General features: G+C 68.0%; 51 protein-coding genes and 1 tRNA gene (2 of these 52 cut by a window edge). 29 read left to right on the forward strand and 23 right to left on the reverse strand.

What is annotated here, in order from left to right; all coding sequences use genetic code 11:
- Positions 1-128 carry the beginning of a DoxX family protein gene (locus ACFTS5_RS30085; protein ID WP_378637585.1) on the reverse strand. 220 nt of this gene lie to the left of the window's left edge, so 128 of the gene's 348 nt are visible here — the first part of the coding sequence; its start codon is at positions 126-128; its stop codon lies beyond the left edge, outside the window.
- Between ACFTS5_RS30085 and ACFTS5_RS30090 the strand changes: the two genes are divergently transcribed.
- The 4 genes from ACFTS5_RS30090 to dnaG all read left to right on the forward strand — a co-directional run bounded on the left by ACFTS5_RS30090 (position 109) and on the right by dnaG (position 4,540).
- Positions 109-549, forward strand: coding sequence for a LysR substrate-binding domain-containing protein (locus ACFTS5_RS30090; protein ID WP_378637588.1), 441 nt, complete (start codon positions 109-111; stop codon positions 547-549). The genes ACFTS5_RS30085 and ACFTS5_RS30090 overlap by 20 nt on opposite strands.
- Before the next feature lie 209 nt (positions 550-758).
- Positions 759-1,337 (forward strand): YdcF family protein, encoded by a 579-nt coding sequence (locus ACFTS5_RS30095; protein ID WP_378637756.1) that lies wholly within the window; start codon positions 759-761, stop codon positions 1,335-1,337.
- Between the two features lies 1 nt (position 1,338).
- The gene (locus ACFTS5_RS30100; RefSeq protein ID WP_378637590.1) at positions 1,339-2,592 is read left to right on the forward strand and encodes a deoxyguanosinetriphosphate triphosphohydrolase; all 1,254 of its coding nucleotides are present in this window, start codon (positions 1,339-1,341) and stop codon (positions 2,590-2,592) included.
- 25 nt (positions 2,593-2,617) lie between these two features.
- Positions 2,618-4,540 (forward strand): DNA primase, encoded by a 1,923-nt coding sequence (gene dnaG / locus ACFTS5_RS30105; protein ID WP_378637593.1) that lies wholly within the window; start codon positions 2,618-2,620, stop codon positions 4,538-4,540.
- Positions 4,541-4,553: 13 nt separating this feature from the next.
- Here dnaG and ACFTS5_RS30110 read toward each other — a convergent pair whose 3' ends face one another.
- A complete protein-coding gene (locus tag ACFTS5_RS30110) occupies positions 4,554-5,309 on the reverse strand; it encodes a class I SAM-dependent methyltransferase (protein WP_378637595.1) in 756 nt (251 codons plus the stop codon).
- Positions 5,310-5,359: 50 nt separating this feature from the next.
- Complete coding sequence (locus ACFTS5_RS30115; protein ID WP_378637598.1) at positions 5,360-6,064, reverse strand: cutinase family protein; 705 nt, start codon at positions 6,062-6,064, stop codon at positions 5,360-5,362.
- Between the two features lie 129 nt (positions 6,065-6,193).
- On the opposite strand from ACFTS5_RS30115, the gene ACFTS5_RS30120 reads away from it, so the two are divergent.
- On the forward strand, positions 6,194-7,447 hold the full coding sequence (locus tag ACFTS5_RS30120; RefSeq protein WP_378637601.1) for a PucR family transcriptional regulator: 1,254 nt from the start codon (positions 6,194-6,196) through the stop codon (positions 7,445-7,447).
- An 11-nt stretch (positions 7,448-7,458) separates the two neighbouring features.
- Here ACFTS5_RS30120 and ACFTS5_RS30125 read toward each other — a convergent pair whose 3' ends face one another.
- Positions 7,459-8,259 carry an adenylate/guanylate cyclase domain-containing protein gene (locus ACFTS5_RS30125; RefSeq protein ID WP_378637604.1) on the reverse strand — a complete coding sequence of 267 codons (801 nt, stop codon included), beginning with the start codon at positions 8,257-8,259 and terminating at the stop codon, positions 7,459-7,461.
- A 452-nt stretch (positions 8,260-8,711) separates the two neighbouring features.
- Here ACFTS5_RS30125 and ACFTS5_RS30130 point away from each other — a divergent pair, with 452 nt between their 5' ends.
- Together ACFTS5_RS30130 and ACFTS5_RS30135 are read left to right on the forward strand one after the other, a co-directional pair.
- Entirely contained in the window at positions 8,712-9,974 is a 1,263-nt protein-coding gene (locus ACFTS5_RS30130) for a PucR family transcriptional regulator (RefSeq protein WP_378637605.1), read from the forward strand.
- Positions 9,975-10,017: 43 nt separating this feature from the next.
- Positions 10,018-10,347 (forward strand): hypothetical protein, encoded by a 330-nt coding sequence (locus ACFTS5_RS30135; protein WP_378637608.1) that lies wholly within the window; start codon positions 10,018-10,020, stop codon positions 10,345-10,347.
- Between the two features lie 140 nt (positions 10,348-10,487).
- On the opposite strand, the gene ACFTS5_RS30140 is transcribed toward ACFTS5_RS30135, so the two are convergent.
- Positions 10,488-10,886 carry a DUF4870 domain-containing protein gene (locus ACFTS5_RS30140; protein ID WP_378637610.1) on the reverse strand — a complete coding sequence of 133 codons (399 nt, stop codon included), beginning with the start codon at positions 10,884-10,886 and terminating at the stop codon, positions 10,488-10,490.
- 958 nt (positions 10,887-11,844) lie between these two features.
- On the opposite strand from ACFTS5_RS30140, the gene ACFTS5_RS30145 reads away from it, so the two are divergent.
- From ACFTS5_RS30145 to ACFTS5_RS30155, 3 genes are all read left to right on the forward strand, one after another.
- Positions 11,845-12,975, forward strand: coding sequence for a DUF1611 domain-containing protein (locus tag ACFTS5_RS30145; RefSeq protein WP_378637613.1), 1,131 nt, complete (start codon positions 11,845-11,847; stop codon positions 12,973-12,975).
- A complete protein-coding gene (locus ACFTS5_RS30150) occupies positions 12,972-14,105 on the forward strand; it encodes an alanine/ornithine racemase family PLP-dependent enzyme (RefSeq protein ID WP_378637615.1) in 1,134 nt (377 codons plus the stop codon). Before ACFTS5_RS30145 ends, ACFTS5_RS30150 begins: the two co-directional genes overlap by 4 nt.
- A gap of 454 nt (positions 14,106-14,559) precedes the next feature.
- Positions 14,560-14,895 carry a hypothetical protein gene (locus ACFTS5_RS30155; RefSeq protein ID WP_378637618.1) on the forward strand — a complete coding sequence of 112 codons (336 nt, stop codon included), beginning with the start codon at positions 14,560-14,562 and terminating at the stop codon, positions 14,893-14,895.
- A gap of 88 nt (positions 14,896-14,983) precedes the next feature.
- On the opposite strand, the gene ACFTS5_RS30160 is transcribed toward ACFTS5_RS30155, so the two are convergent.
- Positions 14,984-15,056 (reverse strand) — tRNA-Asn (locus tag ACFTS5_RS30160).
- 208 nt (positions 15,057-15,264) lie between these two features.
- On the opposite strand from ACFTS5_RS30160, the gene ACFTS5_RS30165 reads away from it, so the two are divergent.
- The 10 genes from ACFTS5_RS30165 to ACFTS5_RS30210 all read left to right on the forward strand — a co-directional run bounded on the left by ACFTS5_RS30165 (position 15,265) and on the right by ACFTS5_RS30210 (position 27,448).
- On the forward strand, positions 15,265-15,510 hold the full coding sequence (locus ACFTS5_RS30165) for a hypothetical protein (RefSeq protein ID WP_056821808.1): 246 nt from the start codon (positions 15,265-15,267) through the stop codon (positions 15,508-15,510).
- Positions 15,511-15,644: 134 nt separating this feature from the next.
- Positions 15,645-15,800 carry a hypothetical protein gene (locus tag ACFTS5_RS30170; protein WP_378637621.1) on the forward strand — a complete coding sequence of 52 codons (156 nt, stop codon included), beginning with the start codon at positions 15,645-15,647 and terminating at the stop codon, positions 15,798-15,800.
- Between the two features lie 210 nt (positions 15,801-16,010).
- Positions 16,011-17,030 (forward strand): trypsin-like serine peptidase, encoded by a 1,020-nt coding sequence (locus ACFTS5_RS30175; protein ID WP_378637623.1) that lies wholly within the window; start codon positions 16,011-16,013, stop codon positions 17,028-17,030.
- Between the two features lie 13 nt (positions 17,031-17,043).
- Positions 17,044-18,198: a S8 family serine peptidase gene (locus ACFTS5_RS30180; RefSeq protein WP_378637626.1), complete on the forward strand. Its 1,155-nt coding sequence runs from the start codon at positions 17,044-17,046 to the stop codon at positions 18,196-18,198.
- Between the two features lie 5 nt (positions 18,199-18,203).
- Entirely contained in the window at positions 18,204-22,415 is a 4,212-nt protein-coding gene (locus tag ACFTS5_RS30185; protein ID WP_378637628.1) for a TIR domain-containing protein, read from the forward strand.
- Positions 22,416-22,418: 3 nt separating this feature from the next.
- Complete coding sequence (locus tag ACFTS5_RS30190) at positions 22,419-23,306, forward strand: DUF4231 domain-containing protein (protein WP_378637631.1); 888 nt, start codon at positions 22,419-22,421, stop codon at positions 23,304-23,306.
- 91 nt (positions 23,307-23,397) lie between these two features.
- Positions 23,398-25,026 (forward strand): serine/threonine-protein kinase, encoded by a 1,629-nt coding sequence (locus ACFTS5_RS30195; RefSeq protein ID WP_378637633.1) that lies wholly within the window; start codon positions 23,398-23,400, stop codon positions 25,024-25,026.
- A gap of 118 nt (positions 25,027-25,144) precedes the next feature.
- Entirely contained in the window at positions 25,145-25,546 is a 402-nt protein-coding gene (locus ACFTS5_RS30200) for an amphi-Trp domain-containing protein (RefSeq protein WP_378637636.1), read from the forward strand.
- A gap of 9 nt (positions 25,547-25,555) precedes the next feature.
- Positions 25,556-26,881: a diacylglycerol/lipid kinase family protein gene (locus ACFTS5_RS30205; protein WP_378637638.1), complete on the forward strand. Its 1,326-nt coding sequence runs from the start codon at positions 25,556-25,558 to the stop codon at positions 26,879-26,881.
- A gap of 339 nt (positions 26,882-27,220) precedes the next feature.
- Positions 27,221-27,448: a hypothetical protein gene (locus tag ACFTS5_RS30210; protein ID WP_378637640.1), complete on the forward strand. Its 228-nt coding sequence runs from the start codon at positions 27,221-27,223 to the stop codon at positions 27,446-27,448.
- Between the two features lie 9 nt (positions 27,449-27,457).
- Here the strand turns inward: ACFTS5_RS30210 and ACFTS5_RS30215 are convergent, their stop codons facing one another.
- The 4 genes from ACFTS5_RS30215 to ACFTS5_RS30230 form a co-directional block, all read right to left on the reverse strand.
- Positions 27,458-31,825, reverse strand: coding sequence for a type I polyketide synthase (locus tag ACFTS5_RS30215; RefSeq protein WP_378637642.1), 4,368 nt, complete (start codon positions 31,823-31,825; stop codon positions 27,458-27,460).
- Positions 31,822-32,088 (reverse strand): acyl carrier protein, encoded by a 267-nt coding sequence (locus ACFTS5_RS30220; protein ID WP_101469269.1) that lies wholly within the window; start codon positions 32,086-32,088, stop codon positions 31,822-31,824. The genes ACFTS5_RS30215 and ACFTS5_RS30220 overlap by 4 nt, the downstream gene beginning before the upstream one ends.
- 11 nt (positions 32,089-32,099) lie before the next feature.
- On the reverse strand, positions 32,100-33,767 hold the full coding sequence (locus ACFTS5_RS30225) for a fatty acyl-AMP ligase (protein ID WP_378637645.1): 1,668 nt from the start codon (positions 33,765-33,767) through the stop codon (positions 32,100-32,102).
- A gap of 169 nt (positions 33,768-33,936) precedes the next feature.
- Positions 33,937-34,830, reverse strand: coding sequence for an NADP-dependent oxidoreductase (locus ACFTS5_RS30230; protein ID WP_378637647.1), 894 nt, complete (start codon positions 34,828-34,830; stop codon positions 33,937-33,939).
- 86 nt (positions 34,831-34,916) lie between these two features.
- Here ACFTS5_RS30230 and ACFTS5_RS30235 point away from each other — a divergent pair, with 86 nt between their 5' ends.
- Positions 34,917-35,504 carry a TetR/AcrR family transcriptional regulator gene (locus tag ACFTS5_RS30235; RefSeq protein WP_378637649.1) on the forward strand — a complete coding sequence of 196 codons (588 nt, stop codon included), beginning with the start codon at positions 34,917-34,919 and terminating at the stop codon, positions 35,502-35,504.
- 62 nt (positions 35,505-35,566) lie between these two features.
- Here the strand turns inward: ACFTS5_RS30235 and ACFTS5_RS30240 are convergent, their stop codons facing one another.
- The 5 genes from ACFTS5_RS30240 to ACFTS5_RS30260 form a co-directional block, all read right to left on the reverse strand.
- Positions 35,567-36,949, reverse strand: coding sequence for a styrene monooxygenase/indole monooxygenase family protein (locus ACFTS5_RS30240; RefSeq protein ID WP_378637651.1), 1,383 nt, complete (start codon positions 36,947-36,949; stop codon positions 35,567-35,569).
- Between the two features lie 154 nt (positions 36,950-37,103).
- Complete coding sequence (locus ACFTS5_RS30245) at positions 37,104-38,540, reverse strand: LLM class flavin-dependent oxidoreductase (RefSeq protein WP_378637654.1); 1,437 nt, start codon at positions 38,538-38,540, stop codon at positions 37,104-37,106.
- Positions 38,537-39,796, reverse strand: coding sequence for an acyl-CoA dehydrogenase family protein (locus ACFTS5_RS30250; RefSeq protein ID WP_378637657.1), 1,260 nt, complete (start codon positions 39,794-39,796; stop codon positions 38,537-38,539). Before ACFTS5_RS30250 ends, ACFTS5_RS30245 begins: the two co-directional genes overlap by 4 nt.
- Positions 39,797-39,935: 139 nt before the next feature.
- Positions 39,936-40,598: a response regulator gene (locus ACFTS5_RS30255; RefSeq protein WP_378637659.1), complete on the reverse strand. Its 663-nt coding sequence runs from the start codon at positions 40,596-40,598 to the stop codon at positions 39,936-39,938.
- Complete coding sequence (locus ACFTS5_RS30260; RefSeq protein ID WP_378637662.1) at positions 40,595-41,689, reverse strand: sensor histidine kinase; 1,095 nt, start codon at positions 41,687-41,689, stop codon at positions 40,595-40,597. Before ACFTS5_RS30260 ends, ACFTS5_RS30255 begins: the two co-directional genes overlap by 4 nt.
- 219 nt (positions 41,690-41,908) lie before the next feature.
- On the opposite strand from ACFTS5_RS30260, the gene ACFTS5_RS30265 reads away from it, so the two are divergent.
- The gene (locus ACFTS5_RS30265; RefSeq protein WP_378637665.1) at positions 41,909-42,292 is read left to right on the forward strand and encodes a DUF6223 family protein; all 384 of its coding nucleotides are present in this window, start codon (positions 41,909-41,911) and stop codon (positions 42,290-42,292) included.
- Between the two features lie 18 nt (positions 42,293-42,310).
- Here ACFTS5_RS30265 and ACFTS5_RS30270 read toward each other — a convergent pair whose 3' ends face one another.
- Genes ACFTS5_RS30270 through ACFTS5_RS30280 form a run of 3 tightly spaced genes read right to left on the reverse strand, consistent with a single transcriptional unit; the run spans position 42,311 to position 44,294 of the window.
- Positions 42,311-42,937, reverse strand: a complete 627-nt coding sequence (locus ACFTS5_RS30270) for an MBL fold metallo-hydrolase (protein WP_378637759.1) — start codon at positions 42,935-42,937, stop codon at positions 42,311-42,313.
- Positions 42,931-44,016, reverse strand: a complete 1,086-nt coding sequence (locus ACFTS5_RS30275) for an S-(hydroxymethyl)mycothiol dehydrogenase (RefSeq protein WP_378637667.1) — start codon at positions 44,014-44,016, stop codon at positions 42,931-42,933. The genes ACFTS5_RS30270 and ACFTS5_RS30275 overlap by 7 nt, the downstream gene beginning before the upstream one ends.
- A gap of 59 nt (positions 44,017-44,075) precedes the next feature.
- Positions 44,076-44,294, reverse strand: a complete 219-nt coding sequence (locus ACFTS5_RS30280; protein ID WP_358067951.1) for a three-helix bundle dimerization domain-containing protein — start codon at positions 44,292-44,294, stop codon at positions 44,076-44,078.
- 199 nt (positions 44,295-44,493) lie between these two features.
- On the opposite strand from ACFTS5_RS30280, the gene ACFTS5_RS30285 reads away from it, so the two are divergent.
- Complete coding sequence (locus ACFTS5_RS30285; RefSeq protein ID WP_378637670.1) at positions 44,494-45,258, forward strand: ankyrin repeat domain-containing protein; 765 nt, start codon at positions 44,494-44,496, stop codon at positions 45,256-45,258.
- Between the two features lie 18 nt (positions 45,259-45,276).
- Here ACFTS5_RS30285 and cynR read toward each other — a convergent pair whose 3' ends face one another.
- Positions 45,277-46,158 carry a transcriptional regulator CynR gene (gene cynR, locus ACFTS5_RS30290; protein ID WP_378637672.1) on the reverse strand — a complete coding sequence of 294 codons (882 nt, stop codon included), beginning with the start codon at positions 46,156-46,158 and terminating at the stop codon, positions 45,277-45,279.
- Positions 46,155-46,808, reverse strand: a complete 654-nt coding sequence (locus ACFTS5_RS30295; RefSeq protein WP_378637675.1) for a TetR/AcrR family transcriptional regulator — start codon at positions 46,806-46,808, stop codon at positions 46,155-46,157. Before ACFTS5_RS30295 ends, cynR begins: the two co-directional genes overlap by 4 nt.
- 155 nt (positions 46,809-46,963) lie before the next feature.
- On the opposite strand from ACFTS5_RS30295, the gene ACFTS5_RS30300 reads away from it, so the two are divergent.
- The gene (locus tag ACFTS5_RS30300) at positions 46,964-48,997 is read left to right on the forward strand and encodes a CocE/NonD family hydrolase (protein ID WP_378637678.1); all 2,034 of its coding nucleotides are present in this window, start codon (positions 46,964-46,966) and stop codon (positions 48,995-48,997) included.
- Positions 48,998-49,116: 119 nt separating this feature from the next.
- On the opposite strand, the gene ACFTS5_RS30305 is transcribed toward ACFTS5_RS30300, so the two are convergent.
- Genes ACFTS5_RS30305 through ACFTS5_RS30315 form a run of 3 tightly spaced genes read right to left on the reverse strand, consistent with a single transcriptional unit; the run spans position 49,117 to position 51,221 of the window.
- Positions 49,117-49,890: a DUF72 domain-containing protein gene (locus tag ACFTS5_RS30305; protein WP_378637681.1), complete on the reverse strand. Its 774-nt coding sequence runs from the start codon at positions 49,888-49,890 to the stop codon at positions 49,117-49,119.
- Between the two features lie 27 nt (positions 49,891-49,917).
- Entirely contained in the window at positions 49,918-50,877 is a 960-nt protein-coding gene (locus ACFTS5_RS30310; RefSeq protein WP_378637683.1) for a TIGR03557 family F420-dependent LLM class oxidoreductase, read from the reverse strand.
- A 20-nt stretch (positions 50,878-50,897) separates the two neighbouring features.
- Entirely contained in the window at positions 50,898-51,221 is a 324-nt protein-coding gene (locus ACFTS5_RS30315; RefSeq protein WP_378637686.1) for a plasmid stabilization protein, read from the reverse strand.
- 120 nt (positions 51,222-51,341) lie between these two features.
- On the opposite strand from ACFTS5_RS30315, the gene ACFTS5_RS30320 reads away from it, so the two are divergent.
- From ACFTS5_RS30320 to ACFTS5_RS30340, 5 genes are all read left to right on the forward strand, one after another.
- Positions 51,342-52,061: a rhomboid-like protein gene (locus tag ACFTS5_RS30320; protein ID WP_378637688.1), complete on the forward strand. Its 720-nt coding sequence runs from the start codon at positions 51,342-51,344 to the stop codon at positions 52,059-52,061.
- 184 nt (positions 52,062-52,245) lie between these two features.
- Positions 52,246-53,250 carry a YdcF family protein gene (locus ACFTS5_RS30325; RefSeq protein WP_378637691.1) on the forward strand — a complete coding sequence of 335 codons (1,005 nt, stop codon included), beginning with the start codon at positions 52,246-52,248 and terminating at the stop codon, positions 53,248-53,250.
- A gap of 115 nt (positions 53,251-53,365) precedes the next feature.
- Entirely contained in the window at positions 53,366-54,268 is a 903-nt protein-coding gene (locus tag ACFTS5_RS30330; RefSeq protein ID WP_378637694.1) for a metal-dependent hydrolase, read from the forward strand.
- A 53-nt stretch (positions 54,269-54,321) separates the two neighbouring features.
- On the forward strand, positions 54,322-55,359 hold the full coding sequence (locus tag ACFTS5_RS30335; protein ID WP_378637761.1) for a PDR/VanB family oxidoreductase: 1,038 nt from the start codon (positions 54,322-54,324) through the stop codon (positions 55,357-55,359).
- A 31-nt stretch (positions 55,360-55,390) separates the two neighbouring features.
- Positions 55,391-56,747, forward strand: partial view of an SDR family oxidoreductase gene (locus ACFTS5_RS30340; protein ID WP_378637696.1) — the 5' portion only. It continues 416 nt past the right edge of the window; the window shows 1,357 of its 1,773 coding nt (coding positions 1-1,357); it begins with the start codon at positions 55,391-55,393; its stop codon lies off the right edge, out of view.

The following is a 56,747-nucleotide window of genomic DNA, read 5'->3' on the forward strand; positions in this document are numbered from 1 at the left end:
CCCCAGGCTCCGAGCAGCACGCTCGTTCCCGCGGCGAGCATGGCGACGCCCGAGGCGTACACCGCGAGCAGCGGTGACGGCACTGCACGGCTCGCGGCATAGCGCGCGGTGTCCTCCGCCGCCCTCACCCGCACGCCCTTCGACGAAACCGGCATCACCACACAGGTTTTGCGCACCGACCCGGTGGGTGTCGTCCTTCGCGCCGACGATCGCCTGGCCGATCGCGCGACTGTGCACCTGCGCGAGCTGGCCGATCGACAGTGGTTCCAGCTGCCCGCCGACACCGATCCGATCTGGCGGAGCTACTGGTCGCATCCGACCGATCCGGACACCGGCCCGGTGGTGCGCACCGTCCACGAATGTCAGCAAACCGTCCTGTGGAACGGCACCGTCGGCCTCACGCCGCTGGGGCACCCGGTCCCGGACGGTCTCGTGGTGGTCCCACTCGCCGACAAGCCGCCGAGCAGCCTCGTGCTGGCCTGGACCAGCGCGGCACACAGCCCGCTGATCCGCTCGTTCGTCGACGTCGCCGCAGCGATCGCCTGGTAGTCCGCGGGAGCGGCGGTCGTCCGTTCACCGGAACGGAATCCGGTGGTGACCGCTGACCCCACGGCGCGTCGGACCGACCTGGCAGACTGACGAAGGTGAAATCGGGTTTCTCGCGAACGGTCACGCCCGCCCCGGATGGCAGGCATCCGCGCGGGCTGGTGTCGACGGTCTCGGTGTGGTTCGTCCGGTTGATCGCCGGAGCGGTGCTGATGGGGTTGGTGCTGGTCGCCGGGACAGCGGTCCGGGTCTGGCAGGTCGCGCGGATCGACGACTACACCCCCGCGAACGCGATCGTGGTGCTCGGCGCGGCCCAGTATTCGGGAACGCCGTCGTCGGTTTTCGAGGCGCGGCTATATCAGGCGTGGCGACTCTACGAAGCCGGGGTGGCGCCCACCGTGATCACCGTCGGCGGCAAGCAGGAGGGCGACCTGTATACCGAAGCCGCCTCGGGCAAACGGTATCTGGAGGACAAGGGCGTCCCCAGCGAGAACATCGTCGCCGTCGAAACCGGTTCCGACACACTGCGCAGCATCGAGGCGGTGGCGTCGGCGATGGGGGAGCGCGATATGTCATCGGCCGTACTCGTGAGCGATCCGTGGCATTCACTGCGAACCAGGACGATGGCTCGCGACGCAGGCCTGGAAGCGTGGACCGCACCCACTCGCACCGGGCCCGCCGTCTACACGAGGGAGTCGCAATTCCACGGCATCGCCCGCGAAACCGGCGCGCTGCTCTGGTATCAGCTCACTCATTTCTCGGCAGATTTTCCTTACGAGGCGGGACAGTGAGATGACAGGGACCTATACCCCGCACGACCAGGAACGCATGGTCCACGAGCCCGGTAAGACCGCATGGCCCGGCGCCGCGGGCAAGGGACATCGCAGTGAGTTCTCCCGCGATCGTGCCCGCGTGCTGCACTCCGCCGCGCTGCGTCGCCTCGCCGACAAGACCCAGGTCATGGGCCCGCGCGAGGGCGACACCCCGCGCACCCGGCTGACCCACTCGCTCGAAGTGGCCCAGATCGGGCGCAGCATCGCCGACGGTGTCGGCGCCGACCCCGACCTGGTCGACCTGGCCGGCCTGGCCCACGACATCGGCCACCCGCCCTACGGCCACAACGGTGAACGCGCGCTCGACGAATTCGCCGACGAATACGGCGGTTTCGAAGGCAACGCGCAGAACCTGCGCATCCTGACCCGCCTCGAACCCAAGGTCCTCGACGCCGACGGAGAGAGCTTCGGGCTCAACCTCACTCGGGCGGCCCTGGACGCGACCCTCAAATACCCTTGGGGCAGAAGCGGTTCCGGCACCAAGTTCGGCGCCTACGACGACGATCTCGAGCGCCTGGCCTGGGTGCGCAAAGACGCGCCCGACCGCAAGCAGAGCCTGGAATGCCAGATCATGGACTGGTCCGACGACGTCGCCTACTCGGTGCACGACGTGGAGGACGGCGTGATCGTCGGCCGCATCGACCTGCGCGCCCTGGCCGACCCGGCCGAGCAGGCGGCGCTGGCCGAACAGGGGCACGGCCAGCACCCCGACCAGTCGATCGAGGCACTCGCCGCCGCCGCGCAACGGCTCTCCGAACTCGACATCGTGGCCGACGCCGCGGACTACGACGGCAGCTTCGGCGCCTCGGTGGCCCTGAAACGGCTCACCAGCGAACTGGTCGGCCGCTTCGCCACCGCCGCGATCTCGGCCACCCACGAGCGCTACGGCGAAGGCCCGCTCAGCCGCTACGAGGCCGATCTGATCGTGCCGCCGATCGTGGCCGCCGAGGTGGCCGTGCTCAAGACCATGGCGCTGCGGTACGTGCGTTCCGACCCCGGCCACCTCGCCCGCCAGCAGACCCAGCGCGACCGCGTGCAGGCCGTCGCCGACCGGCTGCTCACCACCGCGCCCGCCCACCTCGACGATCAGATGCTGCCCTGGTTCAACGCCGCCACCACCGAGGCCGCCCGCGTGCGCGTGGTGATCGACCAGATCGCGTCCTACACCGAGAGCCGCTTCGAACGCGTCGCCGCCTCGCTGGACTGCCGCTGAGCAGACCCGACTAGACTCGCTCATCGTGGCCGGACGAATCCCAGATCGCGATATCGCGGCGATCCGTGAACGTGTCCGGATCGAAGATGTAGTCGGTGAGTACGTGGCGCTCAAGCGCGCGGGCGCCGACTCGATCAAAGGTCTGTGCCCGTTCCACGACGAGAAGTCGCCGTCGTTCCATGTGCGCCCCAACCACGGGCTGTTCCACTGCTTCGGCTGTGGTGAGGGCGGCGATGTCTACAAGTTCCTGCAGCAGATGGAACACATCGGTTTCGTCGAGGCCGTCGAGCAGATGGCCGATCGCATCGGCTACCAGATCAACTACGAGGGTGGCGGCACCTCGGTGCAGCGCGACCGCGGCACCCGCTCGCGCCTGGTCGCCGCCAATGCCGCCGCGCACGAGTACTACATGGGCCTGCTGCACGAACCCGAGGCCGAGGCCGCGCGCAAGTATCTGACCGACCGCAACTTCGACAAGGCATCCTGGGCGCAGTTCGGCTGCGGGTACGCCCCCGCGGGCTGGGACGGGCTGACGAAGCACCTACAGCGCTTGGGTTTCGAGTTCAAGGAGCTGGAAGCGGCCGGACTGTCCAAGCAGGGCAAGCGCGGTCCGATCGACCGGTTCCATCGCCGCCTGCTGTGGCCGATCCGCAATCTCGGCGGCGAGGTGATCGGTTTCGGCGCGCGCAAGCTGTTCGACGACGACACCATGCCCGGCAAGTACGTGAACACGCCGGAAACGTTGCTGTACAAGAAGTCTCAGGTGCTGTTCGGTCTCGACCACGCCAAGCGCGACATCTCCAAGGGTCATCAGGCCGTGGTCGTCGAGGGCTACACCGATGTCATGGCCATGCATCTGGCCGGGGTGAAAACCGCGGTCGCGTCCTGCGGCACCGCGTTCGGCGAAGAACACCTGCAGGTACTGCGCAGGCTGCTGATGGACGACAACTTCTGGCGCGGCGAGATCATCTACACCTTCGACGGTGACGCGGCCGGGCAGGCCGCGGCGTTGAAGGCGTTCAGCGGCGATCAGCGGCTGGCCGGACAGACCTACATCGCGGTGGCGCCCGACGGGCAGGACCCGTGCGAGTTGCGTCAGCACTCCGGCGACAGCGCCGTGCGTGATCTGGTGGCGCGGCGAACCCCGCTGTACGAGTTTGTGATTCGCGGACTGCTCGCCGAACACAATCTCGACGATGTCGAGGGCCGTGTCGAGGCGTTGCGCCGTACGGTGCCCGTGGTGGCCCAGATCAAGGACAACGCCACCCGCAAGGGGTACGCCACCAAGCTGGCAGGCTGGGTGGGCTGGGACGACATCCAGCTCGTCGTGCGCCGGGTCGGTGAAGAGGCGAAGAAGAACCGGATGGGTGGCACCACGCCCGATCTGAAGTCCGGCGCCGCGGCGATCCCCGCGCCTCGCGTCGAGGAGAGCTCCTCGGTGCGGCCCGCACCGAACGACCCGGTGCTGTACGCGCAGCGCCAAACCCTCAGCGCCGCACTGCAATACCCGGGCATCGCGGGCGTGTCCTTCGACGCCATCGACGCCGCCGCCTTCACCCACCCCGCCTACGTGGCCGTGCGCATCATGATCGCCCAGGCCGGCGGCACGGCTGCCGGGCTCAGCGGTGCGGAATGGGTCGCCGCCGTGGCCGACCACACCGACGACCTGATGATCCGCGCGCTGGTCTCCGAACTGGCCAACGAGCAGCTCCCGGTACGCACCCAGAACGACACTCCCCGCTTCATCACCGGCATCCTGGCCCGCGTCCAGGAAGCCTGGGTGGGCCGCCAGATCGCCGAGCTCAAATCGCGGCTACAGCGGCTGTCGGCCAGCGAGGAGCCCGACACCTATATGACGCTGTTCGGCGACCTGGTGGCGCTGGAGCAGTACCGCAAGAGCCTCGCGGCCCAGGCGATGGGCAACGAGGGCTACGCGGCCGGCGCCTGACACCACCCGTGAGTCACGGTTTGGTGGCTTCGGTGAGAGTGCGGGTGGAGTACGCCACGAACGGCCCCTCCTGCCGGATTCGATCGTGGAGCCGACGCAGCTGGTCGAGGTAGGCCTCGACGGTGAACCCGGGCACCATCCAGATCACCTTGCGCAGGAAGTACACGACGGCACCGATGTCGTGGAACTCGATGCGCAGTCGCTCGGTCCGCTGGTCGGTGATCGTCAGTCCGGCGGCCCGCGCGGCGGCGGCCTCATCGTCGGGATGGCGCCCTCGACGGGCCTCCGGCTGCGGACCGAGGAAATACTCGACCAGCTCGAACACACTCGCCGGTCCGACGTGCTGTGCGAAATACGTTCCCCCCGAACGCAGAACGCGCGCGATCTCGGCCCACCAGATCGTCGCCGGATGTCGGCTGGTGACCAGATCGAACGCCGCATCGGCGAACGGCAACGGCGGCTCGTCGGGTGCGGCGACGACAACGACGCCGCGAGGATGCAGCAACGCGGTCGCCTTGGCGACGTTCGGCGGCCACGACTCGGTGGCGACCATGGTCTGCGGGAACACCTGCGCCTCGGCCAGAACCTCGCCACCACCGGTCTGAATATCCAGCGCAGCGGAAGCGGTCTTCAGCTGATCGCTCATCAGCCGCTGATAACCCCACGACGGACGCGCTTCACTGGCCCGCCCGTCGAGCCAGGAGAAATCCCATCCTTCCACCGGCGCCGAAGCCGCTTCGGCGACCAAATCCTCGAACGTCCGTCCCATACGAAATCACTATGCCAGCGACCGCCCGGCGACACCTCCGAGTTTCGCGGCTACCGGCTGAGCTGTTCGTGGACGAACACCGCGGCCTGGTCGCGGGTGTCGTTGACGAAGTACGCGACATGGCCATAGGTCAGGGCGTTCCCGAAACCGGCGGCCGGGTCGCCGCCCTGGCAGACGCGGTCTCCGGTATTGCAGTAGTCGCGCAGGCGGTCGGCGAATTCCACCAGCGCGCCGGTGCGTAGTGGACGGGTGCCCGACAGCGCGGGATCGTAGCTGCCGCGGTTGTAGGGCTCCGCGCCGTTGAACAGTGGGCTGCCGAACAGTGCGATCGCGTCGATGCGCGCGGCCGCCTGGGCTGTCAACGCGGTTCGTTCCCGCAAGGTGGCGCCGATGACGCTCGCGCCTTGCGAGTAGCCCAGCAGCACGAGCTGCTGGTCGGGGCACGTGGCGGCGGTCGTGTTCAGCAGGGCGGTCAAGTTCGCCGTTCCGCGCACGGCGCTGTCCGATTCCCTCGAGGCCGGATAGTCGAGCTCGGTCACTGTGGTGTGGCGACCGGATTCCTGGGCGATCCGCCAGGCGAGGGGGGTGAGCAGCAGACTGCCGAACTGTGGCTCCAGAGTGCCGCGAACGGTGATGACCCGGACCTCCGCGCAGCCGTCTGGGGGAGCGGCCGAGTCGGCGGCCGCCGTGGGGAGGGTGGGCAAAGTCAGTGCTGCCACGGCTGTCGCGGCCGCCGACAACAGGATTCGAATCATGCGCCTACTGTATTGCGCCCACCGCGTACGGTGCGGTGCCTACGCACAACCGATCCGGCGCCGAGCGCGGCACCGGAGACGGGCAATTCGGCGCAGATGAACTCGGATCGGAGGTTGCATAATGAGGCGGTGCACTCCGGTGATGGTCTGTTCGATCGACGCCTGTCCGACCGCGCGCGAGAAGTGATCCGCCAAGGTGCCGAGATCGCGCTGAACGCGCCGGAGGAATGGCTCGACGAACTCTATGACGCCACTCTCCTGACAACCAGCCTGCGTGCTGTCGCGGGGGATCCGCTGCTGGCCGAGGCTGTCCGGCGCGTCAATCGCGGCAACCTGCTGCACTGGGCCTCGGCCAACGTGGCCGATCCGGGAATGCCGGTGCCGATCAATCTCGGTGCGGACCAGATCGCCATTGTTCGCGACCTGGTAAGGCGTGGCATGAACGAGGCCGCTTTGCAGGCCTATCGCGTAGGGCAAAATGTCGTCTGGCGACGGTGGATGACCATCATCTTCATTCTCACGCCGGACCCGTTCGAGCTGCAGGAGGTCTTGGAGGTCACCGCCGCCTCGATCGCCGAATTCGTGGACGGCACCATCGAGGCGATCACCGAAGTCATCGGTCAGGAGCGCGACGAACTCGCCCGCGGCTCGTATGCCGAACGCCGCGAGGTCATTTCGCTCATTCTCGAGGGGGAGCCGACCAATATCGAGCGTGCGTCGACCCGCCTCGGCTACCGGCTCGACGCCACCCACACCGCGGCCATCGCCTGGAGTGACATTCCCGGTGCCGAACTCGACGAACCGCATCGGGTGACCAGGGCCCTCACACAAGCCGCCGGGGCGGCCACGGCGCTGAGCGTGCTCGCCAGCGCGGCCACCTTGTGGGTGTGGGTGCCCGGACCCACTCCTCCCGACACCGCGGCACTGACCGAAGCGCTGGACCATATCCCCGGCGTGCGGATCGCCATCGGCTCGACCGGCCGAGACCTCGCCGGGTTCCGGACCAGTCACCTCGACGCTCAGGCCGCGCACCGAATCCTCGCCCGCCCGCACAGCACCCGACGGCTGGTCACCTTCGGCGAGGTGCAACTGACCTCGCTGATCACCGAAAACGGCGCTCAGGCAGACCGATTCATCAAGTACACCCTCGGCGATCTGGAACACGCCGACAGCGAACTGCGCGAATCAGTCCTGGTCTACATCAACGAGCAATGCAATGCCACGCGCGCTGCGGCGCGCCTGTTCACCCATCGGAACACGATCTTGCGCAGGATCGCCCGCGCGGATGAGTTGCTGCCACGTCCACTGGCGGAGAACGGCGTGCATGTCGCGGTCGCATTGGACGCGTTGTATTGGCGGCAGAACACTCCCCGGCCCAGTTGAGCCAATTCTGATTACCGCTGCGCGCAGACCGGAGTGAGGCGGTGCGTACCCCGCAGGCCCTTGAGGGTCGCTTCACGTCCGGTTCCGATCGTGAGATCGGTACTGCTTCCGATCGCCTCCAGCACCGGCTCGCTGAGGAGGACTTCGCCACCCTCGGCCTGCGCGGTGACCCGCGCGGCCATGGCGACATTGCGTCCGAACAAATCGTCACCCCGGCGGACGGAACTTCCCATGTGGATACCGATCCGGACCCGGAAATCGGCCTCGCCCCGGGATGCTTCGGCGTCCTTGCTCAGCGCCGCCTGAATGGCCAGGCCGCATCGGACCGCCCGGTCGGGAGCGGCGAAGGCGATCATGTACCCGTCGCCTTGGTTCTTGACCACATGGCCGCCGTGGTTCTGCACGCATCGATCCACCAGGCGATGGTGGCGGTCGAGCAGCTTGACCCAGGCCCGGTCGCCCAGTTGTTCGTTGAGAGCGGTCGATTGCTCGATGTCGGAGAACATGATGACGACGTTGCCGTCCGGCGCCAGTCTGGCCAGGTCGGGACGTTCGACCCGTGCCCAGCCCGCGAGGTCTTCGATCGAGGTGAGCACGGCGGCACGAAAACCTTTGGCCCGCACCAGATCAGCGGCCTGCCAGGCGGTCCGTACCGCTTCGCGACCGCTCACCACCAACCGCTGTCCCGTCGTCGACCGACGCGGTGCCCGGCGCTTGCGCCGACTCCGGACCAGCAGGATCGACAGGATGAGTATGCCGACGGCTTCACCGGCGGCGACGATCGCGAGCACGGTGATCACGACTGTGGTCATCGGAGGAACCCTGGCGGAGTAGCGTGGCTGGTCGAACCCTGTAGCGGCTGTGTGCCCGAGCTGTTCACGGCAAAATAGTACACATGCGTTCACTCGAATTCGACCGGCGTAGCGGATGCCTGCCGGCGATGAATCCTGGGACCATCGCGCTCCGCACCGGGTCGGCTCACTCGCCGTCATTGCGGGCAAGGGTAGTATTTATACAGCTGAGATGGCCCTTTTCGACATTTGCCAAGCGCGGAGACCGTGCAATCGCCGGGCGGAACCGCGCCGACCGCAGCTGCGAATCCTGCTTCCTGACCCTGTTTCGGTGTACGGGTGAAGCGCCCGATGTGTACCCGGTGGTGCATAGTGCACAACGATGGTTTCATCTGGGTGCGAAGCACCATTGGAACGCGGGGTGGTGAGGCCGCACGATGAAGCGCAAACAGCGGAAAGTAGGAAATGTGCGCATGCCCGACAGCATCCTGTCGGCCCGGACCGCGACGACGGTAGGTCGGCCGATTCTCGACCGGCTCCCCGCAGCGTCAACGATTTCGGGCAAGATCATGAGTCTGTTCATCGTCGGCAGTGAACTACCCGACCGAGTGCCCATGGCGGCCCTGCGTCGCGATGTCGCCGCGCTGGTGAACGCGTGCCTCGAGCTCACCGCCAGAATGTTGACCGGCGGCGACACTGCGGAACCGCTGGCCGAGGTGCGCGCCGACGTCATGGAATGGGCACGCGAGGGCGTCACGATCGACGCGATGCACAAGGCCGTGCGGGTAGGCACGCAGGCGGTGTTCGACCACCTCACCGCACGGGCGAGAGCCGACGAGGATCACGTGGCACTGATCGAAACAGCGCACATGTTCGTCCACCTCTCCCGCGAGCTCGCCATTGCGATCTCACAGGCGTACCTGCGTGAACGGCGGGTGGCGGGTAGCGACGCAGCGGATGCCGTGGCCGCCGCGCTGATCGCCGGGAACGCGACACCGGCCATGGCGCGCGCCTGCGGGGTCCGGTTGGCCGAGAGCTATTACGTCTTCGCGGTCGGGTTCGTGCCACGCCGTGGAGCGGACGAGCCGCACCAGAATCGACATACCCTCGCGCACCGGACAATTCGGCGAATCAGGGCCGAGGTGCTGCACCACTGCGATGACAACGCGCTGATGCAGATGGGCACAGACACAGCTACCCTGCTGATTCCGCAAGACCATTTCGATCCCGCCGCCGCCGAACGGTTCGTCGAGCAGATCGCCGGCGCGGCGCAGACGCAGGTTCGCGCCGCGTTCGTGGCGGTGGGGGCAGGCGGCATTCCCGAAGGGGTCCAGCGCGCGCACGCGGTGCTCGACATCATGCGCCGCCTGCGCCGAGTCGGGCTCGAGCGCTTCGACGACCTGTCGCTGGAGTATCAGCTGTCCCGGCCGGGCACGGCAGGAAGGCATCTGGCCGCGCTACTGGACCCGCTCGAGGAACATCCAGTCCTGCTGGAGACGTTGACAGCGCACCTCGCGACCCACTCCACTCGTCTGCGCACCGCGCTTGTGCTGCACGTACACCCCAACACTGTCGACTACCGACTGAACAAGATCGCCGAGATCACCGGCCTCGACCCGACGCAGCCGGACGGGATCTGGCGCCTGCGTTCCGCGCTCGTAGCCCGCATGACCGGCGCGGGTGAGAAAGAGTTAGCCGCCGGCGGTGACCCCGACCAGACCGCCCAGGCATGCTGATCGGGGCGGACCCCAGGTCGGCCACCGAAGTAGCGGAGAGGCAGTGATGAGACCCGAGGAGGCGACGGGCACCCGATGGCGCAAACCGGTCGCCGCATCGGCCCTTCTCATCGCCTGTGCGGCAGGACTTTTCTGGCTGCGGTGCGTGTACATCGTGCTCCACTCCCGACTGTCAGCCGATCCGCTGACAGATCCCCATGGTTACGAACTCGTCATCGGCACCGTGCTCGCCCTGCCCGCCGCGGCGGTCCTCGCGGCCGCCGCGCCGTTTGTCGTCGAACCCGGCTCGAGCCGGATTCGACTGGCCAAGATCGTGGCGACACTGCTGGTAGTTCTCACCGCACTGCCCGTAGTAGCGCTACTCACAGCATGAACCGAAGCCCATTCGTCAAGACTGGTCAGGAAGCCTGCGGGCTCGACGATCGGGCGTGCGTCAACGGCCCGAGACAGTCTCGGGCCGTTGATCTTCGGAGTATTGGGCGTGGTCGCCGTGCGGGGATTTCGGGTACGTCGCTACTTGACCGAACCGGCCAGCTGATCGGCGAACGGGGCAACGAACTTTCCGACAAGGGGAAGCTCCGCGCGGACACCACCGCTGTTGTTCGCCTGGACCATGGCCATGATCCAGACGACGACCGCGAAGATCCCGAGGGCGAGTCCGGCGAGACTGAAGATGATCCCCAGGGCGCCGAGGAGCGAGCCGACGATGCTCAGCACAATATTGAGCACCGAGACCCCGGCGAAGAAGATGATCGATTGCGCAGCATGGAATTTCACGTCGGGATCGTTCTTTCCCACGAAGAGGAAGATGATTCCGGTGAGCCAGCCCAGCGCGTAGGACAGGATCGCACTGGTCTTCTTGTCCAGGCCGGCAGACTGCGGTTGGTTCGAGGGAAGCTGAGAAGATGTCATGCGGCAAGTACATGCCACGACCCCCGCCTACCGATCCCAACTTTCAGCACGAAACAAGAGGTCGCGAGCCGGTCGAAGCACCGAAACCTGACGACCTGCTCGCCGCGCGGAACCGATCAGGCTTGTGCGTCATCGATGGGTGGGTTTGACGCGGGGTGCGTGCGTTCGGACTCGCTGCTCGCCCTCGAGGCGCGCCAACTCGCTATGAACCGCTCGGCTACCTCGGCGGAGATCTCCTCGTGAGGCTCGTCTCTTCCGGGCTTGTAGCGCTGGAGGTAGTCGGTAGGACCCCATGTGAAGTCCCTGCCGAACGCTTCGTCGGTCGGCACAGGTCGGGTGTCGGTCCGGCGCACAAGCCCGGTGATCCGACGCGCGCGCCAGCCCTCAGGCCAGCCTCTCTCGTCATCGATCAACGCGAAGTAGCGCACAGCGGGTTCGTCACTGTCGGGCATTATTTCCTGTCCTTCACCGGGATTCGCGGCGGAGCGGCACCGCTCTCGACTCTCTACAGCGAAATTCGACAACCCGGTCGGCACCGCGACCTTGGTGAGTTCCCACGTACCGTTGACGACACGTCGCTGATGTGCTCGAGGGCGGACAGAAACAGCTCGGTTCGAGTATCACGCCTGCTTGGTCTTAAATACTGTTGCAGCGGAGCCGGATTCGTTGCAAGCGAGGATCAGTGGCCGGTTCACACGGTCGGAGTCGCGGGGGCGGGCAGGGAGTCGCGGTGAACACCGTCTGAACGTCGGTCCGGTGCACCGTCACCGGCTTCGCCGGCGGATCTGCGGCAGCGTATGGCTGCATTCGGCCCCAATGCCGGAGAGCGGGGGTGCTGCGACTATCCTGGCTCAGTCGGCAATCTTGCCGCTACTCAGGGCAGACGTCTTGTCGATCGCCGGGCCCGCGCCCGACCACGGAGCCCGTCGCCTCCTCTGAGACTTCCCAGAGGATTTCCATGCTTTCGCCAGGTAGCAATTCCCCGTCTTTCGTCGCGCTCCCCATCGGTTCGACCGCGATCGTCTACTGCGAGAACCAGTTCGGTGAACAGGACGGGAAGACCGCGAACGGCCTGATCCGGCACTCGGAGAAGTACGAGATCCTGAGCGTGATCGACAGCAGTCGCGCCGGGCTCGACGCCGGTGAATTCCTGGACGGCACTCCGAGCGGCATCCCGATCCTGACCGGTCTGCCGGAGGCGATCGCGCATGCCGGGCGGGTCCCGGACTACCTGATCTGCGGCGTTGCCCCCGCCGACGGCCTGCTCTCCGCGGCCCAGCGCGTCGTGCTGCTCGAAGGTATCGCCCGCGGGATGCATGTGATCAACGGGTTGCACGAGTTCCTCGCCGACGATGCCGAGTTCTCAGCCGCAGCCGAGCTGGCCGGGGTCACCATCACCGATGTCCGGCGGCCCAAGCCCGCCCGGGACCTCCACCTGTTCTCGGGCCGGATCTTCGATGTGACATGCCCCAGGATCGCCGTCCTGGGCACCGACGGCGCGATCGGCAAGCGCACCACCGCCACACTGGTCGTACAGGCGCTGAACGCCTATGGGATCAGGGCTGTCCTGGTCGGCACCGGCCAGACCACGCTGATCCAGGGCGGCAAATACGGCGTCGCGCTCGACGCGCTCGTCCCTCAGTTCTGTTCCGGAGAGGTCGAGCATCAGGTCGTGGCCGCTTTCGAGGGTGAGGCCCCGGATGTCATCGTCGTCGAGGGCCAGGGCGCGTTGAGTCACCCCGCGTATCTGACGTCGGGACATATCCTGCGGGGCAGCCGACCGGTCGCCGTGATCGTGCAGCACGCACCGAAGCGAACAGTGCTCGGCGACTTCCCGATGATGCCGATGCCGACGGTGGCAAGCGAAATCGCCCTGATCGAGGCATTCGCCGACACGACAGTCATCGGCGTGACGATCAACCACGAGCGGATGGAGCCGGACGAGATCGGCGTCGCCATTACCGAGCACCAGTCCGAGCTCGGGCTGCCCGTCACCGATCCGCTCACCCGCCCGGCCTCCGATCTGGTCGACATGGTGTTGCGAGCCCTGCCACATCTCGCGAAGCGACCGGTGCCGATCGCCGAATGACCTCGCCGCGGATCGACGTCGACCTCGGCAAGATCGAAGCGAACACCCGGCACCTGGTGGACCAGCTCACCCCGCGCGGCATCCGCGTCGTCGGAATCACCAAGGCGACTCTCGGATCCCCGGCCGTGGGTGCGGCGATGGTGCGCGGCGGCGCGTCCGGGCTGGGCGACTCCCGGATCCAGAATCTGGCCCGGCTAGGCGCTCGGGATCGGAGCGCGTCACGCACGTTGATCCGGTCCCCGATGCTCAGTCAGGTCGACCAGGTCGTGCGTACCGCGACGTCGAGTCTGAACACCGGAACGGCCGTTCTCGACGCGCTCGATGCCGCTGCCCGTCGTCAGCGGCGGACCCACGACGTCGTCCTGATGGTCGAGCTCGGCGACCTCCGCGAGGGGATCGCGATCGAGGACGTCGCGGCTATGGCCGCGGTCACCCGCAAACGCGGCCGGTTGCGCCTGTCGGGGCTCGGCACGAACCTCGCCTGCCGCAGCGGCGTTGTCCCGGACGACCGGAATATGGGAGAGCTGAGCAGGCTGGTCGACCAAGTCGAATCCGGTGGCCATGGCGTGCTCGACGTCGTGTCCGGTGGCAACTCGGCCAACCTGCCGTGGGCGCTGTCGACGTCCGATGTCGGTCGGGTCAACGAGCTCCGGATCGGCGAAGCAATCCTGTTGGGGACCGAGCCGCTGCACCGGACCCTGCTCCCTGGCCTGCACCCCGACGCGTTCAGTCTCGTCGCCGAGGTGATCGAGGTCGCCGTCAAACCGGCCCGGCCGTGGGGTGATCGGGCCCAGACAGCGTTCGGCCACCAGGTCGCGGTCGTGCGCCAGTTGGCACCGACACGAGACCGAACCATCCGGCAGGCGATCCTCGCGCTGGGCTGTCAGGATGTCGACGTGGACGGCCTGATCCCGCCGCCGGGAATCGCCATCCTCGGGACGAGCAGCGATCACCTGGTGGTCGACGTCGGCGACCACGCCGTGTCCGTCGGCGACGAACTGGCGTTCGGGCTCGGATACGGCGCTCTGCTCCGGGCGATGACCTCACCATTCGTGTCGCAGGTCGAGACCAGACGGCCGGCGCGCCCGGTACTCGCCGCCGCCCGCTGGCCCGCGCCTATCATCGCCTGACCGGCACACCTGCGCCGAGCAGCGTGGCGCCGATCTGCCTGGGGGATCCGATGCGGCCACAAAAGACGACGCCAGCGAGAAACATCCCGAGGTCCGACCGCATCCCGTGACTCGAGGCGCCTTGGGTGATTTCCATAAAACAACGTCCGTGTTCCCGCTGCGGGCTGGCTGCCGGTGAATGGCGGTGTCAACTGACATCGGCAACAACCCCGCGATCTGGTACCGACAGAACATCCGGCAATCAGCAGAAGAGGACGCTGAGTTCTCATATAGCGCAGGCCATATCGGCGGCGAGGATGCAGTTGAGGCTACCGGTCCACGCTGTTCCGCTGCGGTGGAGCGATGTCGACCTTGACTCCCCCCGGATCACCTTCGCTGGCACTATCGTCCGGCTCGAGGACACAGGCTCATACGCCAATCCCGCACCAAAACCGGCGCCGGATACCGCACGGTCATGATCCCCGCGTTCGTGGCCAACACCCTTCGCCGCGTCCAATCAGAAGCCACTCCCAACAAAGCTGGACTTGGTCTTCCCCAACCGCGACGGCGGAATCTGGGGCCCTTCAACTTCAACCGCCTCTGGCGCCGAGCACGCGGCGAGAAGTTCGCGTGGGTCACCCCGAAGACCTTTCACAAGACAGTCGCCACCCTCATCGCGGACGAGTTCGGCCTGCAGGCCGCCGCGCGCCAACTCGGCCACGCCAACGAGTCGGTCACCCGCCGCCACTACGTCGACCTACCGACCCAAGCCCCCGACTTCACCACCGCGCTCGACCGCTTGGATTCGTGAAAACGTGTGGCTTCCGTACGTCAAAGCGTGTGGACGACTGTAGAAAGCAGAAAACCAGGTCAAACGCGTACGTCTGCCCTGGTAGATGCTCCCCCATCTGGACTCGAACCAGAAACCTGCCGATTAACAGTCGGCTGCTCTGCCAATTGAGCTATAGGGGATTGTCCTGGGTGGTTAGACTCAGGTGGTCTGCCTTGGCGGGCTGACCGAGATGAAACTTTAGCGCATCGTGTCGCGGGAACCCAAATCGGGGCGCTAACTGCGGACATGCGGCGTATAACGATGTGCCGAACGGTGGCCGGATCGACAGGGGTGGGGCGGCTGGGGCAGGATGGAGCCCGCACACAGACGTGGGAGGAGCTCCAGGAGATGCTGCGGTTGATCATCGGCGTGGCGGCCGGTTATGTGCTGGGCACGAAGGCCGGTCGGGCACGCTACGAACAGATCACTGCGGCCTCGCGAGCGGTCGCGGGTAGTCCGGTGACGAGGAAGCTGGTGTCGGTGAGCCGGCAGAAGCTGTCGGACAAGTTGAGCACGCAGCCGAAGCTCGAGCCGATGGAGCCGATCGACGAGCGCACCACGGTCTTGATTCCACACAACCAGCTGCGTCGCTGAACTGAGTTCCGTCGCGGTGTAGGGTCCGCTCGTTCTGTCGGCGCGCGCGGACGAGCGTCCGAACCGACGAATCCTCCTGACGCGCAGGCTCCGCGAAACTTCACCTCAGTCACACCGATATACGGGGGACCACCATGACCGATCCGCACCTGAACGCCGCCGGCGCCGCACCGGTGTCGTTGTTCAGCGCCCAGAATCTCGGCGACGCGAGCGCGGAGTCCGCCGAGCCGGTCCCCGGCAACCATCTGCCGACCTTCCTGGCCGCTGTCGAAGACCCGGACCAGAGCTGACGCTCGCTCTCGCCGCTTCCGGTAGTCGACGGCGACAAAGCTCCCCGAAGTTCGGGGCGGATCGGAGCGCGTAGTACTTGCGCGAAAATTGGAGTAGCCGGGTACTCGTGTGGGTTCGGACACATCCTCGTACGTTCAGATCAGCCTGAAAATCTGCGGCTGACGTCGGCGTTTGGGACATCTGAGCCGCGCGAGTGTCGAGGAGTACGGATGTCTACCGCAATCACCACGCTGACATCGCCCAAAGGCCAACCACTGACTCTGATCGGCGACGCGAAGGTCTCACCGAACTCGGTGTACCCCCGCGTCGAACCGCCTGGCGGCGACGAACTCGGGCCTGTCCTCGAGATGTCGGACTATGAGCTCGCCGAAGCGCTGCGGCCGGTCATCTTCAACGAGGGTAAGGAATACACGGTCGACGCACCGACCACCTCGTTCGTCGAGCTGCTGCGGGCGGACGGTGAACGGCGCACATCGTCCTACACCGCGCTGCCACGCTCCTCGTCCGAACAGGTCGATTCCTCGTCGCTGCACGCGTTTTCGGGAATCATCGGCTCGGACAACCGGGTCGTGCGTCGCGACAACACGGTGTATCCCATGAGCACGGTCGCCTACCTCGCCCTCGCGAGCGGGGGATATTCGGGGTCGGCGACGATGATCGGGCCGTCCACCGCCCTCACCGCCGCGCACGTGGTGCACAACGGGACGAGCTGGCTCCGGCTCCCCTCCGTCGCGCCCGGCACCGACCGCGAAGACCCCACGCCGATGCCCTTCGGCAGCCACGGCGGCTACAACGTGACGGTCCCCGGCGGCTGGATCAACAACGCGGGCGGCGACGCGCGGTTCGACTACGCCGTCATCGAATTCTCCGGATACGGCGACTTCCCCGGTCGCGCGTCGGGGTGGAAGGGCCTGTGGGTCGCGCCCGACAACGTCGTGACCGGCAACCGGATGCACCTCTACGGCCATCCGAGCGACAAGTTCCAACCCCAGATCTGGGGCAACGAGGGCAACGGCGTTCTCAACGGTCAGTACATCAACTTCTTCATGGACGCGTGGTACGGCGACAGCGGTTCGGGCCTCTACGTGTACGGCACCGACGGATGGCCCTACGTCGTAGGCGTGCTGCGCGGTGCCGCCGGCGCGATCGGCGACAACAGCAAGCCCAACTTCGGACGGCGGATGACCCGCGACGTCTACGACTTCATCGTCGCGTACTCGGCTCTGTAGGAAAGGAATCATCATGTCCGACACCATCTCTGCCGAATCGGTCGCCGACGTCGCCTACGAATTCGTTGTCCCCGTGGAGAAGCCGTTGCAGACCGACCTGACGGTGATGCCCGAACTGCTCGAGGTCGATCTGCTGGTGCGCGCGGCGGAGGCGCGCACCAAGTTCAACGTCGACGGATCCGGCATGACGGTCGCCGTCCTCGATACCGGGCTCCGTACCACGCACGTCGATTTCGCGGGCCGGGTTCGGGCAGGCCGGAACTTCACTGCCGACAACAACGGTTCGCCCACCGATCCGAGCGACGGACAGGGTCACGGCACCAACGTCGCGGGGATCATCTGTGCCGGCGGGGTGCACACCGGGATGGCGCCGCGCGCGAACATCGTGCCCGTCAAGGTCCTCGGCAACACCGGCGGCGGTAGCTTCGAGGCGATCCGTGACGCACTGCACTGGGTGCTGGCCAATCGGGCATCGTTGGGCATCTCCGCGGTGTGTATGTCGCTCGGCGCATCCGACAACAACACCTCGGACGCGGAGTTCGCCGGCGACGGCATCGGCGAGGTGATGCGGAGACTCACCGACGCCGGCGTCGCCTGCTGTGTCGCGGCGGGTAACGACTACTTCGCCCACAACAGTGGCCAAGGCATGAGCTACCCGGCGATCTTCCGCCAGACGATCAGTGTCGGCGCGGTCTACGACGCCGACGAGGGCTCGTTCAGCTACGGCTCCGGGGCGACCGCCCTTTCGACGGCGCCGGATCGGATCACCCCGTTCTCACAGCGCCTGCACTCGAGTGTGGGTGGCGCCTGCGCGACCGATATCTTCGCGCCCGGCGCCCCGACGACCTCGTCGGGGATCCGCAACGACAGTGGCGAGTCGATCCAGCACGGCACCAGTCAGGCCACGCCCGTGGTCGCCGGCGTCGTGCTGCTGGTTCAGCAATTCCATCTGCGGGTGGCCGGGACGTTGCCGTCGGTCGCCGATGTTCGCAAATGGCTGCTGGCGGGTGCTGTGCCGATCGTGGACGGCGACGACGAAAACGACAACGTCGTCCACACCGGACAGACGTTCAGCCGGATCAGCGCGTTCGGTGCGCTCACCGCCTGCGCGAAGGACGTGGCGCGCTCGGCGTTGGTCGAAGCGGGTATCGACCGTTCGCGGGTGTAGCTGCCATGAAGGCCAGGCTGTTCCTCAGCCATTCGAGCCGGGACAGCCGCGAAGCGGTCGCACTGCGGGCATGGCTGATCGAGGCGGAACCCGGTCTGGCGGGTGAGATCTTCCTCGATCTCGACCCGGACACCGGGATTCCGGCAGGCGTGCGCTGGAAGGACGCGTTGCGCCGGGCAGGCGACCGCTGCGAGGCGGTCATCTGCCTGCTGTCGGACAACTGGGACAGTTCTCATGAGTGCAAGGTCGAATACCGTCATGCCGAGACCCTGAACAAGCCGATCTTCACGGTCCGGCTCGAACCGCTGACCGGGCGCGACATGACCAGCGAGTGGCAGCGCTGCGACCTGTTCGGGGACGGACCGAAGACCACGATCTCGGTGAACGGGGAAAAGGTCGAGTTCCTGACCGAGGGGTTGCAGCGACTACGTCACGGTCTGCGGGCGGCCGGTATCGGCGCCGACACCTTCGGCTGGCCACCGCCCGGCGACCCGGGACGCGCACCCTACCGAGGGTGGGAACCGCTCGAATCAGTGGATGCCGCAGTATATTTCGGCCGCGACGCGCAGATCGGGCGAGCGATGGACACCGTGCGCGGCCTGCGTGGGCTCGGCGGCGGCCATCTGTTCGTTGTCCTCGGTCCCTCCGGCGTCGGCAAGTCGTCGTTCGTGCGCGCCGGGTTGCTGCCCCGGCTGGCCCGCGACGACCGCCACTTCCGCACCATGGACATCGTGCGGCCGCACCGCAGAGCGCTCACCGGCGACGCCGGATTCGCGCGATCGATCCACGCGTTGCGCGTCGGCGTCGGGCTGCGCCGACCCTGCCTCACCGAGATCGAGGACGGCGTCCGTGACATCGAACAGGTGCGGGCCTGGCTGATCGAAGCGCAGCAGGCCGCGCGCGATCGCGTCCTGGACTCCGACGACGACCCGGCGCCGACACTGATTCTGCCGATCGACCAGGCCGAGGAGCTGTTCGGCCCCGAGGCGGGGGAGCAGGCGGGCGTGCTGCTCACTCTCCTCGGCGGACTGCTCGACCGCGAGCGTGGGATCGCGATGATCGCGGTCGCCACCATCCGCTCCGACCGCTACGAACCGCTCCAGACCGCACCCATGCTCGCGTCGGTCGCGGTGCGGCCGTTCGACGATCTGAAACCGATGCCGCAGGCCCAGTTCAAAGAGGTCATCGTCGGGCCCGCACGGCGGGCGAGAGAAGCCGGCGCGGCGTTGTCGTTCGCCCCGGACCTGGTGGAGCGTCTGCTCGACGACTGGTCGCGCGGCGCCGACACCCTGCCGCTGCTCTCGCTCACCCTCGCCCGGCTGTACCGGGACTACGGGGACGGGGAGATCACCCTCGCGCACTACGAATCCCTCGGCGGATTGCGGCGGGTGGTCCAGCGGGAGGTCGACGAGCTTCTCGATGCCGATCCCCAGGTCCGGGCGGGGCAGTTGGCGATCCTGCGGCGGGCTTTCGTGCCGTGGCTGGCGACGATCAATTCCGGCAACGACCAGCCGATGCGCCGCCCGGCCCGCTGGTTCGATCTGCCGCCGGAGAGCCATCCGCTGCTCGAGGAGTTCGTCGCACGCAGGCTGTTGGTCAAAGATGAGCGCGACGGCGCCGTGGTCGTCGAGGTCGCGTTGGAAAGCCTGCTGCGCCAATGGGACACCCTCGCCGACTGGCTGCGGGTGCAGGCTGCCGAGCTCGAGGCCGCCGACAACCTCGAGCGGGCCGCGCAGGCGTGGGAGCAGAACGGGCGGCGCGAGGAATGGCTGCTGTCGGGGTCACGGCTCACCGATGCCGAATCACTGGCCACCGCACCAGGATTCCGTGAACGGCTCAACCCGGTCCGGGGATTGCTGCTGGCCTCACGGCAGGCCGAGGACGAGCGCCTCGCCGAGGAACGCCGGCACCGGGAGGACGAGCTGCGGGCCGCCAGGGAACGTCAGCAGGCAGCGGAAACGTTGGCGGCCACCGAGAGCCGGGCGAAGGAGGACGCGCAGCGCAGCGCCACGGCGTTGCGCCGGCGGTCGCGGATTCTGCGCGCGGCACTGGCGGTGACCATGGTGGCAGCGCTGGTCGCGGGTTTGCTGTGGGTGCGCGCGGACCGGGCGCAGGAACGAGCCGTCGCCGAGAGCCGACGCGCGACAGTGCTGGCGTTGTCGGCGAATTCGCAGCTCATGCTCTCGGGCAGGTGGCCGGGCAAGAGCGACGACATCCTGGGTATGCAGATGGCGGTCGCCGCGTACCGTCTCGGCGAGGGGGACGGGCGGGAGTTCGCCCTGCTCAACGCAATTCACCAGCAAGGCAAAATCCGCAAGATCGCCCACATGGACGAGGCCGATGTCTCCAGCGTCAGCTACAGCCCGAACGGTGAACTCATCGCCACGACTCGTGGCAACACGATCCAGCTCCTCGACGCCACGACGTGGACCCCGATCGGCGCTCCGCTGTCCGGTCACGCGTCCGAAGTCACTCGCATCGCGTTCAGTCCGGACGGTGCCCGGCTGGTGTCCGCAGGTCGAGATCGAACTGTTCGGCTCTGGGATGTCGAGTCCCACAAGCAGATCGGGGCCGACATGCGCGGCCACACCGGTGTGGTCGTCGGCGTCGCGTTCAGCCCGGACGGCCGCACGATCGTGTCGGCGAGCTCGGACAAGACCGTCCGGCTCTGGGATGCCGACAGGCACGAGCAGGTCGTCGAGATGACCGGGCACACCATGCCGGTGACCTCGGTGGCATTCGGTGGGGGTGGGCTGATCGCCTCGGGCGACGTCGGCGGCACCGTCTATCTGTGGGACGCCCGGACCGGGCGGCCCGCGGGCGATCCGCTGACTGTGTACACCGGCAGCGCGGTGAACAGCCTTGCCTTCGACCGCACTGGCGACCGGCTGGTGGTCGCGGGATTCGATCTCCAGCAATGGGATACCAGAACTCGCAGGCCGATCGGGGAGCCGCTTCGTGGGCACACCGCGGCGGTGGAGCAGGTCGTTTACAGCCGCGACAGTACTCAGATCGCTTCGGCGGGCGATGACAAGAAGATCCGGCTGTGGGATTCTGCGACGGGCCGGCCGATCGGAGAGCCGCTGGAGGGTCACGAGCTCATCGTGTCCAGCGTCGCGCTGCATCCCGGCTCCGGTCGAATCCTTTCCGGGAGTATGGATTCCACCGTCCGAGAATGGGATGTGGGTGGTGGGCGAACCATCCACAACGGCGCCAGGGTGTTGGGCGCGGACGTGAGCCCGGACGGCCGCCATATCGTCACCGGCGGTGCGGACGGCACCGTTCGGCAGTGGGATACCGGCACCGGTGCGCAGGTAGGTCCCCTGATCCGAGGCGAAGAGGGCCTTTTCCAGCTCGCGGAATACACAGCAGAAGGCACACAGCTGGAGGCCGCCGGGTTCAGCCCCGAATCCCTCACCTGGACCGAAATCCGGTTCTGGGATGCCGCATCGGGCGCCGCGGTCGGGCCGCCGATCTCGCTGCCGCCCGAAACGGCTGTTTTCGCGCACGATCCTGGTCGGCGCAGGCTGGTGATCACCAGCGACGGCAATGCCCAGATTCGAGACATGGCGAGTATGCGGCCGATCGGATCCGAACTGCGACACGACGACGGCTCGGTGCAGATGGTGTCGATCGACAACGCCGGACGCCGCGTCGCCACCGGCGCGACCGACTACGCGGTGCGGTTGTGGGACGCGGACACCGGTCAGCCGGTCGGCGAGCCGATGGTCGGGAACGGGTGGGTCAAGAGCACCAGCTTCAGCCCGGACGGCCGCCTGCTCGCTGTCGGCTACGAAGACAAGACGATTCGCATCTGGAGCACCGACACCGGCCAGGAAATCGGCGCACCGATGGTGCAGGACGGCCCCGCCACCAGAGTCCAATTCTCTCGGGACGGCCGCACACTGGTCACCGTCGGTACCGATAACGTGTTGCGGCTGTGGGATGTGGGAACGCACCGCCAGATCGGACCCGCGCTGGTCGGTCACGGCGCCCCCGTCACCGCTGTCGATTTCCTGCCCGATGGTTCGGGGATCGTGTCGGCGAGTGTCGACGAGACCATCCGGATGTGGCCCGTGCCGACCGCCTCGCCCGAGCAACTCTGCGCCAAGATGACGCACAACATGAGCCGGGAGATGTGGCGGACCTGGGTGTCTTCGGAGATCGACTACATCGAGCTGTGCCCGGGACTTCCGATCGCCGGCGAGGAGGAGTAGCCGATGTACGACGACGATCTGCTGAACACTCTCTGGCAGCGGCGAACTCGCTGGTCGGCCACCGCTACCCGGATGAAGCGCCGGTTGGATCGAGTGCGGCTCACCGTCCTGTTCCTCGGCAGCTGGGGTGCGATCGCCACGGCCTCGACCACGACGATCCTGCGCTCGGCCGGCACCGCGACCCGCGTCGTGGCGCTGTCGGGTGCGGTGGCGCTGGCGGTGGCGACGTTCCTCACCGCCCAGTACCTCACCGCGGAGTCGACCCGCCGCTGGACCCGGGCGCGGGCGGTCTCCGAAGGCATCAAGCAGAGAATTCTCACCTTCCGCGCCATCGGCGACGCACAACAGACCGAGCGATTGCAGGCCGAGATCGAAGGCATCGAACAGGCCGCCGAAGACCTGCTGCCGCTGCTCGCGCCCGGCGACGACGCCGTCCAGGCGCCGCGATCGATGCGGCCCGACGAGTACGTCCGCGATCGGGTACGGGCACAGATCGACGACTACTACCTGCCGACGGCCCGCTGCTACGGCGCCCGCGCGACCAGGTTGCGCCGCGCGGCCATCGGACTCGGCCTCGCGGCCACGATCGTCGCCGCGATCAACACCGGCGTCGGCGCGGAATCGTCGGGCCGGATCGCTCCGTGGGTCGCGGTCATGACCACGCTGAGCGGATCGTTGCTGGCCTACCTCGCGGGCAAGCGGTACGACTTCCTGGTGATGACCTATCTCGCCACCGCGGATCGCCTGCGACGGCGGCTCGATCGGTGGCGCGCCGACGGATCACCCACCGATCGGGTGCGGTGGGCGGAATTCGTCGCGGACTGCGAGAACACCTTCTCGATGGAGAACGCGAGCTGGATGGCGAAATGGAGCGAGCGCGCGGAGACCTGAACCCGTGCAGCCGAATCCGAGTTGCGGCAGGGGTGGCCCGTGCCGGATAACCTGAGCGCAGTCACGTGGGTGGTCGCGCGAAGGAGTGGTGATGGAGTTCGGGCCGGAGGCGATCCTTGCGGGATACCGCATCGAGCGCAGGCTCGGCGGCGGGGGAATGGGGACGGTGTATCTGGCCCGGCATCCTCGGCTGCCGCGCCGCGACGCCGTGAAGGTGCTCGATGTGCGGCTCGCGGTGGAGCCGACGTTTCGGGCCCGGTTCGAGCGTGAGGCCGATCTGGCCGCGCGGCTGCGTCATCCGAATGTCGTGCAGATCTTCGATCGGGGCGTCGACGGCGATCGGTTGTGGATCGCGATGCAGTTCGTGGACGGGCTCGACGCGGCACAGCTGCTGCGCCAGGGGCTGTCGGTGCTCACGCCCCAGCGGGCGGTACGCATTGTCGCCGAGGCGGCGAAGGGACTGGACTACGCGCATCGGCAGGGGTTGCTGCATCGCGATATCAAACCGGCGAACCTGCTGATCGCGCGTGCCGACGACGGTACCGACGAGGTGATGGTCACCGACTTCGGGATCGCTCGGAGCATGGGGGAGACGACGAGTCTCACCTCCGCGGGATCGGTGCTCGGCACGCTCGCGTACGCGGCGCCCGAACAGCTCGAGGGGCAACCGCTGGATGTGCGCACCGATGTGTACGCCCTCGGCGGCACCCTCTACGAGCTGCTCACCGGGTTCGTGCCGTTTCAGCGGGAGAGTCCGGCCGCGTTGATCAGCGCGCATCTGATCGAGCCGCCGCCGCGTCCGTCGGTCGGCAATCCGGGGCTGCCGCCTGCCCTGGACGGGGTGATCGCGCGGGCGATGGCGAAGAATCCGGGCGACCGGTACGCCAGCTGCGGTGAGCTCGCCGACGCCGCGGTCTCCGCTCTCACCGGCGCACCGGTGGTGGGGGCTACCGCTGTGCTGCGGCGGGACACGCCGCGGGCTCCTGGCTGGTCGCGGACCAGGAAAGTCCTGCTCGGTGTCGGTGGCGCGGCGGTGGTGGCCGCGGTGACCGCGTTCGCCGTGCTGACCGCCCAGGACAGGGGTGCCTCCAACTCGCCCGCCACGCCGCAGGCCGCGCGGATCGGTGCCGTTCCGAACAGCCCGAAGGCGGCGGCGGTTCTGCGTCCTTGGCTCGACGATGTCCTCGCCGGTGACATGAGCGCCCTGATCCGCAAATGCTGGACCCAGTCGCCCGCCGAGATCCCCCGGATGTACGGCGACGTCCTGCCGATCATCGATGCGGTGCAGCGCCCGGGGGTGCTCGGCCAATTCGGGCCTTACTGGCAGAACGAGGACCTCGTGGTCAGCTTGCGCCCCAGCGAGTTGCGATCCGAATACGGCTGCCCGACCGTGAGCGAGCGATGGAAGACCGGCCTCACCGACGAGCAGGCTCGCTACACCGTCGAGCGCTACCTGAGCCGGGTGGTCGGCGATCCGGTGAACCCGGCCGACGTGGAACCGGACTATCCGCTGCTGTGCAACGGCGCGCAGGCGGGCACCGCCCTGTCCGGGGTGCGGCGATTCGAGGACACGGCACTCACGGTCCGCGGCTCGACAGGCTCGGTCGTAACCATCAACGCGCCGGTGAGCAGTGCGGACGGTGCGGCATCAGCGGTCGACCTCACCCTCGATCACGCCGCGAACGGCTACTGCATCTCCCGCATCGACCGGGCAGGCTGAGCTGGGGTTTCGAAAGCCCCGGCGGCAGGCGCAGCTCATCCGAAAAGGGTGATCCGTCCGGCTCGCCGCCGTGGCTACGGTGGAGGAACGTCCACGCTGAATCCAGTCAGGAGTTGCCGTGCCGAAGTTGGAGATCAAGAGGAAAACAGAGCTCTCCCGCAAAGAGGTAGGCGAGCGGCTCATCATGATCGGACGGGCCCTCGCCCACGGCTCCGAAGTGGAACTGAAGACCGGTGACGACTCGATCGAGATCGTCGTCGCCGACCGCCTCCACTGGGAATTCGAGATCGAAGTCGACGGCGACGAGACCGAAATCGAAATAGAGATCAAGTGGCACGACGATCCGGCCGCCGAGACAGGGGCCGACGCGAAACCGGCACCGGCACCGGCACCGGCACCGGCACCGGCGACGGCGACGAAAGCCGCACCGGCGACGAAAGCCGCACCGGCAAGGAAAGCGGCACCGAAACCGGCCAAGTCCGCGCGCCGACCCCGGGCGCGCAAGACTACCGCCAAGTGAACCGGCTCCATGACCTCCCCGGACACCACCGGTAGCCGCGCTCGCCGCTGGTGGGCGCGGCTGGCGTTCGTCTGCGCTGCCGCGGCCGCGGTGGTGCCTGTGCTCGCCGCCGGAGTGCTCGGCGCCGTGGCGTTGCTGATCGTCGGCACCGGCGGTGTCGTGGTCGCCGTGGCGGCGCTCTACACGTTCATCACCCGGTTCGGAATCCTGCGGTGGATGGCACTGGCGGTGGCGCTGCTCGCACCGGTCATCGTGGTGGTCTCGTTCGTGCGGGCGAATCTGCTGTGGGTCGTCCTGGTGTCGGGTGCGCTCGCGCTGGTGACCATCGGCGCCGCCCGCATCGCCCTGCGCGGCAGCGGTGCGGAGACGACGATGCCCGAATACTCCGCTCCAGCACCGGAGCGCCCGTTCCTGATCATGAATCCGCGCTCCGGTGGCGGGAAGGTGTCGAAGTTCGACCTCGAGCGCAAAGCCGAGGAACTGGGCGCGCAGGTCGCTCTACTCGAAGGGCCCGAGGAAATCGACGTCACCGCGCTGGCCCAGCGGGCGGTCGCCGACGGCGCTGATCTGCTCGGGGTCGCGGGCGGTGACGGGACTCAGGCCCTGGTCGCGGCGGTGGCGGTCGAACACGATCTGCCGTTCCTGGTGATCAGTGCCGGCACCCGCAATCACTTCGCCATGGATCTCGGACTCGATCGCGCCGACCCCACCCGCTCGCTCGACGCACTGCGCGACGGGGTGGAGTTGCGCGTCGATCTCGGCACCGTCAACGGACGGCCCTTCGTCAACAACGCCTCGTTCGGGGTCTACGCCGAGATCGTGCGCAGTCCGGCATACCGCGACGACAAGACCGCGACGGTGCTGGCGCTGCTTCCCGATCTGCTCAACGGACATCGGGGCCCGAGACTGGTCGCCCGGATCGGGGAACTCGTGGTGGACGGGCCACAGGCAATCCTGGTGAGCAACAATCCCTACGGCAGCAATGATCTCGCGGGCCTGAGCCGTCGCGTCCGCCTCGATCGCGGTGTCCTCGGCGCGGTCACCCTGTCTGTCACCAGCACGAGGGAAGCGGTCGGGCTGCTGCGCCGCACCCGGCTTCGCGGCCTGTCGCAGGAAACCGCGATCGAGTTGATCGTCGACGCCGACACCCCCGAGATCCCGGCTGGCATCGACGGCGAATCCATGCTCCTCGACACCCCGGTCCGGTGCACCATCCAACCGGCGGCTCTGCGCGTGCGAGTACCCAGAACCCGACCGGGAGTTCGTCCCGCCGCCGCGGCCTTCGACTGGGCACGGCTGTGGCAGACGGCGCGCTGGGCTCGCTCCGGGTCATAGCTCGGCCGCCTGGTCGTCGAGCTGCCCGATCGGGCTCGAATGGTTCGCCGATCGGGGCGGCCGGTTGCGCCGCGCGTGGTCACAACCGTTGTCGCACTACCGATATCGGCGATTGCCCAAAGCGACGGGGGTGCGGGTCGTCGAGGCGCCGAAGGTGCGACTACGCGAGATCCAGCGCCGGATCCTGCGTCGGATTCTCGCGGGCGTCCCCGCTCATCCGGCGTGTCACGGATTCGAGAAGAGTTGCAGCGCAGCAGCTTTCGCCACTCCGCATGCCGGCTCCGCGCTCGTGATCAGACACGATCTTCGCGACTTCTTCCCGACGATCACGGTCGCGCGGTGTTCACGGCCTGCGGTTATTCCCCGGCCGCACCCCGCGACCGCTACGACGCCGTCCTTGCCCTGCTGCACAACTGTGCGCGCACCGGTGCTTCCACGCCTAACATCGACGAGCACAACGACTTCCGCGCCCACGTGTACGGCCTGATCTCGTGGATCGGCGAGACCAGCCCGCACCGCCGCGACAAACTCCTCGCCATGGCCGATCGAGTCGACTGGACCAGCTGACTGCCGGGGCTAGTGGTCGACGAGGTCGTCGGCGGAAATCCGGGCGAGTTCTTCGGCGAGGGCGGCGACGGTGTCGCGGATCTGGTCTTCGGTGTGGCAGGAGGTGACGAAGAAGCGGAGCCGGGCCAGGTCTTCCGGCACGGCCGGATAGATGATCGGGTTGACGTTGATCGCGCGATGCAGCAGCGCGGTGGACAGTTTCAGCGTCTTCATCGAGTCGCCGACGATGCACGGGATGATCGGAGTGTCGTGGCTGTCGCCGGTGTTGATGCCCGCCTCGCGGGCAAGGCGAAGAAACAGTTCCGCATTGTGCCGAAGGCGGTCGAGCGGCGAGTGGTCGGCCCGCAACAGCCGCATCGCGGCCAAGGACGCGGCCGCGTTCATCGGTGTCATGCCGACGCTGTAGACGAAGCCCGGGGTGGTGTATTTCAGGAATTGGACCAGCTCCGCGCTGCCCGCCACATAGCCACCGCAGCCCGCGAGCGCCTTCGACATCGTGCCGGACCACAGCTCGACATCACGGCGGTCGACATCGAAATATTCGCCGATGCCACCGCCGTTCTCGCCGAGCACGCCGACGCTGTGCGCCTCGTCGATCATCAGCAGGGCCTGGTGCTTCTTCTTGATCTCGATGATCGCGGGCAGATCGGGGATGTCACCGTCCTGGCTGTACACGCCTTCGATGAGGATCAGGACCCGGCGGTACTGGTGCCGGATCTCGGTCAGCAACGCGTCGAGAGCGGCGTGGTCGTTGTGCGGGAACGGTCTGCGGGTCGCACCGGACAGCCGGCAGCCCTGCAGGATGGAGTCGTGCGCCAGGCTGTCGTGGATCACCAGATCCTCGGGGCCGACCAGATGGCCGATGATCGTCACGTTCGTCGAGTGACCGCCCACCAGCGCGATCGCGTCCTCGGTACCGAGCAGGGCGGCCAGTTCGGCCTCGAGTTCACGATGGATCGGCTTCTCGCCGGAGAGCAGGCGGCTGGCCGAGACCGAACTGCCGTAGCGGGCCACGGCGTCTTGCACGGCGGCGACGACGGCGGGGTGACCCGACATCCCCAGGTAGTTGTAGCTGGAGAAGTTGACCACCTCCGTGCCGCCGATGAACGAGGTGTCTCGGGTGACGCCGTCGTTGATCAGGAAGTAGGGGTTGGCCAGGCCCAGTGCTTCGCCGCCCGCGAGCCGGTCGGTGATGGCCCGCACCTCGGCGAAGTCGGAGATCCGGTATTCGGGGGCGACGCCTGCCTGCCTGGCTTCGGCTGCGGTGGAGGGGGTTTCGGATGTCTCGACCGACGTGTTCGGTGCGGCGGGCGGATCGGAGCGTCGACCGGTGAAGTGGGCGATGACATCGCCGAGCGTCGTTGTTCCCGTGACCAGGGCCGGGTCGACGGTCGTGCCGGGGATCTTGCGGACCAGACCGGTGAACAGGTCGGTGAGCATGAGCGAGTCGAAGCCCAGGCTGTCGCCGAGTGTTCGGCTGTCCTCCAGCCGGTCGGCGGGAAATCCGCTCACCCTGGCCACTTCCGCGCGGACGATCGCGGCGGCGTCCGGGGCGTGATCGTGGCGCACGGAGCCGGAGCCGGAGCCGGAGCCGGAGCCGGTGTCGAGGGGTGTGCCGGGTGCCCGGCCGGGTGTCGCCAGCAGGCCTGCCAGTACCGCGTTCTGTTCACGGAAGAGCGCGATCAGTGAGTCCATCGTCGTTTCCTCGGTAGGTGCGGAGTGGGGTGCGGGTGCCGATGCGCCGGCTTCGCCGACTGTGGGTGGTTCCACCCAGAACCGGTGCGCGCCGGAGAACTCGTACACCGGCAGACGGTGACGGACGCGCTGCGCGGGTTCGTAGAGTTCGTTCCACACGGGGTCGAGACCGTCGCGGTAGAGCGCGGCGACGGTGGCAGCGAGGTCGTCGCCGGTCGCGCCGGGGCCGGGACTCGGGGACAGGCAGCGCGCGCCGAGCCCGGGATCGACCCTACGCACCGCCGCGGCGAGTACGCGCCGGGGGCCGACCTCGACGAGGTGCGTCGGGTCGGTGCCGAGCGCGGCGTGGACGGCGTCGCCGAAACGGACTGTGGCGCGGACGTGTTCGGTCCAGTATTCGGCGTCCATCACCTCCTCGGGATCGAGAAGCCTGCCGTGCACGGTCGAGTAGATCGGCAGGGCGGCGGCGCGGTAGGAGCAGGTACTGGCGATGGTGTCGAACTCGGCGAGCATCGGCGCCATCAGCGGACTGTGGAACGCGTGCGACACGGTGAGTGGCTTCGCGACCACCGACCGGGTGCGCAGCGCCGCGGCGATACGGTGCAGCGCCTCGGCGTCGCCGGAGAGGACGAGATCCTCCGGACCGTTGACAGCGGCGACCACAACGGCGGGTTCGCCGGTGAGCAGGTCGGCGATCCGCTCGGTGGCGGCGCGTACGGCCAGCATCGCGCCACCGGTCGGCAGTCGTTGCATCAGCCGTCCCCGGGCGGTGACCAGCTTGCAGGCGTCGTCGAGATCGAAGACACCCGCCACCGCCGCGGCCGCGAATTCGCCGATGCTGTGCCCGATCAGCCAGGCCGGTCGGATGCCGAGGTCGGCCAGCGTCTTGGCGATGGCGTATTCCATGGCGAAGATCGCCGGTTGCGCGAGGGCGGTGGGATCGAGGTCGGCGTCTTCGTCGAGCAGCAGATCTCGGATCGATCGGCCGAGGTGGGGGGCCATGGCGGTGTCGACGAGTTCGAGTGCTCGCCGGAACCCCTGGCTCGTCTCGTGCAGAGTCCGCCCCATCCCGGGGAATTGCGAGCCCTGGCCGGTGAACATCCAGCCGGCGCGCACCGGCTGCGCGAGACCGTGGCGCCGGCTCACGTCTTCGCCTGTGCCGTCATCGGGGCGCAACTGCGCGATTGCCTCGTCGCGGTGGCGGGCGACGACGGCGAGCCGGTGCCGACCCGACGACTTGACCTGATTGCTCGTCCAGCAGAACTGGGCGAAGTGGTCGTCGGTCACCGATGCCAACGCCTCCGACATTCGGATCGCGTTGCGTCGCAGTCCATCCTCGCTGTCCGACGACAGGGTGATCACCTTCGCTCCGGATGCCGTGGGCGTCTCGGAGGGTGCGGATGCCACGGGCGATGCGGTGGTGGCGCTCGCCAGCACCATGTGCACATTCGTCCCGCCGAGCCCGAAGCTGCTCACCCCACCGTGCGCGCGTCCGTCGAGCGGCATCAGATCGTCGAGCAGGCGCAGGCCGTGCCGCGCCATCTGCAGGCGAGGGTTCTCCTGGTCGGCGAACCTCGATGGCGGGACCACACCGTGGTGCAGGCTGAGGACGGCTTTGATGAGTCCGGCCACGCCCGCGGCGCCCTCGGTGTGGCCGAGGTTGCCCTTGATCGACCCGATCCCGCAGGGCCGCGCCCGATCGCTCCCGTGCAGCTTGCCGAGCGCCTTGACCTCGATCATGTCGCCGAGAACCGTTCCGGTGCCGTGTGCCTCGATGAAGTCGATGTCGTCGGGCCGTACGCCCGCTCGCCGGTAGGCCTCGCCGATCACCTTCTGTTGCGCCCATCGGTTCGGCGCGGTGATGCCGTTGCTGCGCCCGTCGGAGTTGACCGCGCTGCCTTTGATCACCGCGTAGATCGGCAGCCCCGCGGCCTCGGCGTCCGCCAGGCGGCGCAGGACGAGCACCGCCACGCCTTCACCGCGCACGATCCCGTCGGCGTTGCCGCTGAACGGTTTACACCGCGCGTCCGGCGCCGACAGACCCGCCTGGGTGTAGAACACGCCGACGGCCGGGGTCAGCACGAGATTGACGCCCCCCGCGACGGCCTGGTCGCAATCGCCCGCCGCCAGGGCGTTGCACGCGAGATGGACCGCGACCAGCGACGACGAGCACGCCGTGTCGACCGCGATGCTCGGCCCTTCGAGGTCGAACTGGTAGGACAGCCGATTCGCGGTCATGAAGTAGCCGTTGCCGGATCCGTGCTGCGGCGTGATCGCGGCGTAGTCGCTCATCTGCAGGTTGGCCCACTCGTTGGCCATCACGCCGACATAGACCCCGGTCCGTGAGCCCGCCTGTGCCCGGGGGTCGAGGGTGGCGTCCTCGAAGGCTCGCCAGGTGGCCTGCAACAGCAGTCGTTGTTGCGGGTCCATCGACTCGGCCTCGTGTGCGGTGATGCCGAAGAATTCGGCGTCGAACGCGTCGGCGTCGTCGATGAATCCGCCGCTGCGGGTGTTGATGGTGCCGGGCGCGCCCGCCGGGTCGTGGAAGTCGTCGGCGTTCCAGCGGCTCGACGGGACTTCGGAGATCGCGTCGCGGCCCTCGATCAGCAACTGCCACAACCGCGCCGGGTCGGCGGCGTGCGGGAAGCGGCAGTCGAGGCCGACGACAGCGATATCGGTCATGCCGCGACGGCGATTTCGGCGGTGAGGTAGGTGGCGATGGCCGCGATGGTGGGGTATTCGAAGACCAGGGTCGGGTCGATGTCGAGCATCCACCGGTCTTCGATCTCGCCGCACAGGGCCACTGCCGACACCGAGTCCATGCCGAGTTCGGCGAGCGGGATCGTCGGGTCCACCTGGTGCGGTGCGCGTTCGGTGTAGTCGGCGACGCGCTCGATGAGCCAGTCCTGGGTCGTCGTGGCGTGAGTGGTGATGGTGGCGAACATGTTTCGGCTCCTCAGTGGGTGGCGGTCGAGGATCGGCTCAGGGCCGGTTCGAGGTCTTCGTGCAGGACGGTCGAGATGCTGTTGTCGACGAAGGCCTCGCGCATCGAGGCCCGTTGGACTTTGCCGCTGGTGGTGCGGTGCACGGAGCGGCTCTCGATCAGGACGACGCTCGGTGCGGGGACATCGAAACCGCGGGCGACCGCGATCTTGATCGTCGAGGTCAGCTCGGCGAGGGTGGTACCGCGCAGCAGCGCTGTCTTGATGCCCTGCACGACGACGAGCCGTTCCCGGGCGCCTGCTTCGACGGAGACGGCCACGCCGGTGGTGAGCGCGGGATGCAACGCCTCCACCAGTTCCTCGACATCCTGCGGGTAGAGGTTTCGGCCGTTGATGATCAGCAGGTCCTTGAGCCGCCCGGTGACGAACAGTTCGCCGTCGCGCAACATTCCGAGGTCGCCGGTGCGCAGGAAGGGCCCTTCGTCGCCGAGATGCGCGTCGAAGGTGTGCCGGGTCTCCTCGGGCCGATTCCAATAGCCGGCTGCCACGCTGTCGCCGCGAACCCAGATCTCGCCGACGGTGTCGTCGGTGACCTGCTGCCCGGTGTGCGGGTCGACGACGCGGACGGTGAGACCGCGCGCCGGTTGTCCGCAACCGACCAGCATGCTGTCGGGCCCTTCGGTGACGACGGGCTGTGCATCGACCGGCCCGGAGGTGACGAGCAGCGTCGCCTCGGCCAGGCCGTAGGCGGGCAGCAGTGCGGTCGGTCGCCACCCCGCGGGTGCGAACCGTTCGCGCATCGCGGTGATGGTGCGTTCGCGGACCGGCTCGGCGCCGCACAACGCCACCTCGAGGGAGGACAGGTCGAGGGTGGCCAATTGTTCGCCGGTGACGCGCTTGGCGATCAGTTCATAGGCGAAGTTCGGGGCGGCGGTGCAGGTGGCGCGGTACTTGTCGATCGCCTGCAGCCAGCGCACGGGACGCTTGAGGAAGGTGGTGGGCGACATGAACACCAGATTCGCGCCGACGTAGATCGAGGCGAGCAGCGAGCCGATCAGGCCCATGTCGTGAAATTGCGGGATCCAGGTGACGCCGGTCGAGGTGTCGTCGCTCCCGATCGCGGCGGAGATCGCGGCTTCGTTGTGCAGGAGGTTGCCGTGGGTGACGACGACACCCTTGGGTGTGCCGGTCGAGCCGGACGTGTACTGCAGGAACGCGATGGTCCCGGTGTCGATGTCGGGCAGGCGCCACGCGTCGGGGTCGCCGAGCTGTTCGTCGGTGGCCACCACGGCCGCGGTGGTGGCCGCGGCGACCATCGGCTGGAAGTTGGCGGTGGTGAGAACCAGGCGGGCGCCGGAGTCGGCGATGATGCCCGCTACGCGCCGGGTGCTGCGCTCGTCGTGCGGCAGGGGCGCGGGCACTGCGATGACGCCGGCGTAGAGGCAGCCGAGGAAGGCGCGCAGGAAAGCCATACCGTCGTGGTAGAGCAGAACGACGGGTTCCGTCGATTCCGGGCGATCGGCCAGCCACGCGGCGAGCGCCCTGGCATCGCGATCGAGATCGCGGTAGGTGACGACCTCCTCGACGAGCTCGCGCCCCGCCTCACGCAGGTAGATGTAGGAGCGGGTCTCGCCATAGACGCGAACCTGCTGCCTGACGTGGTGCACGTAGCTGGGCTGCATGTGGCCTTTCCTTCACAGGGGAGAAAGTCATAGGGGGTGACTATGACTATCCGCTCTCTGTGGCGGTCCGGATAGTGCCCGCAGGTATCACCCAGCGAACCCGGGGGTGGCCGCTGTCCACCCCTGGGTGTGGGCCACCGCGGCCTCGGTGCGATCGCGCGTGAACAACTCAGATGACGATGACCCGGCGTCCGCGTGAGTGACCGGCCTGGCTGTCGATGTGCGCCGCGGCGGCGTCGGCCAGCGAGTACGACTTCTCGACCGGGATACGCAGTGTGCCCTGTGAGATGAGGGCGGCGGCCTCGGCGAGCGCGTCCGGCACGCTCCCGGCCACGCCGGAGAATCGGACCCCGAGCGCCGGCGCACCGAGATCGGCGATGGTGAGCACCCGCTGTGGATCCCCGGTCAGCTCGACCAGCTCGCCGATCACCCCCGAGCCCGCCAGATCGAGGGCCGCGTCGACCGGCCCGAACCGGCGCACCCGCTCGACCCACCCCTCGCCGTACGTCGTGGGGAGGGCGCCGAGGCTTCGGAGATAGTCCTGGTTCGCGGCCCCCGCGGTGCCGATCACCGTGATGCCACGCTCGCGCGCGATCTGCAGCACCGCCGATCCGACACCCCCGGACGCGCCGCTGACCAGCAGCGTCTGCCCGGCCCGCACACCGACCTCGCCGATGACGCGCAGCGCGGTCTCCACCACGGACGGATACCCGGCGGCTTCCTCGAACGTCAGGCTTTCCGGCATGCGGGCCCAGGCCGTCAGCACGGCGAACTCGGCGTAGGTGCTCGAGCCTTCGCCGAACACCGGGTCGCCGACCTCGACTCCGTCGACGCCCGCGCCGACCTCGTCCACCACCCCGGCCGCGTCCAGCCCGACACCGGCGGGCAAGGCGATCGGATGAGCCCCGAGCACCTGGCCTTCGCGCAGCCGCCAGTCCACCGGGTTGACGCCCGCCGCGCGCACCGCGATGCGAATCCGGCCGGGGCCCGCATGGGGCTCCTCGGCATCGATGAGTTGCAGGACGTCCGGACCGCCGAACTCGGCGAAGCTCACTTTTTTCATGCCTCGAACGTAACACTAACGGTTAGTATTTTGAAACGGATATGAGTTCATAACTGATACAGATTCCTAACTGGTAGCCTCCTGGCATGACCGTGCCTACCGGACGTCGTGAACGCAAAAAGGCCGCGACCCGCCAGAAGATCGCCGATACCGCCCTGCGGCTCTTCCTGGAACGCGGGTACGACGAGGTGGGCATCCGCGACGTCGCCGCTGAGGCCGACGTGGCCGTCACGACACTGTTCGCCCACTTCGCCGCCAAAGAGGCCCTGGTGTTCGAGCGGGATGAAGACTTCGAACAGGGACTCGTACGGGCGGTCACCGACCGTGCGGCTCACGAACCGCTCATCCCCGCGCTGCGGCGCGAAATCCATTCGATGGTGCGACATTGCTCGGCGGACAGCGCCGCCCCGATCTGGCGCATGATCGACGAATCCCCCGCGTTGCGCAGGTACGGGGAGTCGATGCGGGTGCGCCATGCGCAGGCGCTGGCAGCGGCCATCGCTGCCGATCCCGCGCTGGCGCGGACCGCGACGGAGAGCGCGGCGATCGCGAGGTTCGTGATCGACGCCTATGCGCTGGGCCGGGAGGCCGCCGATCCGGAAACCGCGGTAGACGAGATCTTCCGGATGATCGAGGCGGCCTGGGAGATCACCGGCCCCGGGGCTTCGGTGTAGCCGGCGCGGGAAAGAGCGGGCGGCCGCGGGCGGAGATGCCCGCGGCCGCCCGGATCGCACGCTTACCCGACGGCGGCCGGGGCGAACGTCGAGCGTTCGAAGCGGCCCGCGGGGGCGAACTTCGCCAGCAGTTCGGCCGCGTCCGTGCCGGTGACCTCGGTGATGTAGGCGGCGGCGTCGGCGGGGGAATCGATCGGCAGGAACGACTGCGGACGGTGCAGCAGGCCGACCAACGCCGAAGCGAACTTCGGGTTCACGGCGGCGGTGGCGAAGAACTGGCCGCCGATGTCGCCGAATTCGGGGTCGCTGAGGAACAGGCGGGTCACCTTGGCGGCGGCGTCGCTGCGGGCGGCGAGGAACGCGGCGTACTGGTCGGTGATCCACTGTTCGTCGAACGGTCCGTCGTGTACGGCGGCGGCCGCGACCAGGCGCTGCGCCTGGATCAGCCCGCTCTGCGCGCCTTGGCCCGCGACCGGGTCGTAGGCGACCGCGGTGTCACCGAGAGCGGCGACCGGATGGCCGCCCGCGGTGCGTCCCACCCCGACCCGCACGACCGGCCGGACCGCGCCCTTGAGCCAGGAGTGCGGGTCCTCGGGAATCACCTGGGTGGCCTGCACTTCCGGCAGATCCCAGTCGATGTAGTCGCGGTAGAGGTCCTTCACGATCTGCAACGCCGATTCGGCGGAATCGGCTGCGGCGAAACGGGTTTCCCAGTCGCTGCCCGGTCGGGCCCAACCCAGGAACGCCCAGCTCGGGCCCGCGTCCTTGTGCAGGTACGGACCCCACCACGCCTCGCCCTGCTCGGCGAGAATGGAGAACAGGCTGTGCGCGCCGCCCGCGGGGCTACGGTGCGCGAAGACCCCGGGGTCGAAGTCGAGACCGGTGACGGTGACCGTGAGCAGCGAGCGCTGCGGCTTGTCGTAGACAGTGCGTTCCTCGTCGATCGGGAACAGGTCGGCCAGCCCGCCGCGGCCGGTCGCGACCAGGGTGAGGTCGTTGGCGGCGGCGATGGCGTCGAGGGATTCGGGGGTGACCGGTCCGACGACGAAATCCCCGCCGCGTTCGAGGAAGGCCGTGAGGCGCTCATCGGCCTTGAGCCGGGTGTCGACGGCGACGCCGACATAACCGTCGAAGGTGCCGTCGAAGGCGATCAGCTCGGCATTCTCGGGTCCGGCGATGCGCACGCTGAGCCCGGTGTGGCGGGGCGCGCGCCCGGTGTAACTGTCGAGCCCGAGCGCCGCCTCGGCCTGCTGGGTCTCGCCGAATTCGAGGGCGGTGCCGGTGGCGGGGACGTCGTCACGGAGTGAGCGTTGATCTCGGTCGCTGTAGAGGGTCACGGTGAAACCGGCGTCGAGTAGACCTAGCGCCGCAGTGACGCCGGTTTGGCCGGCGCCGATTACCGCGGCCGAACGAGGGGAACGGGAAACGGGTGTCTGCGATGTCATACCGGAATGGTGCGCTCACCTTCGCCCGATGATGAGTGTTGCGATCAGCGGGAATCGATCCGAATACTGTGCACCCCAACGGATATGGACATGAGCGCACGCCGATCGCGCCAGGGCGAGTGCGTCCTGACGCTGATCGACGACTGACGCCACGCTATGGGCGGGCGAGTGCCTCCACCGGTCCGGGACGCGACTGCTCGGGTGACAATACGGTGGATCGCGGACCGCCGACGCGATACCCGGCGCCGCGATGCTCCGGCGGGAGCCGATCACCGGCACCGAACAGCGCGTTGCGCAACGTGCCCGGCTCGTAGTCGGTCCGGTAGACGCCGCGCTCGGTCAAGACGGGAACAACGTGGCGCACTATGTCTTCGAACGTCCCCGGCGTGATCGCGTAGGCGAGATTGAATCCGTCCAGGTCGGTGTCGGCGACCCACTCCTGCAGCAGATCGGCGACTGTTTCGCCGGATCCGGTGAACACCGGGCCCATGCCGCCGATGCCGGCCCAACGGCCGATGTCGCGCACCGTCCATTCACGGCCGTCGTCGTCGAATTCCTGGAACGCCGCGACCGCCGACTGGATGGCGTTGCTCTGCACATCGCCGATCGGGTCGTCGAGGTCGTACTGCGACAAATCGATTCCCATCCAGCCGGACATGAACACCAGTCCGCCTTCGATGCTCGCGTAGGACAGGTATTCGTCGCGTTTGGCCCGTGCGGCGGTGTCGGTCTCGTCGGTGATGATGGTGGCCAGCGCGTAGATCCTGGCCGCGTACCGGTCACGGCCCGCGGCCTCGAGCGCGTCACGAACACGCGACACTGTCTGCGCCAAAATTCGTTTCGAGGGGCCGGCGATGAAGATCGCCTCGGCGTTCTCGGCCGCGAACCGCACACCGCGTGGGGAAGCGCCCGCCTGATAGATCACCGGCGTCCGCTGCGGCGACGGTTCGCAGACGTGGATCCCCGGCACGGTGTAGTGCTTGCCGTAGTGGCCGATGTGGTGCACCTTCGACGGATCGGTGTAGATGCCGTGTTCGGTATCGCGCACCACCGCGTCGTCCTCCCACGAACCCTCCCAGAGCTTGTAGAGCACCTCGATGTATTCGTCGGCCTGGTTGTACCGTTCGTCGTGGTCGAGTTGATCGGCCGCACCGAAATTCCTTGCCGCGGAGGGCAGATAGCCGGTCACCACGTTCCAGCCGAGCCGCCCGTTCGTGAGGTGGTCGAGGGTGGACAGGCGGCGCGCGAACGGAAACGGATGTTCGAAACCGGTGCCGGTCGTGATCCCGAAACCGAGGTGCTCGGTCACCGCCGCCATCGCCGACACCAGCAGCAGCGGATCGGCGACCGGCGTCTGCGCGCCCTGGCGCAGCGCGGCGATGTCGTTGCCGCCGTACACGTCGTAGGTGCCGAGGACGTCGGCGATGAAGATCCCGTCGAACCGCCCGCGTTCGAGGAGTTTCGCCAGCTCGGTCCAGTAGCCGATATCGGTGTAGCGATGCGACCGGTCGTCGGGATGACGCCACAGCCCCGGTGATTGGTGGGCGACACAGTTCATGTCGAAGGCGTTGAACCGGATCGGCCTGCTCATCGCGTCGCCGCCTCGGGGTGCACGGTGCTCGCATTCGTGGAAGCTGGTGTGCCGGTGTTCCGCTCGCCCGCGCTCCACCCGAAGGGCAGGTCGGTGCCGTTGAGCAGATAGTCGCCGACGGCGCGAGCTTTGAAGATCGCGGGATTGTGCACCGAGATGGTGCGGGCGTTGCGCCAATGCCGATCCAGGCGCAGCTGTTCGGACACGATCGAGGCTCCGCCGAGTTCGAACAGTCTTGTGGTGGCGTCGAGCACGATGTCGATCACCCCGAGTTGTGCCTGGGCGGCGGCCAATTCGGCTGCCACGAGAGCCTGCTCGTCCTTCGCCCCGGCGTCGAGTACCCCGTCGAGCACATCCGCCACGGCGAGCACTGCCGCACGCGCGGTGAACGCCGCCGCCGACAGCTTGCCGATCACCTGCTGGACGAGGGGGTCTTCGCGCGGCAGATCGGCGGCGGCGTGGGTGTAGGTGCGGGTGCGCGCGCTGACCCATTCCCTGGCATCACGTTCGGCGCGCGCGGCGATCCCCGCGAGCACCGCCAGCTGCACCAGTTGCAGGTAGGCGGTGCCGTAGGTGGGGCCAGCGACACCGTAGCCGGGTCCGAGGACGCGGTCCTCGGCCACCACGACATCGGTGAACTCGGTGGTGCCGCTCGCGGTGAGCCGCTGCCCGAAACCGTCCCAGTCATCGTGTTGCACAACACCGTCGGCGTCCGAGTCGACCAGCACGCCGAGCCGCTCACCGTCGCTGTCGGCCGCGACGAGGATGTGATCGGCGAACAGCGATCCGGTGCTGTAGTACTTCACGCCGTTGAGCAGCAGCCGGTCACCGTCGCGGGTCAGCCGAGTGCGATACCGGTCCACCGCACCGACCCCCGGTTCGGTGATCGCATTGCCGACCAGCGTGCCCGCCGCGACCGCCCGCAACCATCGCTCCCGCGCCGGTCCCGCCTCCGCCAGGAGCTGATCCTCGACGAACGACCAGTGCACCCGCAGTGCCTGCGGCAGATTCGACTCGGCCGCCGCCAGGTCGATGAGCAACCGGAACAGCTGTCGCACACTCACGCCGTACCCGCCGAACTCGACCGGCACCCGCAACGCCCCGAACTTGGCCTCCTTCAACCAGCCCACCTCGTCGAACGGCAGTCGCCGATCGACCTCCCGTTCGACCGCGCCCGCGGCGATCCGGTCGAAGATCGGGGCGAAGATGGCGTCCAGCTCGGAATCGGTGGTCGATGGCGCGGCGGTGGAAGTCATGCTTCCACGATCGCGCAGGGAGGTGCCGGATTCACGGGTTGCGCGCAGCGCGATCACAACGGAGGGGACGTGCTCGTCTTACTTCGCTCGGGCGGCAGTGGCCTACCAGGAGTCCCTCATCGATCTTCGCGACTGAGGTTCACCGGGTTCGAGGAATCACCACGCCGGATTCGTAGGCGAGCACGACCAATTGGGCTCGGTCGCGGGCGTGGAGTTTGGTCATCGCCCGGTTGATGTGGGTTTTCGCGGTATGCGGGCTGATCACCATGTGGACGGCGATCTCGTCGTTGGACAGACCCTGCGCGACGAGAACCACGGCCTCGCGTTCGCGGGTGGTCAGTTCGTCCAGGCCCGCGCCCGGGGTCGGTGTGCGGGGCTGGGTGACGTAGCGATGGATCAGCCTGCGGGTGATCGAGGGTGCGAGCAGAGCGTCGCCACGGGCGGCCACGCGGATGGCGTGCAGGAAGTCCTCCGGTTCGATGTCTTTGACGAGAAAGCCCGCGGCGCCCGCTCGCAAGGCGTCGAAGACGTATTCGTCGAGGCCGTAATTGGTCAGGATGACGACGTGAACGCCCGACAGCGCCGGATCGGCGGCGATGCGGCGAGTGGCTTCGATGCCGTCGACCACCGGCATCTGGATGTCGATGAGCGCGATGTCGGGCAGATGGGTCCGGGCCAGCTCGACGCCGTCGCGGCCGTCCGCGGCTTCGGCGACCACCTCGATGTCGTCCTCGATCTCGAGCAGCGCGCGAAAACCGCTGCGGATGAGAGGCTGGTCGTCGACGAGCAGGACGCGAATCATGTTCTGTCCACCGGTAATTCGGCGTGCACGGCGAAGCCGCCGTTGCTGCGTGGCGCGGCATGGAGGTGGCCGCCGAGGGCGGTGACGCGCTCGCGCATACCGAGTAGTCCGACGCCCGGGACCGGTGCGGTCGAGGGGTTCGCGGTGCCGTCGTCCTCGACCTCGATGACGAGAGTGTCCGTGCGGTAGTCGATGTGGACGGTGGCGGTCGCGGCGGCGGCGTGGCGGGTGATATTGGTGAGTGACTCCTGCACGATCCGGTAGACGGTTCGGTCGACCGCGACCGGCACATTCTGGTGCGCGCCCTCGATCGTGAGAGTGGTGTCCAAGCCGTTGGCGCGCACGCGCTCCACCAGATCGGGGACGTGGGCGAGACCGGGGCGCGGGGAGGTGTCGTCGTCGCGCAGCGCTTCCAGGGTCGCGCGCAATTCGCGGGCCGCCTCGCGACCGGCTTCGCGGATGGCCAGCAGTGCCGCCGGGACCTCTTCGCCCCGCTTGCGGGCCACATGGACGGCGGCTTCGGACTGCACCTTGATCACCGAGATCTGGTGGGTGAGCGAATCGTGCAGCTCGCGCGCGATGTGCAGGCGCTCCTCGTCGGCCCGCCGTCGCGCGGTTTCCTCCCTGGTGCGTTCGGCCTCGTCGGCTCGCCGCTCGGCTTGGCGCAGCGCTTCACCCGCGGCGCCCGCCGCGATGAGCCAGGCGATCTCGAGCGCGTCGCGGGCGCGGGCGAGCGCCTGGGTCGTGTCGTGCAGCGAGACCAGCGCCGCGAGCGGTAGCGCGGCGAGCACCGCCACCGACGTCAGCACGGCGACCATCCGATGGCCCGCGCGGACCGTGAAATACACCGCGAACAGGAAGGCGACCGCCGGCACGTCGAAACCGAGCGCCTGGTAACCCAGCGCGCACACGCCGGTCACGACCAGCACCGCCACCGGTGCCCGGCGTTGCGCGGCGAGTGCCAGCCCGCCCGCGACCAGCAACGCGTAGCCGAGCCAGTCGAGATCGGTGGAGTGCTCGCGGCTCAGCCCGGTGACCAGCAGCACCGCGGCCACGCCGACGGCGATCACCCCGTCGACGGTTCTGCCCATGCGCCAACCCTAGCCCGCTCGGGTCCCGGGCGAATCCCGCGCACGGATGATCCACCGACTACTACGGCTGCGGTATCCGCGCAGCTCCTGACGCCTCGGCGGTAGTCGATACCGCGGCCGCGTCACCTCGAATTGTCTACCGCCGCGCGATGACCGAACATCCGTACGTCGCCGACGATAGGTCCGTCCCCTACAGAACGCACGACGAGGAGTACCCCGATGTCCATCCGCCCACTCACCACAGCCGCTGTCACCACAGCGTTCACCCTCATCTGCGCCGCACCCGCCACCGCGGCAACCACCACACTCGCCGACTCCTACGGCATGACGACAGACCGCCTCGTCGCGACATCGGCCGCGTTCCTCGGTCTGGCCGCCGTGCTCGTGGGTGGTTGGGCAGTCTCGCGCGCCGGAAATCCCGCCCGATCGTTTCTCGCGATCGGGGCAGGCGCGGTCGCGGCGATCGTGGGAGTGATCGGATTCGCGACCGCGGACGGCGGCCCCGGCACCGGAAACGGCATCGTCGGCGCGGCGATCGCGATCTTCCTCGGCCTGGTGGCCGTCGCCCTCGGTACCCGCGCCTACCGGCGTGCCCACCGCTGATCGGCGGTGGGCACACGGTCAGTGTCCGCGGGCGATCCAGTCCGCGAGCGCGGGCCGCTCCGTGCCGATGGTGGTGGTGTCGCCGTGGCCGGTGTGGACCGTGGTCTCCTCGGGGAGCGTGAGCAATCGGTCTCGGATCGAGTCGATGATCGTGTCGAAGTCGGAGAACGAGCGGCCGGTGGCGCCCGGGCCCCCCGCGAACAGGGTGTCACCGGTGAACAGGGCAGCGAGGTCGGGCACGTGCAGCGAGACCGAGCCGGGGGAGTGGCCGGGGGTGTGCAGGATGTCGATATCGGTGCCCGCCACCGTGATTCGGGTGGTGTCCGCCAGCGAGTGGTAGTCGGCGGCCGGGTGGGTCATGCGCCAGAGTGGCTCGTCGCCGGGATGCAGCAGGACGGGGGCATCGAGGCGCTTCGCGAGTTCCGGCGCGACGGTCACGTGGTCGTTGTGGCCGTGTGTGCACAGGATCGCGGTGACGTGCCGGTCGCCGACCGCGGCGGCGATGGCATCGGCGTCGTGGGCGGCGTCGATGACGAGCACCTCGGTGTCGTCACCGATGAGCCACACATTGTTGTCGACATCCCAGGTGCCACCGTCGAGCGCGAAAGTTCCCGAGGTGACGACTCTTTCGACGCGGGTCACCAGACCACCACCGAACGCAGCACCCGGCCCTGCGCCATCGCGGCGAACGCCTGCTCTACCCCGTCGATGCCGATCCGCTCGGTGACGAACCGGTCCAGCGGCAGCCTGCCCTGCCGGTAGAGATCGATGAGCATCGGGAAGTCGCGCTCGGGCAGGCAGTCGCCGTACCAGGAGGATTTCAGCGCACCGCCGTGCGAGAAGAAGTCGATCAGCGGCATCTCCAACGTCATGTCGGGCGTCGGGACGCCGACGAGAACGACCGTGCCCGCCAGGTCGCGCCCGTAGAACGCCTGCTGCCAGGTCTCCGGGCGGCCGACCGCGTCGATCACCACGTCGGCACCGAAACCGTCGGTGAGTTCCTTGATCCGCTCGACCACGTCCTCGCTGGTCGCGTCGATGGTGTGGGTGGCGCCGAAGTCCTTGGCCCAGTCCAGTTTTCGCTGATCGCGGTCGATCGCGATGATCGTGCCCGCACCGGCGAGGCGCGCACCGGCGATGGCGGCGTCACCGACGCCGCCGCAGCCGATCACCGCGACGCTGTCACCGCGCGAGACGTTGCCGGTGTTCACGGCGGCGCCGATCCCGGCCATCACGCCACACCCGAGCAGGCCGGCGACGGCGGGGTCGGTCTCGGAATCGACCTTGGTGCACTGCTTTTCGTGCACGAGGGTCTTGTCGGCGAAGGCGCCGACGCCTAGGGCCGGGGTGAGCGGGGTGCCGTCGGTGAGCGTCATCGGGACGCTGGCGTTGTGGGTGTCGAAGCAGTACCAGGGGCGTCCGCGCCGACACGCTCGGCATTCGCCACACACCGCGCGCCAGTTGAGGACGACGAAATCGCCCTCGGCCACATGGGTCACGGCCGCGCCGACGGACTCGACCACACCGGCGGCTTCGTGCCCGAGCAGGAACGGGAACTCGTCGTTGATGCCGCCGTCGCGATAGTGCAGGTCGGTGTGGCACACCCCGCAGGCCTGGACACGGACGACGACATCGTGCGGTCCCGGGTCGGGAATCACGATGTCGACGGTTTCGACCGGCGCATCCTTCGCGCGGGCGATGACTCCGCGGACGGTGTCTGGCATGCGGACCTCCTCATGGTTGGCGTGGGTCTACGCCAACGCTAGCGGGGCCGCTCGCCCGGTCAATGCGGGATGGGTGGGATCTCACCTGTCGGACTGCCGAGTTCTTCTCGCACGTGGTGCTCGACGAGCAGCGGGACATAGTTGCGGATGTGCACCTTCCCGAACGCGTCGTAGACGTTGTGCACGATGTCGGCGAGCTCAGCGGGTGCGATGGTCGGGTACCGGATGATCAACCGCTCGATGACCTCGTCGAGTTGGCGGTTCTCGTGAGTAGTCATATTCCGGGGGTACCCGGCGATACCGTCGATCAACGGGTCGGCGCCTACTTTTCGTCGAAACCAGAGATCGCCCAGTTCACCGCATCGCGTTCTGACGGCGGCGCATAGACGGTGTCGATGGTGGCGATCGGCGCTGCGTCCTGGACGTGAGGGGACGGGATGGGCACGGTGGAGCGTGACCTGACCAGAGGAGATACCTATGAATCCGGCTCGCCCGGCAGTTCGTGGCCCCCGCGCGGCCGTGCTCGCGCTCGCGGTTCTCGCGGTGGGCGTCGGTGCCTGCTCCGCCGACCCGGGCACGCCGGAAACCGCCGCCGCCTCGGCGACACCCGAGACCTCGGTCACGACTTCCGCTGCCGCACCGCCGACCAGGCAGCTCGACCACGCCCTGGACGGCGACCTCTACGACGCGGCGGTCGCCGACGATGCCGCCCGGGTCCGTGACCTCATCGCCCGCGGCGCCGACATGGAGACGCGTGGTGACAACGGGCGCACACCACTGGTCGCCGCCACCAAGAACACGGCGACGGCGGCCGCATTGGCCCTGATCGAGGCGGGCGCCGACGTGAACGCTGCGGACGACCTCCGGGACTCCGCCTACCTGTACGCCGGAGCCGAGGGCCTCGACGAGATCCTCGCCGCGACCCTGCGCCACGGCGCGGACCTGCGCAGCGTGAACCGTTACGGCGGTACGGCACTCATCCCGGCGAGCGAGCACGCGCATGTGAGCACCGTGCGGATGCTGATCGCCGCGGGAGTCGACGTCAACCATGTGAACACGCCGCAGTGGACGGCATTGCAGGAGGCGGTCGTCTACGGCGACGGCTCGCAGCGCTACCAGGAAACCGTCACCGCGCTGCTCGCCGCGGGCGCCGACCCGCGGATCCGCGACGCCGAAGGCCGCACCGCGCTTCAGAACGCCGAACGTCTCCACCAGGACGCGATCGTGGCACTGCTGCGCTGAGCGGGCGTGCCGAGGCGCTCAGCGCGTCTGTTCGCGGACTGATTCGGCGAACGCTGTCGCGGCGGCGCTGCGGTGCCCCTCGGCCGCGTACAGCAGCGTGACGGCTCTCCGGGGCATGCTGGGCCGCAGCGGAATCCGGGCGAGTGGGGGATGAGTGTCGGTGACCGACTCGGGCAGGATCGTCATCAGGTCCGAGGCGGATACCACCTCCAGCAGCGCCTGAATGGAATTGACTTCCACCGCGATTCGTGGCGAAACGCCGTGGTCGTGGAGATAGTTGTCGATGTGGTGGCGGGTCGCGAACGTCGAATTGAGCAGGGCGAGATCGTGGCCGACCAGATCGTCGGGTGTCATGGCCGCTGGTAGCGCGGGGTGCGCGGCGATGCCGAGTACGGCGGCCATCGTCTCCTCGTACAGCGCTTCGGCCGTGATGCCGGGCAGGCGCGGTGGAGCGAACGCGATGCCGAGGTCGAGGCGGTCGTCGAGCAGTTCGGACTCCATGGCGTCCTGGGACAACTCGCCGAACTCGACGGTAATCCCCGGATGGCGGGCCCGGAACGCCGCGATCAGCGGGCCGACCAGATAGGGCGTGAAGGTGGGAGTGGTGGCGAAGCGGAGCAGGCCGCGACTGAGATCGGTGACGTCGTGCACGGCCCGCTGCGCCGCGGCGACCTCGTCGACAGCTCGGCGGGCATGCGCGAGATAGGCCGCCCCCGCGTCGGTGAGCCGCACACTGCGCCCTGCCCGGTCGAGCAACACCGCCCCGACGGCGCGCTCGAGCTGCTTGATCTGGTGCGACAGCGTCGGTTGCGAGATGTGGAGCTGCTCCGCGGCCCGGGTGAAGTTCCCGTGTTCGGCGACAGCGGCCAGATAGCGCAGGTGCCGCAGTTCCGGCGTCACTGTCGGTCGCCGTCCGGTCCGATCCGCGCCAGCACCGCGTTGACCACCAGGCACGCGCTGTCCACCACATCGGCCATCGGCTGGCGGTAGGCGTCGAGCACCCACTTCTGGGCGATGATCACGATGGCGCCGACCAGGCCGAACAGCACGGTGCGCACGCTGACAGCGGGGTGGGTTTCCAGGTCGACATGCGGGGTGATCAGAGCCAGGCAGATATCGACCAAGGCGTCGAGAACATCGTGGTAGGCCCGGTCGACCGCGGGACTCACGCCGAGGATCTCGAAGAACGCGATCCGAGGGACCCGGGGGTCGTCGAGGATGAGCTGGAAGTAGGCGGTCAAGCCGACACGCACCTGAGCGTCGACGGCCTCGGCCTCGCGCAGGCCGGTATGGATCGCCTCGATCATCCTGGCGGCTGTCTCGCGATACACCTCGAGCAGCAGATCCTCACTGTCGGTGAAGGATTCGTAGAAGTAGCGTTTGCCGACGCCGGCCGCCGCGCAGATCGTGGTGACTGTGGTGTTGCGGTAGCCGTCGATGCCGAAGGCGTCCGTGGCCGCCTCGAGCAACCGGGCGCGGCGTTCCTGCTGACGTTGCCCAGGGGCGGCCCCGCGGTACCGGCGGCCGTCATCGAGTTCGGACGCTGTCACAACGCCAATTCTGTCAGGTGACCGTGGTGGGGCGCGCGCGGGCGCTGAACGAGGATTGCCCAGAACATGTTCTTGCGATCGGACGTGACCCACGCTACGTTACTTCCCGGTACGGGAACGTCGTAGTTCCCGATGGTGGAGGGCTGAACCGAAGCATGATCACACATCGTGGGCGGCTGGCTGCGCTGGTCGCATCCGTCGTCGTAATGGCAGGCGCCGTCGCATCCGCACCGGTCGGACAAGCATCGCCGAATGCCGAGGGTCTCGACGCGCAGTTCGTCGCCACCCATAACGGGCCGCAGCAGTACCCCAACGTCTTCATCGAGTGGGATGTGCCGATCACCATGAGTGACGGCACCGTATTGAAAGCGAATGTCTATCACCCGGCCCGTGCGGACGGTCAGCCCGTCGCCGAGCCGACGCCCACGATCGTCAACATGACGCCCTACACCAAGCTGGTCACCAACGTCGCCGACTCGGCGCTCGCGGTCCCCGGCCTGTCGGACCTGCTGATGCCGGTGCTGCAGAACCTGGACTTCTCGCCGTTCGGTTTCAGCAGCCTCAGCGACATGATGAACGCACTGCCAGGAGGCGCGGCCCGCACCTTCGGCGTCGACCGGAATCTGATCCGCGGTGGGTACACCCAGGTGGTCGTCGACGTGCGCGGCACCGGCTTCTCCCAGGGCACCTGGCAGGTCTTCGGTGAACGCGAGCAGCTCGACGGTGTGGAAATCGTCGACTGGGCCGCGAAACAGGGCTGGTCCGACGGCAAGATCGGGATGAGCGGCATCTCCTACTCGGCGATCAACCAGCTGCAGACCGCGCAGCGGCACCCCGAGGCGCTCAAGGCGATCTTCCCGATCGTGCCCGGTAGCGACCTGATCCGCGATGTCGCTGCCCCCGGTGGCGCGCTCGGGATCGGGTTCATCCCGGCCTGGCTGCTCGCCGTCGACGGCGCGAAGCTGCTGCCCGACCTGATGTCGATGCTGAACGGCAAATTCGACTGGGTCTGGCTGCGCGACCGGGTGACCGATCCGTTCACCTTCTTCAACGTGCTCATCGCCGCGCTGACCACTCCGAACGTGGAGCAGATCCCGCCGGAGATGGCGTCGATCCTCGACGACGAGAGCGCGCTGCGGACGGCCTGGGTGGGCTCGCCCGATCAGGTGCGGGTGCCGACCTTCCTCTACGGCGGCTGGCACGACATCTTCACCTACTCCACCCCGCGCATCTACAACGCGGTGAACGTGCCCGCCGAGCAGAAGAAGCTCGTCATGGACGACGTCTACCACGTGACGGTGAGCTCGGGACTCGGCCAGCCGGGTGCGCCCGCGCCGGCGGATTCGTTGCAGCGCGCGTGGTTCGACAAGTGGCTCAAGGGAATCGACAACGGTATCGACCGCTACGACCCGGTCACGTTGTGGCAGCAGGGTAGTGGGCAGTGGACCGCCGACGTCGCGTTCCCGCGGCCGGGCATGCAGTACCGGCGGATGTATCTCGACGCCGCCTCCTCCGGCACCGCGCCGGGCGCCCGCCACGACGGCAGCCTGCGCACTGCCCCCGGTGCCGCGCAACGCGTTTCGGTGGATCCGAGCCTGACCACCATCTGCTCGCGTGATGCCGCGCAGGGCACGGCCGGCCTGGTCCCGCTGCCCGACATCTGTGCCAAGGACGCCCGGATCAGTGAGGGCGCCGCGCTCACCTTCACCACGGCTCCGGTGGCCGCGCCGACGAGGATCTCCGGGCCGATCGCCGCCCACCTGAACACCGTGCTCGACGCGACCGACGGGTACTGGACGGTGACGGTGAACGATGTCGCCCCCGACGGCACGTCGACGGTCTGGTCTCAGGGGCAGCTGATGGCATCCCTGCGCACGGTCGACGAGGGCAAGGCGACCCGCTCGCCGAACGGCGACTACACCGACCCGTATCCGTACCTCACCCTGGATACCCGTCAGCCGATCGTGCCCGGCGAGCCGACGACGATCGACATCGGCGTCCGTGCCACCGACGGTGTCCTGCTGCCGGGTCACCGCCTGCGCGTCGACGTCTTCGCCGGCAACTTCCCCAGTGGAATCCCGCTGCGGCCGTTGCTGAACGAAAGCGGCCTGCGCACCCAGCACCTCGAGCTCGATCCGTCCCGCCCGAGCTGGATCAACGTCCCCCTGGACACCGATCCCGGCTGGTGAGCGCTGGTTCACCCCGCCTCCGATCTCGCGCCGATCATCGATCGCGCGGCATCGGGGGCGGGGTTCGCCGTCTTGCCGAGACCGGATTCGGCCTGATCCTGTCCCCATCGGCTCGCTGATCAGCCCGCGGTCGCGCGCGCATCGGGTACCCGCGTCGCATCCGCGCCCGCGGCCGCCGCGAGGTGGGCGAAGGTGGCCGCGTCTCGGACCGCCGCACCACCGTGATCGTTGTTGAAATAGACGTAGCTGTCGGCGTCGGGGGACCAGGTGTCGAGCAGCCGATGCGCCCAGCCATTCAATGCCTGCTTGCCGTAGGACGGCAGGGGAGCGGCGCGGCCCGCGTGCAGGCGCAGATAGGCCCAGTCGGTGGTGCGCCACAGGGGCGTGATCGGGTGCGAATCACGGTCCGCCCAGGTCAATGCCGCGCCACGGGATCGCAGGACGTCACCGATCTCGTCTGTCCACCACGAATCGTGGCGCGGTTCCACCGCCACTCGCACCGTGTCGGGGAAGCAGCGCAGACAGTTGTCGAGCAGATCGGGGTCCGCGCGCAGGGTCGGCGGCAGCTGGAGCAGGATCGGTCCGAGCCGATCACCCAGTCCCTCGGTCCGGTCGAGCAGGCGCTGCACGGGTTCGGCGGGGTCGCGCAATCGCTTGATATGGGTCAGGTAGCGACTCGCCTTCACCGCCATCACGAAGCCGGCGGGCGTGCGCTCGCGCCAAGCGGCGAAGTTCTCCCTGCTCGGCAAGCGATAGAACGCGTTGTTCGACTCCACCGTCGCGAACGCCCGCGCATAGTGCTCGAGCCACTGCCGGACGGGCAGCCCCGGCGGATACAGCACGCCCCGCCAGTCGCGGTACTGCCAGCCGGAAGTGCCGACGTACATGGTCATTTCGGCTTCCCTCCGCAGCGCGGGCCGTCAGATCTCCGCGCGCAGCAGGGGCGCGAGTTCGCTGCTGTAGAAGTCGAGGAACGCGTCCATGTCGGGTCCCGCGTTCATCAGCACCACATGGTCGAAACCCGCGTCGGCGGCCTTGCGCACCGCCTCGACGTAGCGCTTCGGATCATTGCCGCAGACAAAGGATTCGAGCATGTCGTCCACTCGCACGGTGCTCGACGCGGCGGCGAAGTTCGCCGGATTGGGCAGTTCGCTCATCACCTTCCAGCCACCGGTCGACCACCGGTTGGTCGACAGTGCCGCTTCGGCGCCCGCGCGATCGTCCTCGGCGAAGGCGACCCCCACTTCGACGTAGCGCGGACCGGAGCCACCCTTGTCGTGAAAGGTCCGCACGAGTTCGGGATCGGGTTCGGTGGCGAACAGTCCGTCGCCGAGTTCGGCGGCGATCGCCGCGGCGCTCGGCCCGCCCGCGGCCACCGCGATCACCGGCGGTGTCTCCGGCAGATCGAACACCCGCGCGTCCGACAGCTCCAGAAACTCGCCGTAATAGTTGTGATAGCCGCCGCGCCACAGCAACCGGATGATCTCGAGCGCCTCGCGCAACATCCGCTGACGGATCAGCACCGGCGGGAACTCGTGGCCGACGACGTGCTCGTTGAGCCGCTCGCCCGAACCGATACCCAGGGTGAACCGCCCATCCGAGACCAGGGCGGTGGTGGCGGCGGCCTGGGCGATGATGGCGGGGTGATAGCGGATGATCGGACAGGTCACGCCGGTGGCGAGCCCGATGTCGGTGGTGCTCGCCGCGATCGTGCCCAGGACCGTCCAGGCGAAGGGTGAGTGGCCCTGCTCGTCGAGCCACGGGTGGAAGTGGTCGCTCATCTCGACGAAATCGAAACCGGCCGATTCGGCCCGAACTGCCTGTCGAACAAGCTCTTTCGGGCCGAAAGCCTCGGCCGCCAGTTTGAATCCGAGCTGCATGGCGAACCTTTCGCAGTGGGTCAGCTACGGCCGAGGGCGTTGGCCAGTTCCTGCTTGTTCATCTTGGAACGGCCGTCGATATTGCGGCGGCGGGCCTCGTTGTAGAGCTGATCGCGGGTCTTGCCGCCGCCCTGTGCCCGCTGGCCGCCGCTGCGCTGTGAGGAACCGCTGGATCGCGACGACTTGCTCGACCCCTTGGTCTCGCCGTGCTGGGCGCGCGTCTTGTTGACCGTCCGCGCGGCGATCTCCTCGGCCCTGCCCTCACTGCGGCCGCGGTCGCGCTCGGACTTCTTGATGTCTTTGTACTGCCGTTCGCGCTTGTCACTCCAGGCTTGCTGAGGCATCACATGCTCCGTTCCGGTCGGTGGACGGGTCTGGTTGCCGCCTACCCGGGGATCGGTCGGGGAAACAACCGCCCGGCGAGGATGACCTGAACCGTGATCGAGGACTGGCACACTGGCGTGGTGAGCGCCTCGGGCAGCGTGCGGGCGGCCGCCGCCTCGGCGTGGCGGTGGATTCGCAGCGCCCCCGGCACCTATGTGTGGCTGGCGGCGCTGGGTGTGACCACCGCGATTCAGCAGCGGCTCACGCCGGAGGAAGCCAGAGTCTGGCTCGGGCACCGCTCGACCAATATCGATCGTCTCGGCGACGACCCGATCCGGGTGCTGATCGGCAGCGCGTTCTGGACCGACGGCGGCGGGTGGCTGGTCTACGCGGTGCTGTTCAGCCTCGTGCACGCCAACGCCGAACGGTGGCTCGGGACGTTGCGCTGGCTGGTCGTGGTCGTCCTCGCGCATGTCGGCGCCACGTATCTCAGCCAGGGCGTGCTGCTCTGGGCGATTCGCCACGACAGAGCCCCGGAGCGTGCGGCGTTCGCGCTCGATGTGGGAGTCAGTTACGGGCTGGCCGGTGTAGCCGCCGTCCTCGCCTACCGTGTGTTGCTGCCGTGGCGGGTGCTGTACGTGCTCGGTGTGCTGGCGGTCTGTGTGCCGCCGGTATTCCTGGACCGCACGTTCACCGACGTGGGCCACGCGGGTGCGGCGTTGATCGGCTTCGCGTGCTATCCACTGACGCGAGGGCGGGCCCGCGACTGGGATCCGAGCCCGCGCCTTCGCGGTTTGTGTCTTCGGATCAGACGAAGAAGTCGAAGATCATCCTGGCCGACCTCGGGAAGCAAACGATGACCGTGATCGTTCACCTTCCTTCCGCCCCTATCAGTTACCGCTCAGCTGTTGCGGATGAAGGAATCATCCGGCCGTCATAGTCGCAGGTGAAATGGTTTTTCACTCGCAGATATCGAGGTTGTCCGGTAGGCGTCAGCAATAGCTCGGCGATCTGATTCGCCGGTGCTGCGGTTAGGGTGGCCGGGTGATCTTGCTGGCGATAGGTGTGGTTCTGCTCGGGGTGTTCGCGCTGTGTTTCCGTCAGGAGCGGCGCCGGTTCAGCAACGCGGTGTTGTTGCTGCTCGGAGTTCTGTGTGTCGGCGCCGCGCTGATCGGTTCGGGCGCCGAAGGATCGGGGCCCGAAATACTGGTCTTCTTCGCCCTGGCGCTGTCGCCGCTGCTCGTGCTGGTCCTGGCCGGACTGCTGATGCTCAACGGTGTGGTGATGCTGCGCCGCGAGGGCGTGCGTCCGGCCAACCTGCTCTCCTTCGGTCTCGGCATGGCGCTGCTGGTTCCGTACGCGCTGCTGGTGATGGCGGTGATCGCCGAGTGGGCGGTTCTCGGGGTGTTGCTGCTCGCGGTGGTGCTCGTCGCCGCCTACCTCGGCTTCGTGCTGGTCGCGTTCCTGCTCTATTCGGTCGTCTACGGCGGGGTGACCCGCACCGACGATGCCGTCGCGATCGTGGTGCACGGCTCCGGCCTGCTCGGAGACCGGGTCCCGCCGCTGCTGGCGAGCAGGCTCGACCGCGCGCTGCAGATCTGGCGTGCCGACCGCGCGCACGGCCCCGCGCCGCTGTTGGTGACCAGCGGCGGCAAGGGTTCCGACGAGAAGGTCGCCGAGAGCACGGCGATGGCCGCCTACCTCGTCGAACACGGCGTGCGCGACGACGAGATCCTGCGGGAGGATCGCTCGACGACCACCCGCGAGAACCTGCTGTTCAGCCGGGAACTGCTCGCCAGACAGGGGATCAACAGCCGCATCCTGCTGGTCACGAGCAATTTCCATGTGCTGCGCACCGCGTTGCTCGCCCGTTCGGTCGGGATCGACGCCCAGGCCGTCGGCGCGCCGACCGCGCGCTACTACCTGCCCAGCGCTGTCCTGCGCGAATACGTCGGGATTCTGGCCGAACACAAGGCGATCAACGCCGTGATGTGTGGGTTGCTGGTGGCGGCGCCGGTCGCGCTGGCGATCTTTGGTGCGGCCAACTGACACATTTAGGTGTTACGTACAGTTATGGATAGTTGTATCATCGGAACTACCGAGCAGGACGCAACGTCGCGACCTGGTGCACGGATGCTCGTGCGCGGTTGATCGAGGAGTACCGATGAAGCTATTTCCTTGGGGAAGAGAAAGCCCGGAGATCGATCCGGGCGTGGTGGCATTGCACGCGCGCAATGTCAGCTTCGACTGGTCGGGTGTCGACCTCCAGTGGATGTCGGCGGAACCGATCGCCGGTCACCTGATCAGCGCGCTGAACATGCTGCTGCCCGAGGGCGAGCGCATGTTCATCGAGACCTATCGCGAGGCATTGCCCTACGTCAAGGACGAGAAGCTGCGCGAGGACATGCTCGGCTTCATCGGGCAGGAGGCCATGCACGCGCAGACCCACGGGAAGGTGCTCGACGACGTCTTCACCGCCCACGGCGTCGACGCGAGTCCCTACCTGGCGCAGATGGAATACCTGTTCCGTATCTCGCTCGGCCCGCGCGGCGGCGACGATCGCGCCGGCCGCCAGATGCTGGTCGAGCGGCTCGCCTTCATCGCCTGTCTCGAGCACTTCTTCGCCTGGCTCGGGGACTGGGTGCTCAACGCCGACCTCGAGAAGTTCGGCGCCGACCCGCGGATGGCGGACCTGTTCCGCTGGCACGGCGCCGAAGAGGTCGAACACCGCAATGTCGCCCACGATGTCGCCGAGTACTTCGGGGTCGGCTACGTGCGGCGCTGCGCGTCGATGACGCTGGTGTTCCCGATCTTCCTCATCGTGCTGGTGCGCGGTGCGCGCTTCCTCGTCCAGCAGGATCCGCAGCTGCCGGATCAGGGCTACGCACGGCTGCTCGCCGGCGTGTTCGGCGCGATGTGGCGAGGTGCGCTGCCCGGCGTGCCGTCGCTGCTGGCCAGTGCGCTGTCGACCTTCCAGCCCGGCTACAACCCGCAATCGGTCGGCTCGACGGCGCAGGCGATCGCGTATCTGGCCGCCTCGCCCGGCGCCCGCGCGGCAGCGTCGTGACCACGCGCGACCTCCCCGCCGATCTCTACGGCAGGTACCGCCACGATCCGGCGATGAAGGTCATCGACGCCATCTCGGCCACCCGGTTGCGCTGGAGCGCGCTGGTCAACCGCGGTGATCTGCGCCCACGCGTCGATGATCGCCGCCTGGCCGTGGTGGTGACCGATCGCCGGATCGAAGCGCACGACCAGGACGTGGTGAGTCTTCGCCTCGAAGCACCCGACGGGCGCGTGCTACCGCGCTGGTGGCCCGGGGCGCACCTGGACCTGGAACTACCGTCGGGTCGGCTGCGCCAGTATTCGCTGTGTGGCGATCCCGCCGACGAGCGCGCGTACCGCATCGCTGTGCGCCGCATCCCCGGTGGCGGCGGCGGCTCGATCGAGGTGCACGACGCACTGCCCGTCGGCTCCGGGCTGGTGGTGCGCGGCCCGCGCAACGCCTTCCCGTTCGCCGTGCCCGGCCACGGATCACCGTCGCAGCGCCTGCATTTCGTGGCCGGCGGGATCGGCATCACCCCGATCCTGCCGATGGCCAGGCTCGCGCACCGGCTCGGCGTGCCGTGGACCCTGGTCTACAGCGGACGCAGCCGCGACACCATCCCATTCCTGGACGAGATCGAAGGCTTCGGCGCGAACGTCGTGGTGCGCACCGATGACGAGCACGGTCTCCCCGCCGCGATGGACCTGCTGCCCGATGTCGGGCCCGGCACCGCGGTCTACGCGTGTGGCCCGACCCCGATGACCTCGTCGATCGTCGCCGCGGTGCGCGAGATGGCCGACGTGGAACTGCATTTCGAGCGGTTCTCGCCGCCGCCGATCGTCGACGGCACCCCGTTCGAGATCGAATTCGCGTCCAGTGGTGCGGTGGTGACGGTCGAAGCCGACCGCACCGTGCTGGACACGATCCTCGATTCCCGTCCCGACCAGCCCTACTCGTGCCGGCAAGGCTTCTGTGGCACCTGCGTGGTGCGGGTTCGCTCGGGCGAACCCGACCATCGCGAGACCACGCTGTCCGCTGCCGACCACGCCGAGGGCGCCATGCTGGCCTGCGTATCCCGTTCTCGCGGTGAGCGTTTGGTGCTCGACCTGTGATTTCTCCGCTGGACAAGGAGTCCGAAAGATCATGACGAACGACAGCCCCCAGCCCGCGAACCAGCGCACCGTCCGCAGCGGTGATTTCGACATCGCCGTGTTCGAATACGGCGACCCGGCCGCCGATACCGTCGTGCTCGTGCACGGCTGGCCCGACACCCACCACCTGTGGGACAGGGTGATTCCGCTGCTCACCGAGCGTTTCCACGTGGTCGCCTACGACACCCGTGGCCACGGCGAGTCCACCCGCACCCAGCGCACCGGCGATTTCCGCCTCGACGAACTCGCGCGCGATTTCTACGCCGTGATCGACGTGGTGAGCCCCGATCGTCCCGTGCACGTGCTCGCCCACGACTGGGGTTCGGTGCAGGTGTGGGAGGCGGTGTGTGAACCGCAGGCCACCGAGCGCGTCGCCTCGTTCACCTCGGTCTCGGGCCCCAACCTCGACCACCTCGCCTCCTGGGTGCGTGACCGCCTCTCCCGGCCCACCCTGCGCAATGTGTGGCAGCCGATGACCCAGCTGGCCTCCTCGGCCTACACCTTCTTCTTCATGACTCCCGGGCTGCCGCGCGCGACGTTCAACGCCATCGGTACCGAAAAGCTGTGGCAGCGTGCGGTGTCGATCATGAACGACACCCCCGCCGCCAATGTGAAGCTCGGCCCCACCTTCCGCCGCGACATGGTCGACGGGCTGCTCATCTATCGCGCGAACATCGTGGCGCGCATGCTCTCCCCGCGTGAGCGTCGCACCGAGGTGCCGGTGCAGTTGATCGTGGCAGGACGCGATGTCGCCGTGCGGCCCGCGGGCTACGACGATTCGGGCAAGTGGACCGACCGGCTGTGGCGTCGCGACGTCCCTGCCGGGCACTGGATGCCGTTCTCGCATCCGGAACTCCTCGCGACCGCGACCACCGAGCTCATCGACGCACTCGACGGCGCCGGCGTCTCGCGCGGACTGGCCAGGGCCGAAGTGGGCGCTGCGCGAAGGAAATTCGAACACAAGCTGGTTGTCGTCACCGGTGCGGGCAGCGGCATCGGCCGGGAGACCGCGCTGGCTTTCGCGCGCCTCGGCGCCGAAGTGGTGGTCTCCGATGTCAACGAGCTCGCCGCCAAGGCCACCGCGGAGCTCGTCGCATCCGAAGGTGGTGTGGCGCACTCCTATCCACTCGATGTGTCGAACGAGGACGCGGTGCGCGCGCACGCCGACACGGTGATCGCCGCGCACGGCGTGCCCGATGTGCTGGTGAACAACGCCGGTGTCGGCCAGGCAGGCGGATTCCTCGATACTCCGTCGGAGGAGTTCGACCGCGTACTGCGGATCAACCTCGGCGGTGTCGTCAACGGCTGCCGGGCCTTCGGCGCGGCGATGGCCGATCGCGGGCTCGGCG

Source organism: Nocardia sp. NPDC056952 (assembly GCF_042674185.1).
GTDB lineage: Bacteria > Actinomycetota > Actinomycetes > Mycobacteriales > Mycobacteriaceae > Nocardia.

Excerpts from the sequence above, each read along its gene's own strand:
- ACFTS5_RS30310 (WP_378637683.1), bottom strand. The coding sequence starts at position 50,877 with ATGCAGCTCGGATTCAAACTGGCGGCCGAGGCTTTCGGCCCGAAAGAG.
- ACFTS5_RS30150 (WP_378637615.1), top strand. The coding sequence starts at position 12,972 with ATGACCTCGCCGCGGATCGACGTCGACCTCGGCAAGATCGAAGCGAAC.
- ACFTS5_RS30095 (WP_378637756.1), top strand. The coding sequence starts at position 759 with ATGGGGTTGGTGCTGGTCGCCGGGACAGCGGTCCGGGTCTGGCAGGTC.
- ACFTS5_RS30235 (WP_378637649.1), top strand. The coding sequence starts at position 34,917 with ATGACCGTGCCTACCGGACGTCGTGAACGCAAAAAGGCCGCGACCCGC.
- ACFTS5_RS30130 (WP_378637605.1), top strand. The coding sequence starts at position 8,712 with ATGCCCGACAGCATCCTGTCGGCCCGGACCGCGACGACGGTAGGTCGG.
- ACFTS5_RS30225 (WP_378637645.1), bottom strand. The coding sequence starts at position 33,767 with ATGCAGCCCAGCTACGTGCACCACGTCAGGCAGCAGGTTCGCGTCTAT.
- ACFTS5_RS30265 (WP_378637665.1), top strand. The coding sequence starts at position 41,909 with ATGTCCATCCGCCCACTCACCACAGCCGCTGTCACCACAGCGTTCACC.
- ACFTS5_RS30280 (WP_358067951.1), bottom strand. The coding sequence starts at position 44,294 with ATGACTACTCACGAGAACCGCCAACTCGACGAGGTCATCGAGCGGTTG.
- ACFTS5_RS30245 (WP_378637654.1), bottom strand. The coding sequence starts at position 38,540 with ATGAGCAGGCCGATCCGGTTCAACGCCTTCGACATGAACTGTGTCGCC.
- ACFTS5_RS30250 (WP_378637657.1), bottom strand. The coding sequence starts at position 39,796 with ATGACTTCCACCGCCGCGCCATCGACCACCGATTCCGAGCTGGACGCC.
- ACFTS5_RS30170 (WP_378637621.1), top strand. The coding sequence starts at position 15,645 with ATGACCGATCCGCACCTGAACGCCGCCGGCGCCGCACCGGTGTCGTTG.
- ACFTS5_RS30110 (WP_378637595.1), bottom strand. The coding sequence starts at position 5,309 with ATGGGACGGACGTTCGAGGATTTGGTCGCCGAAGCGGCTTCGGCGCCG.
- ACFTS5_RS30220 (WP_101469269.1), bottom strand. The coding sequence starts at position 32,088 with ATGTTCGCCACCATCACCACTCACGCCACGACGACCCAGGACTGGCTC.
- ACFTS5_RS30155 (WP_378637618.1), top strand. The coding sequence starts at position 14,560 with ATGATCCCCGCGTTCGTGGCCAACACCCTTCGCCGCGTCCAATCAGAA.
- ACFTS5_RS30335 (WP_378637761.1), top strand. The coding sequence starts at position 54,322 with ATGAAGGTCATCGACGCCATCTCGGCCACCCGGTTGCGCTGGAGCGCG.
- ACFTS5_RS30180 (WP_378637626.1), top strand. The coding sequence starts at position 17,044 with ATGTCCGACACCATCTCTGCCGAATCGGTCGCCGACGTCGCCTACGAA.
- ACFTS5_RS30315 (WP_378637686.1), bottom strand. The coding sequence starts at position 51,221 with ATGCCTCAGCAAGCCTGGAGTGACAAGCGCGAACGGCAGTACAAAGAC.
- ACFTS5_RS30100 (WP_378637590.1), top strand. The coding sequence starts at position 1,339 with ATGACAGGGACCTATACCCCGCACGACCAGGAACGCATGGTCCACGAG.
- ACFTS5_RS30230 (WP_378637647.1), bottom strand. The coding sequence starts at position 34,830 with ATGAAAAAAGTGAGCTTCGCCGAGTTCGGCGGTCCGGACGTCCTGCAA.
- ACFTS5_RS30305 (WP_378637681.1), bottom strand. The coding sequence starts at position 49,890 with ATGACCATGTACGTCGGCACTTCCGGCTGGCAGTACCGCGACTGGCGG.
- ACFTS5_RS30140 (WP_378637610.1), bottom strand. The coding sequence starts at position 10,886 with ATGACATCTTCTCAGCTTCCCTCGAACCAACCGCAGTCTGCCGGCCTG.
- ACFTS5_RS30190 (WP_378637631.1), top strand. The coding sequence starts at position 22,419 with ATGTACGACGACGATCTGCTGAACACTCTCTGGCAGCGGCGAACTCGC.
- ACFTS5_RS30125 (WP_378637604.1), bottom strand. The coding sequence starts at position 8,259 with ATGACCACAGTCGTGATCACCGTGCTCGCGATCGTCGCCGCCGGTGAA.
- ACFTS5_RS30195 (WP_378637633.1), top strand. The coding sequence starts at position 23,398 with ATGGAGTTCGGGCCGGAGGCGATCCTTGCGGGATACCGCATCGAGCGC.
- ACFTS5_RS30205 (WP_378637638.1), top strand. The coding sequence starts at position 25,556 with ATGACCTCCCCGGACACCACCGGTAGCCGCGCTCGCCGCTGGTGGGCG.
- ACFTS5_RS30285 (WP_378637670.1), top strand. The coding sequence starts at position 44,494 with ATGAATCCGGCTCGCCCGGCAGTTCGTGGCCCCCGCGCGGCCGTGCTC.
- ACFTS5_RS30165 (WP_056821808.1), top strand. The coding sequence starts at position 15,265 with ATGCTGCGGTTGATCATCGGCGTGGCGGCCGGTTATGTGCTGGGCACG.
- ACFTS5_RS30300 (WP_378637678.1), top strand. The coding sequence starts at position 46,964 with ATGATCACACATCGTGGGCGGCTGGCTGCGCTGGTCGCATCCGTCGTC.
- ACFTS5_RS30175 (WP_378637623.1), top strand. The coding sequence starts at position 16,011 with ATGTCTACCGCAATCACCACGCTGACATCGCCCAAAGGCCAACCACTG.
- ACFTS5_RS30215 (WP_378637642.1), bottom strand. The coding sequence starts at position 31,825 with ATGACCGATATCGCTGTCGTCGGCCTCGACTGCCGCTTCCCGCACGCC.
- ACFTS5_RS30115 (WP_378637598.1), bottom strand. The coding sequence starts at position 6,064 with ATGATTCGAATCCTGTTGTCGGCGGCCGCGACAGCCGTGGCAGCACTG.
- ACFTS5_RS30240 (WP_378637651.1), bottom strand. The coding sequence starts at position 36,949 with ATGACATCGCAGACACCCGTTTCCCGTTCCCCTCGTTCGGCCGCGGTA.
- ACFTS5_RS30185 (WP_378637628.1), top strand. The coding sequence starts at position 18,204 with ATGAAGGCCAGGCTGTTCCTCAGCCATTCGAGCCGGGACAGCCGCGAA.
- ACFTS5_RS30260 (WP_378637662.1), bottom strand. The coding sequence starts at position 41,689 with ATGGGCAGAACCGTCGACGGGGTGATCGCCGTCGGCGTGGCCGCGGTG.
- ACFTS5_RS30255 (WP_378637659.1), bottom strand. The coding sequence starts at position 40,598 with ATGATTCGCGTCCTGCTCGTCGACGACCAGCCTCTCATCCGCAGCGGT.
- ACFTS5_RS30330 (WP_378637694.1), top strand. The coding sequence starts at position 53,366 with ATGAAGCTATTTCCTTGGGGAAGAGAAAGCCCGGAGATCGATCCGGGC.
- ACFTS5_RS30145 (WP_378637613.1), top strand. The coding sequence starts at position 11,845 with ATGCTTTCGCCAGGTAGCAATTCCCCGTCTTTCGTCGCGCTCCCCATC.
- ACFTS5_RS30275 (WP_378637667.1), bottom strand. The coding sequence starts at position 44,016 with ATGCCAGACACCGTCCGCGGAGTCATCGCCCGCGCGAAGGATGCGCCG.